At 65.9% G+C, this 54,463-nt stretch carries 55 protein-coding genes (1 of these 55 running past the window's edge); 23 read left to right on the forward strand and 32 right to left on the reverse strand.

The annotated features are described in order from the left end of the window. The 4 genes from CFB17_RS14330 to CFB17_RS14345 form a co-directional block, all read left to right on the forward strand. On the forward strand, positions 1–498 hold the 3' end of the coding sequence (locus CFB17_RS14330) for a tartrate dehydrogenase (protein WP_407642428.1). 582 nt of this gene lie to the left of the window's left edge; 498 of the gene's 1,080 nt are visible here — the last part of the coding sequence; its start codon lies beyond the left edge, outside the window; the stop codon is at positions 496–498. 118 nt (positions 499–616) lie between these two features. After that, positions 617–1,675: an aromatic ring-hydroxylating oxygenase subunit alpha gene (locus CFB17_RS14335; RefSeq protein WP_088562254.1), complete on the forward strand. Its 1,059-nt coding sequence runs from the start codon at positions 617–619 to the stop codon at positions 1,673–1,675. Then, positions 1,662–2,624 carry a PDR/VanB family oxidoreductase gene (locus CFB17_RS14340; RefSeq protein ID WP_088562255.1) on the forward strand — a complete coding sequence of 321 codons (963 nt, stop codon included), beginning with the start codon at positions 1,662–1,664 and terminating at the stop codon, positions 2,622–2,624. Before CFB17_RS14335 ends, CFB17_RS14340 begins: the two co-directional genes overlap by 14 nt. Before the next feature lie 108 nt (positions 2,625–2,732). After that, complete coding sequence (locus CFB17_RS14345; RefSeq protein WP_088562256.1) at positions 2,733–3,959, forward strand: FAD-dependent monooxygenase; 1,227 nt, start codon at positions 2,733–2,735, stop codon at positions 3,957–3,959. Between the two features lie 12 nt (positions 3,960–3,971). Here the strand turns inward: CFB17_RS14345 and CFB17_RS14350 are convergent, their stop codons facing one another. From CFB17_RS14350 to CFB17_RS14380, 6 genes are all read right to left on the reverse strand, one after another. Beyond that, positions 3,972–4,661, reverse strand: coding sequence for a TetR/AcrR family transcriptional regulator (locus CFB17_RS14350; protein ID WP_088562257.1), 690 nt, complete (start codon positions 4,659–4,661; stop codon positions 3,972–3,974). A gap of 106 nt (positions 4,662–4,767) precedes the next feature. Next, complete coding sequence (gene queC, locus CFB17_RS14355; protein ID WP_088562258.1) at positions 4,768–5,487, reverse strand: 7-cyano-7-deazaguanine synthase QueC; 720 nt, start codon at positions 5,485–5,487, stop codon at positions 4,768–4,770. Then, complete coding sequence (queD, locus tag CFB17_RS14360; protein ID WP_088562259.1) at positions 5,484–5,840, reverse strand: 6-carboxytetrahydropterin synthase QueD; 357 nt, start codon at positions 5,838–5,840, stop codon at positions 5,484–5,486. Before queD ends, queC begins: the two co-directional genes overlap by 4 nt. A 10-nt stretch (positions 5,841–5,850) precedes the next feature. Further along, positions 5,851–6,483: a 7-carboxy-7-deazaguanine synthase gene (gene queE, locus CFB17_RS14365; RefSeq protein ID WP_088562260.1), complete on the reverse strand. Its 633-nt coding sequence runs from the start codon at positions 6,481–6,483 to the stop codon at positions 5,851–5,853. 626 nt (positions 6,484–7,109) lie between these two features. Next, a complete protein-coding gene (locus tag CFB17_RS14370; protein WP_088562261.1) occupies positions 7,110–7,529 on the reverse strand; it encodes a VOC family protein in 420 nt (139 codons plus the stop codon). A gap of 212 nt (positions 7,530–7,741) precedes the next feature. Then, positions 7,742–9,001 (reverse strand): hypothetical protein, encoded by a 1,260-nt coding sequence (locus CFB17_RS14380; protein WP_088562263.1) that lies wholly within the window; start codon positions 8,999–9,001, stop codon positions 7,742–7,744. Positions 9,002–9,840: 839 nt separating this feature from the next. On the opposite strand from CFB17_RS14380, the gene CFB17_RS14385 reads away from it, so the two are divergent. The 3 genes from CFB17_RS14385 (at position 9,841) to pgm (ending at position 13,433) form a co-directional block, all read left to right on the forward strand. Then, entirely contained in the window at positions 9,841–11,307 is a 1,467-nt protein-coding gene (locus CFB17_RS14385) for an NAD-dependent succinate-semialdehyde dehydrogenase (RefSeq protein WP_088562264.1), read from the forward strand. Positions 11,308–11,321: 14 nt separating this feature from the next. Further along, positions 11,322–11,681: a hypothetical protein gene (locus tag CFB17_RS14390; protein WP_088562265.1), complete on the forward strand. Its 360-nt coding sequence runs from the start codon at positions 11,322–11,324 to the stop codon at positions 11,679–11,681. A 105-nt stretch (positions 11,682–11,786) separates the two neighbouring features. Further along, complete coding sequence (pgm, locus tag CFB17_RS14395) at positions 11,787–13,433, forward strand: phosphoglucomutase (alpha-D-glucose-1,6-bisphosphate-dependent) (protein WP_088562266.1); 1,647 nt, start codon at positions 11,787–11,789, stop codon at positions 13,431–13,433. Between the two features lie 91 nt (positions 13,434–13,524). Here the strand turns inward: pgm and CFB17_RS14400 are convergent, their stop codons facing one another. From CFB17_RS14400 to CFB17_RS14420, 5 genes are read right to left on the reverse strand one after another with little or no spacing between them, the layout of a single operon-like run. Beyond that, entirely contained in the window at positions 13,525–14,547 is a 1,023-nt protein-coding gene (locus tag CFB17_RS14400) for a carbohydrate kinase family protein (RefSeq protein WP_088562267.1), read from the reverse strand. After that, positions 14,544–15,557 carry an SIS domain-containing protein gene (locus CFB17_RS14405; RefSeq protein ID WP_088562268.1) on the reverse strand — a complete coding sequence of 338 codons (1,014 nt, stop codon included), beginning with the start codon at positions 15,555–15,557 and terminating at the stop codon, positions 14,544–14,546. The genes CFB17_RS14400 and CFB17_RS14405 overlap by 4 nt, the downstream gene beginning before the upstream one ends. Positions 15,558–15,561: 4 nt before the next feature. After that, a complete protein-coding gene (locus CFB17_RS14410) occupies positions 15,562–16,392 on the reverse strand; it encodes a carbohydrate ABC transporter permease (RefSeq protein WP_207762111.1) in 831 nt (276 codons plus the stop codon). Beyond that, entirely contained in the window at positions 16,389–17,267 is an 879-nt protein-coding gene (locus CFB17_RS14415; RefSeq protein WP_088562334.1) for a carbohydrate ABC transporter permease, read from the reverse strand. The genes CFB17_RS14410 and CFB17_RS14415 overlap by 4 nt, the downstream gene beginning before the upstream one ends. Before the next feature lie 20 nt (positions 17,268–17,287). Beyond that, positions 17,288–18,544: an extracellular solute-binding protein gene (locus CFB17_RS14420; protein ID WP_088562269.1), complete on the reverse strand. Its 1,257-nt coding sequence runs from the start codon at positions 18,542–18,544 to the stop codon at positions 17,288–17,290. A gap of 125 nt (positions 18,545–18,669) precedes the next feature. Between CFB17_RS14420 and CFB17_RS14425 the strand changes: the two genes are divergently transcribed. Beyond that, positions 18,670–19,884 (forward strand): ROK family transcriptional regulator, encoded by a 1,215-nt coding sequence (locus CFB17_RS14425; RefSeq protein ID WP_133063920.1) that lies wholly within the window; start codon positions 18,670–18,672, stop codon positions 19,882–19,884. A gap of 39 nt (positions 19,885–19,923) precedes the next feature. On the opposite strand, the gene CFB17_RS14430 is transcribed toward CFB17_RS14425, so the two are convergent. From CFB17_RS14430 to CFB17_RS14445, 4 genes are all read right to left on the reverse strand, one after another. Then, entirely contained in the window at positions 19,924–20,319 is a 396-nt protein-coding gene (locus CFB17_RS14430; RefSeq protein ID WP_133063921.1) for a hypothetical protein, read from the reverse strand. Positions 20,320–20,525: 206 nt separating this feature from the next. Continuing rightward, positions 20,526–21,008 (reverse strand): GNAT family N-acetyltransferase, encoded by a 483-nt coding sequence (locus CFB17_RS14435; protein WP_088562272.1) that lies wholly within the window; start codon positions 21,006–21,008, stop codon positions 20,526–20,528. Positions 21,009–21,304: 296 nt separating this feature from the next. After that, the gene (locus tag CFB17_RS14440; RefSeq protein WP_088562273.1) at positions 21,305–22,807 is read right to left on the reverse strand and encodes a carnitine 3-dehydrogenase; all 1,503 of its coding nucleotides are present in this window, start codon (positions 22,805–22,807) and stop codon (positions 21,305–21,307) included. Between the two features lie 7 nt (positions 22,808–22,814). Beyond that, entirely contained in the window at positions 22,815–23,720 is a 906-nt protein-coding gene (locus tag CFB17_RS14445) for a BKACE family enzyme (protein WP_088562274.1), read from the reverse strand. Between the two features lie 96 nt (positions 23,721–23,816). On the opposite strand from CFB17_RS14445, the gene CFB17_RS14450 reads away from it, so the two are divergent. Continuing rightward, complete coding sequence (locus tag CFB17_RS14450; protein ID WP_088562335.1) at positions 23,817–24,824, forward strand: GlxA family transcriptional regulator; 1,008 nt, start codon at positions 23,817–23,819, stop codon at positions 24,822–24,824. 69 nt (positions 24,825–24,893) lie between these two features. Here the strand turns inward: CFB17_RS14450 and CFB17_RS14455 are convergent, their stop codons facing one another. Then, a complete protein-coding gene (locus tag CFB17_RS14455; protein ID WP_088562275.1) occupies positions 24,894–26,180 on the reverse strand; it encodes an MFS transporter in 1,287 nt (428 codons plus the stop codon). 108 nt (positions 26,181–26,288) lie between these two features. Between CFB17_RS14455 and cobG the strand changes: the two genes are divergently transcribed. The 4 genes from cobG to cobJ are packed head-to-tail and all read left to right on the forward strand — an operon-like array spanning position 26,289 to position 29,723. Continuing rightward, entirely contained in the window at positions 26,289–27,587 is a 1,299-nt protein-coding gene (gene cobG / locus CFB17_RS19690; protein WP_279311749.1) for a precorrin-3B synthase, read from the forward strand. Then, positions 27,584–28,237 (forward strand): precorrin-8X methylmutase, encoded by a 654-nt coding sequence (locus CFB17_RS14465; RefSeq protein WP_243389894.1) that lies wholly within the window; start codon positions 27,584–27,586, stop codon positions 28,235–28,237. The genes cobG and CFB17_RS14465 overlap by 4 nt, the downstream gene beginning before the upstream one ends. After that, entirely contained in the window at positions 28,234–28,965 is a 732-nt protein-coding gene (locus tag CFB17_RS14470; protein WP_088562278.1) for a precorrin-2 C(20)-methyltransferase, read from the forward strand. The genes CFB17_RS14465 and CFB17_RS14470 overlap by 4 nt, the downstream gene beginning before the upstream one ends. Further along, complete coding sequence (gene cobJ / locus CFB17_RS14475) at positions 28,962–29,723, forward strand: precorrin-3B C(17)-methyltransferase (protein WP_088562279.1); 762 nt, start codon at positions 28,962–28,964, stop codon at positions 29,721–29,723. The genes CFB17_RS14470 and cobJ overlap by 4 nt, the downstream gene beginning before the upstream one ends. Here cobJ and CFB17_RS14480 read toward each other — a convergent pair. Beyond that, on the reverse strand, positions 29,705–30,463 hold the full coding sequence (locus CFB17_RS14480) for a cobalt-precorrin-6A reductase (protein ID WP_207762112.1): 759 nt from the start codon (positions 30,461–30,463) through the stop codon (positions 29,705–29,707). The two genes, cobJ and CFB17_RS14480, sit on opposite strands and share 19 nt — an antisense overlap. Before the next feature lie 50 nt (positions 30,464–30,513). On the opposite strand from CFB17_RS14480, the gene cbiE reads away from it, so the two are divergent. Then, positions 30,514–31,731, forward strand: coding sequence for a precorrin-6y C5,15-methyltransferase (decarboxylating) subunit CbiE (gene cbiE, locus CFB17_RS14485; protein ID WP_088562280.1), 1,218 nt, complete (start codon positions 30,514–30,516; stop codon positions 31,729–31,731). Continuing rightward, on the forward strand, positions 31,728–32,489 hold the full coding sequence (gene cobM, locus CFB17_RS14490) for a precorrin-4 C(11)-methyltransferase (protein WP_088562281.1): 762 nt from the start codon (positions 31,728–31,730) through the stop codon (positions 32,487–32,489). Before cbiE ends, cobM begins: the two co-directional genes overlap by 4 nt. 107 nt (positions 32,490–32,596) lie before the next feature. Here the strand turns inward: cobM and ssuD are convergent, their stop codons facing one another. From ssuD to CFB17_RS14515, 5 genes are all read right to left on the reverse strand, one after another. After that, the gene (gene ssuD, locus CFB17_RS14495) at positions 32,597–33,772 is read right to left on the reverse strand and encodes an FMNH2-dependent alkanesulfonate monooxygenase (protein ID WP_088562282.1); all 1,176 of its coding nucleotides are present in this window, start codon (positions 33,770–33,772) and stop codon (positions 32,597–32,599) included. Positions 33,773–33,907: 135 nt separating this feature from the next. Next, the gene (gene otnI, locus CFB17_RS14500; RefSeq protein WP_088562283.1) at positions 33,908–34,690 is read right to left on the reverse strand and encodes a 2-oxo-tetronate isomerase; all 783 of its coding nucleotides are present in this window, start codon (positions 34,688–34,690) and stop codon (positions 33,908–33,910) included. A gap of 34 nt (positions 34,691–34,724) precedes the next feature. Further along, on the reverse strand, positions 34,725–35,690 hold the full coding sequence (gene ltnD / locus CFB17_RS14505) for an L-threonate dehydrogenase (protein WP_322112143.1): 966 nt from the start codon (positions 35,688–35,690) through the stop codon (positions 34,725–34,727). A gap of 115 nt (positions 35,691–35,805) precedes the next feature. After that, complete coding sequence (locus CFB17_RS14510) at positions 35,806–36,210, reverse strand: DUF2852 domain-containing protein (protein WP_088562284.1); 405 nt, start codon at positions 36,208–36,210, stop codon at positions 35,806–35,808. 81 nt (positions 36,211–36,291) lie between these two features. Then, positions 36,292–36,909: a TetR/AcrR family transcriptional regulator gene (locus CFB17_RS14515; protein ID WP_088562285.1), complete on the reverse strand. Its 618-nt coding sequence runs from the start codon at positions 36,907–36,909 to the stop codon at positions 36,292–36,294. A gap of 352 nt (positions 36,910–37,261) precedes the next feature. Between CFB17_RS14515 and CFB17_RS14520 the strand changes: the two genes are divergently transcribed. Next, entirely contained in the window at positions 37,262–37,924 is a 663-nt protein-coding gene (locus CFB17_RS14520) for a flavin reductase family protein (RefSeq protein ID WP_088562286.1), read from the forward strand. 103 nt (positions 37,925–38,027) lie between these two features. Here the strand turns inward: CFB17_RS14520 and gndA are convergent, their stop codons facing one another. From gndA to CFB17_RS14535, 3 genes are all read right to left on the reverse strand, one after another. Then, positions 38,028–39,458 carry an NADP-dependent phosphogluconate dehydrogenase gene (gene gndA, locus CFB17_RS14525; RefSeq protein WP_243389896.1) on the reverse strand — a complete coding sequence of 477 codons (1,431 nt, stop codon included), beginning with the start codon at positions 39,456–39,458 and terminating at the stop codon, positions 38,028–38,030. 161 nt (positions 39,459–39,619) lie between these two features. Then, positions 39,620–40,390 (reverse strand): trans-aconitate 2-methyltransferase, encoded by a 771-nt coding sequence (gene tam / locus CFB17_RS14530; RefSeq protein ID WP_088562288.1) that lies wholly within the window; start codon positions 40,388–40,390, stop codon positions 39,620–39,622. Positions 40,391–40,759: 369 nt separating this feature from the next. Next, positions 40,760–41,770 carry an LLM class flavin-dependent oxidoreductase gene (locus tag CFB17_RS14535; protein WP_088562338.1) on the reverse strand — a complete coding sequence of 337 codons (1,011 nt, stop codon included), beginning with the start codon at positions 41,768–41,770 and terminating at the stop codon, positions 40,760–40,762. Positions 41,771–41,968: 198 nt separating this feature from the next. On the opposite strand from CFB17_RS14535, the gene CFB17_RS14540 reads away from it, so the two are divergent. From CFB17_RS14540 to CFB17_RS14550, 3 genes are all read left to right on the forward strand, one after another. Next, positions 41,969–43,033, forward strand: a complete 1,065-nt coding sequence (locus CFB17_RS14540; RefSeq protein WP_088562339.1) for an alkene reductase — start codon at positions 41,969–41,971, stop codon at positions 43,031–43,033. A gap of 46 nt (positions 43,034–43,079) precedes the next feature. Next, positions 43,080–43,451: an ArsR/SmtB family transcription factor gene (locus CFB17_RS14545; RefSeq protein WP_088562289.1), complete on the forward strand. Its 372-nt coding sequence runs from the start codon at positions 43,080–43,082 to the stop codon at positions 43,449–43,451. A 62-nt stretch (positions 43,452–43,513) separates the two neighbouring features. Beyond that, positions 43,514–43,969, forward strand: a complete 456-nt coding sequence (locus CFB17_RS14550) for a CHAP domain-containing protein (RefSeq protein WP_243389897.1) — start codon at positions 43,514–43,516, stop codon at positions 43,967–43,969. 6 nt (positions 43,970–43,975) lie between these two features. Here the strand turns inward: CFB17_RS14550 and aroQ are convergent, their stop codons facing one another. From aroQ to CFB17_RS14580, 6 genes are all read right to left on the reverse strand, one after another. Continuing rightward, on the reverse strand, positions 43,976–44,398 hold the full coding sequence (aroQ, locus tag CFB17_RS14555) for a type II 3-dehydroquinate dehydratase (protein ID WP_088562290.1): 423 nt from the start codon (positions 44,396–44,398) through the stop codon (positions 43,976–43,978). Between the two features lie 82 nt (positions 44,399–44,480). Beyond that, the gene (gene folD / locus CFB17_RS14560) at positions 44,481–45,350 is read right to left on the reverse strand and encodes a bifunctional methylenetetrahydrofolate dehydrogenase/methenyltetrahydrofolate cyclohydrolase FolD (RefSeq protein ID WP_088562291.1); all 870 of its coding nucleotides are present in this window, start codon (positions 45,348–45,350) and stop codon (positions 44,481–44,483) included. Between the two features lie 75 nt (positions 45,351–45,425). After that, a complete protein-coding gene (locus tag CFB17_RS14565) occupies positions 45,426–45,938 on the reverse strand; it encodes an aminomethyltransferase family protein (RefSeq protein WP_165769629.1) in 513 nt (170 codons plus the stop codon). Next, positions 45,931–48,894 carry a sarcosine oxidase subunit alpha family protein gene (locus CFB17_RS14570; protein WP_088562293.1) on the reverse strand — a complete coding sequence of 988 codons (2,964 nt, stop codon included), beginning with the start codon at positions 48,892–48,894 and terminating at the stop codon, positions 45,931–45,933. The genes CFB17_RS14565 and CFB17_RS14570 overlap by 8 nt, the downstream gene beginning before the upstream one ends. Beyond that, complete coding sequence (locus CFB17_RS14575; protein WP_088562294.1) at positions 48,894–49,160, reverse strand: sarcosine oxidase subunit delta; 267 nt, start codon at positions 49,158–49,160, stop codon at positions 48,894–48,896. The genes CFB17_RS14570 and CFB17_RS14575 overlap by 1 nt, the downstream gene beginning before the upstream one ends. Positions 49,161–49,173: 13 nt before the next feature. Then, positions 49,174–50,424: a sarcosine oxidase subunit beta family protein gene (locus CFB17_RS14580; protein ID WP_088562341.1), complete on the reverse strand. Its 1,251-nt coding sequence runs from the start codon at positions 50,422–50,424 to the stop codon at positions 49,174–49,176. A gap of 176 nt (positions 50,425–50,600) precedes the next feature. Here CFB17_RS14580 and CFB17_RS14585 point away from each other — a divergent pair, with 176 nt between their 5' ends. The 4 genes from CFB17_RS14585 to CFB17_RS14600 all read left to right on the forward strand — a co-directional run bounded on the left by CFB17_RS14585 (position 50,601) and on the right by CFB17_RS14600 (position 53,074). Beyond that, positions 50,601–51,299, forward strand: coding sequence for a ribonuclease activity regulator RraA (locus tag CFB17_RS14585; RefSeq protein ID WP_088562295.1), 699 nt, complete (start codon positions 50,601–50,603; stop codon positions 51,297–51,299). A gap of 74 nt (positions 51,300–51,373) precedes the next feature. Beyond that, positions 51,374–51,688 carry a polyhydroxyalkanoic acid system family protein gene (locus CFB17_RS14590; protein ID WP_207762113.1) on the forward strand — a complete coding sequence of 105 codons (315 nt, stop codon included), beginning with the start codon at positions 51,374–51,376 and terminating at the stop codon, positions 51,686–51,688. 215 nt (positions 51,689–51,903) lie between these two features. Continuing rightward, positions 51,904–52,200, forward strand: coding sequence for a hypothetical protein (locus CFB17_RS14595; RefSeq protein WP_088562296.1), 297 nt, complete (start codon positions 51,904–51,906; stop codon positions 52,198–52,200). 52 nt (positions 52,201–52,252) lie between these two features. Continuing rightward, positions 52,253–53,074, forward strand: a complete 822-nt coding sequence (locus CFB17_RS14600; protein WP_088562297.1) for an inositol monophosphatase family protein — start codon at positions 52,253–52,255, stop codon at positions 53,072–53,074. Positions 53,075–53,099: 25 nt separating this feature from the next. Here CFB17_RS14600 and CFB17_RS14605 read toward each other — a convergent pair whose 3' ends face one another. Beyond that, positions 53,100–54,257 carry an MFS transporter gene (locus CFB17_RS14605; protein WP_407642429.1) on the reverse strand — a complete coding sequence of 386 codons (1,158 nt, stop codon included), beginning with the start codon at positions 54,255–54,257 and terminating at the stop codon, positions 53,100–53,102. Positions 54,258–54,463 lie beyond the last annotated feature (206 nt).

Consider the following 54,463-nt stretch of genomic DNA (forward strand, 5'->3'; position numbering starts at 1 on the left):
ATCTATCATTCGATGCCCTTCTGGGACGAGCGCTTCGCCAGGATGGCGGGCGCCTATCCGGCGATCCGCACCGATCAGTATCATATCGACATCCTGACGGCGCGCTTTGTCATGTCGCCCGAGCGTTTCGACGTCGTCGTGGCCTCCAACCTCTTTGGCGACATCCTCTCCGATCTCGGCCCCGGCGTAACCGGAACGATCGCCGTGGCCCCCTCGGCCAACATCAATCCCGAGCGCCGCCATCCCTCGATGTTCGAGCCCGTGCATGGTTCGGCGCCCGACATTGCCGGCCAGGGCATCGCCAATCCGATCGGCCAGATCTGGTCGGCCGCCATGATGCTCGATCACCTGGGCGAGCCCGAGGCTGGTGCCACGATCCTCTCGGCCATCGAGACGGTGCTACAGGCACCCGACGCGCCTCGTACGCCCGACATGGGAGGCAGGTCCAGGACAGCGGAAATGGGCCGGGCCATCGTCGAGGTGGTCCGGCGCGGGTAGGACGCCGGTACGACAACTGCGCCACGATTGGGGCTTGCCGGTTAATTAAAAGGTCGATTAATTAATAGCGCCGGGCCGCGGAGCCCGAACCCAACCTCGTGACCGCCGGAGGCGCGGGATGTCCGACCTGCCGACAGCGCAGCATAGGCCCATCACGGCCAGGGACGGCTGCCAGGACCCGGTTCTTTTGAACGACTGGCACGTCGTCGGCTATGCGAGCGACTTCGCCGTCGGGTCGATCTACCCGGTCCGCCTCCTGGAGCGCGACCTCATCGTCTGGCGCAGCGCCGACGGCAAGGTTCATTGCTGGGAAGATCTTTGCATTCACCGGGGCGCCAGGCTGTCCAAGGGCTGGATCAAGAATGACCAGGTCGTCTGCCCCTATCATGGCTGGCAGTATGATCATGCGGGCCGGTGCACGTTGATGCCGGCCGCCCCGGACGAGAAGCCGATGAGGAAGGCGCTTGCCTTCCCCTATGCGGTGGAGGAACGTTACGGCTTCGTCTGGGTATGTCTGGGCGAGGCGACCGACGCGCTGCCGCCCTTTTCCGAATGGGCGGACGAGCGATTCTTGAAGGTGCATAGCGGCCCCTATGTCTATGACGCCAACGGCTATCGTGCCGTCGAGAACTTCATCGACGCCTCGCATTTTCCCTTCGTCCATGCCGGGCTGAACGGCCGCATGGAGCAGCCCGACAGGCTCAAGCCTTATTCGGTCGAGGAGACGGCAAGCGGGCTTTGCTCCTCCGAAGTGGAGGTCTTCCAGCCTGTCGGCGATGCGCGCGGCCAGCCGGTGATGGCGTTCTACACCTACAAGACGTTCCGGCCGCTGGTTGCCTATTTTTCCAAGCGCACGCAAAAGGCGGATGCGCAGGGCAACATCGTCGCCGACCATTCCGACACGTTCACCACCCTCTTCACCGTGCAGGCGATCGATGCCACGCACTCGATCGTGCGTGTCTGCGCCGCCCTGGACGTGCAGCCATACCCGGCACCGGAGAAGGTGAGGGAGCGCGCCGACATCATCTACAATCAGGATCGCGACATCGTCGAGACGCAGCGGCCCGAGCGCATCCCGACCGAGCTACGCTACGAATTGCACCACCGCACCGACCTGATGGGCCAGCGTTATCGCTCCTGGCTGCGCGGCAAGGGCGTCACCTATGGCGTCATCTGAGAAGTTGCGGCTACGCCTTGTCGGCATCACCTATGGGGCCAGCGGCATCAATCTCTACCGCTTCGCCACGCTGGGCGGCGAACCCCTGCCCGGCTTCGATGCCGGCGCGCATCTGGACCTGACGATCGCACCCGGCCTGACGCGCTCCTACTCGCTGCTCTGGCCGCCCCCGGCACCGGATTGCTACGAGATCGCCGTCCAGCTTGAGCCCGAGGGGAAAGGCGGCTCCAAGACGCTCCATCACGGCGCCCTGGTGGGAGCCATCTACGAGACCTCGCCGCCGCGCAACCATTTCGCGCGCTCGTCCGAGCCCGCGCCGGGCCACGCGCTCTTCGCCGGTGGTATCGGCATCACGCCGATCATCGGGCATTTTCGCCAGCTCAAGCAGCTTGGTCAGCCGGTCCGGCTTTATTACTGGACGCAGCAGCCGGCCACGACGCTTTTTCTTGCCGAGTTGGGCAAGGCGGCGCCGGAAGACATGCGGCTCTTCCATACCGGCGTCGATCGGGCAGTCCCGCGGTTGGCCGACGTCCTGGCCACGGTGCCGGCCGACTTCCAGCTTTATTGCTGCGGCCCGGCGCCGATGATCGAGGCCTTCGAGCGCTTGACGGCGAAACGGCCTGCCGGCCTCGTTCATCGTGAGCGCTTCGCCGCCGCCCTCCTGGCCGAACCCGGTGCCGGGGACAGGTTCCAGGTGCGGCTGCAGCGCTCCGGCAAGGTGCTGACGATCGATGCCGAGGAGAGCATCCTTGGCGCCTGTCTCAGCGCCGGCATCGATGCCGCCTATTCCTGCGAGGAAGGCGTTTGCGGCGCCTGCGCCGTGCGGGTTCTCTCCGGCCAGGTGATCCATCGCGACAGCGTGCTCACGCCAGCCGAGCGCGAAGCCGCCGACACGATGATGATCTGTTGCTCGCGCGGCAGGGGCGATGCCCTCGTAATCGATCTCTAGCGCGATGCCACAGGCGCGCAATCGCAGCCCGCACAACACGAAAGCCGCACGTTCGGGTCACCCGGACGGCGACGGTCACATGATCTTGCACCAGGCGGGGAGGGCCCCATGAGCAACGGGCTTCGCATCGGCATCATCGGTGGCGGGATCGGCGGCGCGACCCTCGCGCGCAGCCTGGAGCGCCAGGGCATCGACTATCACCTTTTCGAGCGAGCCTCCGCCTTCGGCGATGTCGGTGCTGGCGTGCAGATGACGCCCAACGCGGTCAAGGTGCTGCGGGCTTTGGGGCTGGAGGGTGCGCTCGAGGCCTCCGGCTTCCTGCCCGAGGCCATGGTCGGCCGTAACGGGCTGAGCGGTGCCGAGCTCTTCCGCACGCCGCTCAAGGCCAGCTGCCAGGCTTTGTTCGGCGCGCCCTTCTATCACGTGCACCGCGCCGATCTGCACGCGTTCCTGATCCAGGACATCCCGGCATCGCGCACAACGCTTGGCAGCCAGTGTGTCGGCGTCCGCGAGGCCGGATCGTCGGCCATCGCCCTCTTCGCCGATGGCAGCAGCTTCGAGGCCGATCTCATCGTCGGGGCCGACGGCGTCCGATCGGCCGTGCGCGCGGCACTCTGGGGCGACGAGCCCGCGACCTATACGGGCCACATGTGCTGGCGGGCCCTGGTGCCGGTCGAGCATCATCCCTTGCCCTTCGTCGGACCCGACGCCGCTTTCTGGCTGGGGCCGCGCGGCCATGTGGTGACCTATTACGTCAAGGGCGGTGCGATGGTGAACATCGTGGCCGTCAGCGAAAGCCCGAGCTGGGTCGAGGAGTCCTGGACGATCAAGAGCAGCCGCGCCGCCCTGTTGGCGGGTTTTTCGGGCTGGCATGAAGATCTCGTCCGCCTGTTCGAGCGCACCGACGCGGCCGAGATCTACGAATGGGGCCTCTTCGACCGCGAGCCGATGGCCGCATGGTCGCGCGGCCATGCGACGATCCTGGGCGATGCCGCACATCCGATGCTGCCTTTCCTCTCCCAGGGTGCCGCCATGGCCATGGAAGACGCCTATGTCCTGGCCCGGGCCCTCGCCCATTACAGCACCGACGTGCAGGCGGCCCTTGCCGCCTACGAGGGAGAGCGTCTTGCCCGCACGGCCCGCGCGCAACAGGAGGCCCGCGAGCGCGGCAGGACCTATCACATGGCCTCCGCGGCCGAGCTCGAGGCGCGCGACCGGGCCTTCAAGGCGGCCGAGGCGGCCAACCCCAACGCTGTGGGCATCAAGGCCGAATGGGTCTACCAGTATGATGCGACCAGCTGCGCCGAGCGCTTCGCCGGTAAATGCGCGGCCTAGAGGCGGGGTCGGCTAGCGCTGCATGCCGCCCACGATGAAGCGGGTCACGGTCTCGAACATGGCCTCGGTGTCGTCAGGATCGTAGAGCCCGGGCTCGGTCAGGTCTTCCAGTCGATGCGTGTCGGAGAAGGCGTAGAGATAGGTGCCGATCATGAGCGTGATGCGCCAGTGCGCCTCGAGTTCGGAAAGCTCGGGCTGCACCTCGCGCAAGGCGGCGATATAGGCCTTCGTCGAGGCATCGTAGGCGCTCTGGCGCAAGGCGTAGGAAAGATGCGGCGGCTCCGTGTGCAGGCGGGCCTGGAGACGTAGAAAGGCGCGGCCCTGCCGGGTGGCGCGCAGGCGCAGGCTGGGGGCCAGGAAGGCGCGGACGATCGCCTCGAGATTCAAGGGGGTGCCGGCGGCGCGCAGGCTGGCCAGCGTTTCCAGCCTCTGGGCCGAGACCGGGGCGGCACGGCGAAGAAACACTTCGCCGAACAGGCCGGATTTGGAGCCGAAATAGTAATTGATCAGGGCCTGCGTGACCTTGGCGGCCTGCGAGACCTCGCGCAGCGTCGTGCCGGCATAGCCGAGATCGGCAAAGAGCCGCTCGGCCGCGTCCAGTATGTCATCGCGAATCCGGCTGACCCCTTCGGGTCGACCCGGACCCTTGGCTTTTACGGCCGGGCCGCGTCGCCTTGCCGGCTGGTCGGCTGCGGACTGCATTTTCCTCGGATCGATCCTTGCCATCGGCCGTCACCCTAGCAGGCGCCTCGGCGCAGGAACATTGCCCGGCAGGACGACCGGGACTCCTGGCGATCGCGCGATCCGCTCAGCCCTGGCGCCGTCCGGCCACGAAGCGGCCATGGCCCTCAGCGCGCAACTGGCAGGCCGGGCAGGTGCCGCAGCCATGGCCCCAGGCATGGCTGGCTCCGCGTTCGCCCAGATAGCAGGTGTGGCTCTCCTCGACGATCAGGTCGACCAGCGCCTGGCCGCCCAGCCGTTCCGCCAGCGCCCAGGTCTGGGCCTTGTCGATCCACATGAGCGGCGTTTCGAGGACAAAGCGCTTTTCCATGCCGATATTGAGCGCTACCTGCAGTGCCTTGATCGCGTCGTCGCGGCAGTCTGGATAGCCCGAATAGTCGGTCTCGCACATGCCGCCGACGATGCGCCGCAGGCCCCGCCGGTAGGCAAGCGCCGCGGCGAAGGTCAGGAAGATGATGTTGCGGCCCGGAACGAAGGTGTTGGGGAGGCCCGAGGCCTCGATCCTGATCGCCTCGTCGCGGGTCAGCGCCGTCTCGGATATCTGGCCGAGGCCGTCGAGCGCGATCGTGTGGTCGTCGCCCAGGCGCTCGGCCCAGAGCGGGTTCAAGGCCTGAAGGCCTCGTCGCAAATGCTGGCGCTGGTCGAGCTCGATGCGATGGCGCTGGCCATAGTTAAAGCCCACCGTCTCGACGCGGGCGAAGCGCTCCAGCGCCCAGGCAAGGCAGGTCGTCGAATCCTGGCCGCCGGAGAAGAGGACAAGGGCACCTTCGTCGCTTGGCTGGCTCATGTCCCGTCATGCTCCGCCCAGCAGAAGGGTGTCTCGAAGACCTTGACGCTCGCCAGTTGCGGCAGGCCCGGCTTCACCTGGTCCCAGATCCAGATCGCGATCAGCTCGGCGGTCGGATTGGAGAGGCCCTCGACCTCGTTCAGCGTATGGTGGTCGAGCCTTGCCAGCACGGGACCGAACGCCGCCTCGACATCGAAGAAATCGACGACGAAGCCCGTCCCCGGATCGACCTTTCCCTCGAGCGCCAGCTCGACGCGATAGGAATGGCCGTGCATGCGGCTGCAGCGATGCGACGCCGGCACGTTCGGCAACCGGTGCGCGGCTTCAAAGGTGAAGGCCTGAACGATCCTCATGCGGAATGTCTCAAGGTATGCCGATCATTTTGTGCGTCTGCAGGCTCAGCCGCCAGCGCGGATGGGCCAGACAATAGGCGATCGCGGCCTGGACGTTCTGCTCGCGCGTCGGGCCGTCCAGCGGCTGGAGGAAGAAATGCCGGAAGTCGAGGCCGGTGAAGTTCGCCGGATCGAGCCCGTCCTGCGGGTAGACGAGTTTCAGCTCGTCGCCGGACGCGAGGGCCAGTTCGGCCCGGGCCTTGGGACTGACGCAGACCCAATCCAGCGGCACCGGCGGCAAGAGCGTGCCGTTCGTCTCGACGGCGACCTCGAACCCCGCCGCGCGGACGGCATCGACCAAGGCCTGGTCGAGCTGGAGAAGGGGCTCGCCGCCCGTGAAGACGACGTAGCGTAGCTGCTCCTCGCCGTCCCAGGTGTCGACGATCGCCGATGCCAGGCTCGCCGCATCGGCAAAGCGTCCGCCGCCCTCGCCATCCAGCCCGACGAAATCGGTATCGCAAAAGCGGCAGACGGCCTCAGCTCGGTCGCGCTCGCGGCCAGACCAGAGATTGCAGCCGGCAAAGCGGCAGAACACCGCCGCCCGGCCGGTCCTGGCCCCTTCGCCCTGGAGCGTCTTGAATAATTCCTTGACGGCGTAGGTCATGCTGCGGCTGCTGAGAGAGACGTTCGACGGGAAGAGAGGTCGGTCGGTCACGCTAGTGTGACGCCGCTCAGGTAGTCAGCCCTGAAGACAATGTCGAGGGCAGACGCGCACATGGCCCGTTCACGCCACCCGATGCCAAGGTGCGGCTAGGACCGCTTGGCTTGGCGGTGGACCGAACCTGGGCGTGAGCTCGGCCCGTCTCGCTGACGGATGATCGAGCCTCGAAGACGCTATGAAGCTTGAGCGCTGTCCCGACAATCCCGAATGGCCGGGCGGTCTCAGGCAAGCACCATTACGGATCAAGAAGCCGACGATCGCCCGACCTTTATGCCTGAATGCCAACCCGTCGCATGAGCTAGATAGCCGCCGCCTTTGCCGTCCTCAGCAACGTGATCGGTATTGCCGAAAGGGGCGGCCGCCGCAGCCCGATCCCGTGCGCGCCCATCGGTTGCATTCAGCCCACCACACCTCGGCTATGATCGCTGGTGTGCCCGGGAACTTCGAACGTTGGACGATCTGGTCGAGATGATGGACGAAGTTGCGGCGAAACTGGGTTGGTCCGACCGTGGCAAAAGGCAAAAGGCCAAGATTTTAAACTGAAACGCTATCTGGGCCGCGCGGTAACTTCAGTAATTCGCCCAGATGCCGGGGGTGGTGAGCTCGACTAGATGCTGGTCTGGGTCGCGGAAATAGAGGCTGGTCGCACCCTCGGGCCAGGTGACCTCGCTCTCGATCGGGACGGCGAAGGAGGCAAGATGTCGGCGCCAGGCGTCGAGATCGGCAGCGGCGATGGCAAAGGCATAATGCAGCTGGCCCGAGCCCTCGTGCGGCGGGATGGTGCCGCCGGGTGTGGGGGCCGGGACGTTGGTCGTGCCTTGCTGGAAGATGAGGAGCACGCTGCCCCGGCCAAGCGGGTAGGCGCAGAGCCGCTCGTCGAGGAACATGGGCTCCAGCCCCATGACAGTCTCGTAGAAGTGTCGCGCCTTGGCCAGGTCCTGGACGTAGAGGCCGGTTTCAAGAACGTTGCCGAGTTTGGGGGCAGCCATCTTTGTCGTTCCTCCGCTACCGCGCCTTCGTCCCTTGGCCCGGATCGTTCGTCGAGGCGGTTCGCTTCGGGTTGGCGGGTGCGGCGCAGATCATCCTCTTTTTGCAGGCATTTGTCGTGCCAGCCCTTCCGGGTTGGCGGCGATGGCTGCTGCAGTCGAGCCTGCCCGGCCGCGCGCGGCTGCGTGCCGCGGGAGAGCCCGGCCGATGCATGTCAATCCGGTAGCAGTCGCACGGCATCCGGGTCGAAGCGGTCGTAGATGCTACCGCAGGCCGCGTAGCGCTGGGCGCTCTCGGGCAGGCCGGTGGCGCGGATGGCGCGGATCGCCCAATCGTCATGAGGATCGGCGATCTCCAGATAACGCTCCGCCTTAGCCGTGCCGTCGGGGAAGATGTAGAGGAGCAGGCGGATCGGGGCTTCCTGCTCCTCCCGCGGCAGGGGATGCCTGAAATCCGGCACGGCCAAGGCCGCGCTTTGCCAGCGGCCGGGCGAGGCGATCGTCTGCCATCGCAATGTCAGCGTCTGTCCGAGATCGACAAAGGCGCCGCCCATCGGCGTCGGGGTCTCGCGACATGGAGCTGGCGAAGGCGGGATGGCGCGCACTGCATACTCGCCGGGATCGAGAGCCTGTCCATTCACCTCGAGGCGCGCGATGCTCGCCGGGAGATAATTGTAGACGCTGATCAGGATCAGCCCGCCCATGTTCTTCCGCCAGAAGGCCGCCTCCTGCGACGCGGCGAACCTGGCGATCGCCGGCGCCACGTCGACGTGGTCGGGATAATGGTAATAGAGATGGACGAGGATTTCGCTTTCGCGTTCGCCGGTACCGGCCAGGAATCTCGCCATGTCCGGATAGGGTGACCGGCGCAGCGGCAGGGGTGCGTGCGCCGGCAGCGGCGGCGAGAAGTAAGGAACGTCCTTATAGTTGAACTGCGTGACGTCCTCCTTGAGACGCGTGCCATCATAGGGAAAGTCGCGACCGGCATCCGTCCGGTCTGGATAGCGGATCAGCTTGGTGAAACGATCGGGGCTGTCGGCCGGGAGCAAGGGCATCCCGCCGCCGCTGCCATAATCGGGCTCGCCGATCAGGCCGAGAGTCTGGCCGCTCATGTTGACATGGGTCTCGTGAACGCCGGGATGCGCCTCGTCGGAACGCTCTTGTCGGGCGGCTTTGAGGTCGTAGCCGATCGGCACGATCGGGATCGCGAGCAGCGTCGGCAGGAACATCAAGGCGTGGATCCGTGCTGGAACCCGCCCGCCGGTCCGGATCAGGTAGGCGATCCAGAGAGCCAGCAGGATCAAGGCCAGCGGGACGCCCACATAGAGCACCCCCAGAATGAGCCCGATCGCGCCATAGCCGAGATCGTTCTGCGTGACGGCGATCATGCCAAGCAAGGCCAGCCATGCCGCCAGCAGGAACGATACGACGATGCCGGCCGCATAGCTGCCCGGGGATTTAGGATCTTTTGACATCACGTGATGGTTTGGCAGGAAGTTTTTCTTGTCACCACCGATTTCTTCACCAGAAGACGGCGCCATGGAAGCACGCCAACCTGGCCTATGCATTCGTCCGAACGGTGCGGTTTGGCGTTTTGTAGCGGGAAGGATGGGGAGCGGCACAAGCCTGCGGCCGGGGCCCTGTGCCACGCGGCAAGCGCCGGTTCCGCCGCTGGTTTCGGTCACAGCCCGCGCGGGAGAGCGACGGCGGCGTCCGAGCGCGGTTGGCTGATGGCCAAGGGCAGCGCGTTGTTGCTCGTCCCTTGATGATCGGCGTCCAGGGCGGCGCCTGTCCTGCCCGGTCACCTCGACGACACCGCGATGGGGTTGGCCTGTCGACGATCCGCTGGGCGTCGGCAGGACGCCGTCAGCAGGCAGAGCGGTCGTTGCGGGCTGGAAGGCTGGCGCGGATCGAGGGAAGGCAGCCGGCGTCAGATTTTGGCGTTTCGCGACGCGGATGTACCCGGGATGTCGTGGCCCGCCCCTCCATGCCTTCTTGCGCGGATCCGTGTGGCCCTTGTCGCAACAGGATCGGATGCGGCCACTTTCCAGGCCATAGCCCTGGTCCATCGACCGCGCCGGCCGATCGAGCACACGCCGCGCGACCGGCACTACCCAAAGGCTGCCGGCCCGACCGACACGCCGCCGTCCTGACGCCAGACCCGCATGATCGTTCGGGCGCGCGAGCGGATCGGGACAGAGCCATTCTCGGACCTCGATGCGGTTCGCGGCTGCCTCTTTTGGGGCGGCGGGGTTCGCCGGTGGCGGGCCGGGTGCTAGATTGGGCGATAGCACTTCCCGGACGAGAATGATCCATGCGTACCGCTGAGCTTTTAAGAGATCCCGCTTTGTTTCGTGAGCAGGCCTTTGTCGCCGGTCACTGGCAGGACGCGGATGACGGCCTGGAGATCGAGGTCGACAACCCGGCCACGGGCGAGGTGATCGGCACGGTACCGGCCTGCGGCGAGGCGGAGACGCGGCGCGCCATCGAGGCGGCGGAGGCCGCCTGGGTCGACTGGCGCCGTCAGCCGGCCGGCAACCGGGCGGCGATCCTCGAGGCATGGCACCAGCTGATCCTGGAGAACGCCATCGATCTTGCCCTCATCATGACGCTGGAGCAGGGCAAGCCCGTGGGCGAGGCCATGGGCGAGGTCACCTATGGCGCGAGCTTCGTTAAATGGTTCGCCGAGGAGGCAAGGCGCGTCGCAGGGTCGATCGTGCCGGCACCGACGGCCGATCGGCGGATCCTCGTGATGAAGCAGCCGGTCGGCGTGGCGGCGGCGATTACGCCTTGGAACTTCCCGATCGCGATGATCACGCGGAAGGTGGCCCCGGCGCTGGCGGCCGGCTGCCCGATCATCGTCAAGCCCTCCGAGCTCACGCCTTATTGCGCCCTGGCCCTGGCGGTCCTGGCCGAGCGCGCCGGGGTGCCGGCTGGCATCCTCTCGGTCGTCACCGGCGATCCCAAGGCGATCGGCGCCGAGATGACCGGCAACCTTGCCGTCAGGAAGCTCTCCTTCACGGGCTCGACCGGCGTCGGGCGCATCCTGATGGCGCAATCGGCCCCCTCGATCAAGCGGCTCTCTTTGGAGCTCGGCGGCAACGCGCCCTTCATCGTCTTCGACGATGCCGACCTGGAGCAGGCCATCGCCGGGCTCATGGTCAGCAAGTTCAGGAATGCCGGACAGACCTGCGTCTGCGCCAATCGCATCCTCGTCCAGGACGGCATCTATGACCGCTTCGCCGCCGCTCTGGCCGAGGCGGTGGGCAAGCTCGTGGTCGGCGACGGTCGCGCTGCCGGCGTCACCACCGGCCCGCTCATCAATGCCGCCGCCGTCGCGAAGGCCCTGGGCCATATCGAGGATGCGACGGCGCATGGGGCGCGCGTGCTGACGGGCGGCGGCGCGGCACCGCAGGGTGGCCGCTTCGTGACGCCCACCGTGCTGACCGAAGCGACGACGGCGATGCGCCTTGCCTCCGAGGAGACGTTCGGCCCGGTGGCCCCGCTCATACGCTTTGAAGACGAGGCGGACGCGATCAGAATCGCCAACGCCACCCCCTTCGGCCTCGCCTCCTATTTCTATACCAACGATCTGGGCCGCGCCTTTCGCGTCGGCGAGGCCCTGGAGTTCGGCATGGTCGGCCTCAATACCGGCACCGTCTCCATGGAGATGGCGCCCTTTGGCGGCATCAAGCAGTCCGGGCTCGGCCGCGAGGGGGGCAGTGTCGGCATCGAGGAATATCTCGAGCTGAAGAGCTTCCATATCGCGGGCCTCGCCTGAGACGGGTAGCCGGCATGGCGGCGCTGGTGCTGGCCGCCTGCGCCCACCCGTCCGGCACCACGACACCAGAGGGGACACCCGAGGCGGCGACAGAGAGGGCAGGGCCGGGCGTGGACCGCCAGGCCTGTCTCGCCGCCCTGGAACGCCAGTCGGCCTTGACCCGGGGCAAGGTCGCCAGCCTGCTCCGGCTCCCCTCGCTCGAGGATTATCCAGCAGGGGTCTGCGACCATGCCCTGGCCGGGCTCGACGCTGGCCGGATCGGCGGGGAGGACGGGCTGGGCCTGATGCATGGGCTGCCCAGCGTCGCCGTCGTCGCCCTCTTCAATCCCCTGGCCCGGGCCGATGCGCGCCCGCTGCCCAAGCTGGCTGATTGACCGCCATGGCGCAGGCTCCCTACTCTGGTTCGAGACGGAACGCCGCGCCAGGGTAGCTGGTTAAGCGTTGTCCCATGCTTGCATTCTCCAGAGGTTAAAGAGCCAATGTCCGCGACCGAGAAGCCCAGGCCCGGCCAGCATCTGCCGAACGCGGACCTGCCCAATATTCCGCGCCTCATGGCCGCCTATTTCGCCGAGAAGCCCGACCCCGCCATCGCCACCGAGCGCGTGGCCTTCGGCACCTCGGGCCATCGCGGCTCCGCCTTGAGGCGCTCCTTCAACGAGGCGCATATCCTGGCCACCTCCCAGGCCATCTGCCTCTACCGCGCCAAGGAAGGCATCACCGGCCCCCTCTATCTGGGCATCGACACGCACGCGCTCTCCGAGGCGGCCTTCGTCTCCGCGCTTGAAGTCTTCGCCGCCAACGAGGTCACCGTCCGCATCGACAGTGCCGGTCTCTTCACCCCCACGCCCGCCGTCTCGCATGCCATCCTCACCCACAATAAGGGCAGGAGCAGGGGTCTGGCCGACGGTGTCGTCGTCACCCCCTCGCACAACCCGCCCGAGGATGGCGGCTTTAAATATAACGGCACCGATGGCGGCCCCGCCGACACCACGGCCACGGGCTGGATCGAGCGCGCCGCCAACGAGTTGCTCGAGGATGATCTGGTCGACATCCGCCGCATCCCCTACGCCCGCGCGCGCGCGTCCGCGTTCGTCCAGCCCTTCGACTTCCGCGCCGCCTATGTCGACGACCTGGCCTCGGTGGTCGACATGGAGGCCATCCGCGCCTCCGGCCTGAAACTCGGCATGGACCCCCTGGGCGGTGCCGCCACCTGGTACCTCTCCCCCATCATCGAGCGCTACCGCCTGGATGCCACCATCGTCGCCGACCGCATCGATCCGGCCTTCGCCTTCATGCCCGTCGACTGGGACGGCAAGATCCGCATGGACTGCTCCTCCCCCTTCGCCATGGCCGACCTGATCAGGATGAAGGACCGCTTCGACGTCGCGTTTGCCAACGACACCGACGCCGATCGCCACGGCATCGTCACGAAGTCGGGCGGCCTCATGAACCCCAACCATTATCTGACCGCCGCCATCTCCTACCTCTTCACCCACCGCCCGGACTGGCCGGCGGGGACCGCCATCGGCAAGACCGCCGTCTCCTCCTCGGCCATCGACCGCGTCGCCAAGAAGCTCGGCCGCCGCCTCTACGAGACGCCCGTCGGCTTCAAATGGTTCGTCAAGGGCCTGATGTCGGGCGAGCTCGGCTTCGGCGGCGAGGAATCCGCCGGTGCCTCCTTCCTTCGCCGCGACGGCAGCGTCTGGTCCACCGACAAAGACGGCCTCATCCTGGGCCTCCTGGCAGCCGAGATGACCGCCGTCCTCGGCCGCGACCCCTCCGAGGTCTATGAGGGCCTCACCGCCGAATTCGGTGCCCCCACCTATGCCCGTATCGACGCCCCGGCGACCCCGGCGCAAAAGGCCGCCTTGAAGAAGCTCGACCCCTCGTCGATCACGACGACCACCCTGGCCGGCGACCCGATCGAGAGTGCGATCACCAAGGCGCCGGGTAACGACGAGCCCTTGGGCGGCCTCAAGGTCAGCACGGCGAACGGCTGGTTCGCGGCAAGGCCGTCAGGGACTGAGGATGTGTACAAGATTTACGCGGAGAGTTTTAAGGGGAAGGATCACCTGAAGGTGATTCAGGAGGACGCTCAAGCGCTCGTCAGCCACGCATTGGGCTAGCTGCTGCTCCCCCCAGGCTCGACACCGCGAGGCGGTTGAGCCGTTTTGGCCGTGCGTCGTCGTCGGCGCGGGCCGCCTGGATGAGACGGGCTCAGGCCGGGGTGTAGCTGCGGGGATAGGTGGAGATGGCGCGGGACGCGGCGGCGATGCCCTTAGCCACGGCCTGCGCCAGGGACTGGCCCTCGACCAGGGCGATCAGGCAGGCGGCGTTGAACGTGTCGCCCGCTCCCACCGTGTCGATGGCGGCGACGCTCGGCGCCGGCAGGGCCAGGCGCTCCTGGCCCCGGCAGGCGAGCGCACCGGCCGGGCCGAGCTTGGCGATCAGCGTGCCGTCCCTGGGCAGGCGCGGGCGGAGGCGCTGGATGGCGGCCTCGACATCCGCCGTCTCGGCCTCGGCGCCGAAGGCCTGGCCCTTGAGCTCGGCCTCGTTGAAGAGGAGATAGTCGATCCAGGGCAGCCAGGAATCGACGATGGCGCGCAGGTCCGGGGTCCAGCCGGTGCTGTCGGGCCAGCCCGTGTCCAGGGCCAGGCGGTAGCCCAGCGCCTTCAGGCGCGCCATCAGCGGGTGGAGGCCGGCGATCAGGCCGGGGCTGAGGAAGATGCCGCAAAGGAGAGCGATGCTGCCTGCGGCCGCCTTCTCGGGCAGGAGGGCCATCAGGGGGGCGGGGTCGAGGGCCTGGAGATGGCCGGGGGTCGTGAGGAAGCTGCGCTCGCCGCCTTGATGCGTCACGCCGACCGAGACGGTGGTGGGCCCGGGCTCGGCATAGGCGCGGGTCTGGCTGGCGGTGAACTGGCCGGTCAGCCAAGTGCCCAGGCTGTCGGTGCCGTGGCTGGTGACCATGAGATAAGGCTTGTTCAAGCCGTCCAGCGCCAAGGCGGCGTTGCCGGCCTGGCCACCGGCGCGGAACTCGCCGCGCTCGGTGATGATCTCGGTGCCGATGGCGGGCCAGGCGGCGATCGGTCCCATGACGAGGTCGGCATTGATGTTGCCGAGGAGGAGGAGATGCGGCCCGCTCGGGTCCTGGCCGTCCGTGCGCGCTGTCGGCGCCTGCGCGCTCGGGCGCGTTTCAGGGTGCGGCGCGCCCGGTTGCTCCCTTGCGTCCCGTTGGCTCATTCGCCGTCGGTGACCTTGGTGGAGCGAAGCGGCGTGCCGATGTCGGGCACGAGGAGGGTGGCGGTGTCGATGAAGATGCGCTGCAGCGTGGCAAGGACGATGGCGGCGGCGGCGAGACCACGGAGGCGGGGCAGGGCCACGGTGCGGGCGCCCTCGATGGGCGGGGCGCCCGAGCAGTCGATGACGATCGGGGTGAGGCCGGCCTTGAGGGCGATCTGGGCGACGGTGGCCACGGTGTCGGCATCGGCGCCGGCCGGGCGGGCCAGGACGATGGCCGTCTCCGTGCTCAGCACCTCGAGCGGGCCGTGGCGGAGCTGGCCGCCTTCGATGGCCAGCGCCGGGCGGCGGGCCAGCTCCATGAAGGTGAGGCCGGCCGTCTCCACCACGCCCTGAAGGTGGCCGCGGCTGGAGAGGATGAGGATGCGGGCGGCGGCGAGCTGCTCAGGGACACCCTTGCTCTCGGTTTCGGGCGGGGCGGTGAGGACGGAGAGGAAGTCGGCGGGATCGCTGCCCAGGTGCTTCAGGATGGCGGCGTGCAGCGCCAGGGTGATGGCGAGGCTGCGGGTGGCGGCGAAGGCCTGTTCGGGGCCGCCCTCGCCGATGAGGCTGGTCGTGCGCTGGCCCAGGGGCGAGCTGGCGTTGAGGGTGAGGCCGAAGGCCTCCGTGTCGCTCTCGCGGCGGTCGAGATAGCGAACGATCTCGCCCGAGGCGCCCGACTGGGAGACGAGCAGCTCGGTGGCGGGGCCCGGCAGGGGCGCGCGCAGGAGCTCGGAGGCAAGGACGGCCGTGGCGTCGATGCCGTGCGTGCGATAGAGCGGCTCGACGGTGCGGTTCAGCCAGTGCGAGGCGCCCATGCCGACGAGGTGGAGGCGCTTCGTCTCCTGGATGTGGCGCGCGGCGGCCTGGGCGTTGGCCTGGTTGGCTTCGAAGGAGCGGCTGGCGTCCTGGAACTGGCGGGCCATCTCGGCCTCAAGGCGGACGAGACCGTCGGGCTTGGGGGTGGTCGACATCGATTTATCCTTTGACGCTGCCGGCCGAGAGGCCGGCAATGAGCGAGCGTTGGAAGAGGAGGGCCAGGACGATGGGCAGGATGGCGGCCAGCACGCCCACGGTCGAAACCATCCCATAATCCGTCACTCGTCCCGAGGCAAAGTCGGCGATGGCGACAGGCAGCGTCTTGGCCTTGGTGCTGCCCGTCAAGATGAGGGCGTAGAAGAATTCGTCCCAGGCGGTGAGAAAGGAGAGGAGGGCCGTTGCCATGAGGGCCGGCCGGGCGGTCGGCAGGATGATCCGGACAAGGATCGTGAGCGTGCCGGCGCCGTCCAGCATGGCGGCTTCCTCGGTGGCGACGGGCAGGGCGTCGATGGCGCTCTTGGCGAGCCAGACGGCGTAGGGGAGGAGGAAGGCCGTGTAGACGATGACGAGCCCGGTCCTTGTATCGAGCAGGCCGACGCCGCCCAGCGTCTCGTAGAGCGGCAGGACATAGACGATGGGCGGGATCATGAAGGTGCCGAGGATGAGGAAGAGGATGGCGATGGGTGCGCGGCGCCGGGCGAAGGCGTAGGCGGCCGGAATCGCCACCGCCATGGCAAGCAGCGTGCCGAGGCCGGCGGCGATGACGCTGTTGCGCAAGGCGGCCAGGAAGAGCCCGTCCTCCAGGAGGACGCTGGCATAGCGCGTAAGGTCGAGGCTGGAGGGCCACCAGCGGAGCGGGACGGTGACGAGGTCGCTTGCCGGGCTGACGCTCATGATGACGAGCCAGGCCACGGGTGCGACGGTGAAGAGGAAGAGGAGGAAGGCGAAAAAATAAAGGATGGCGAAGCGGAGCGCCCTGCGGCTGGTCAATGGCTGCCTTCCCGGCGCATGGCGCGCAGATGGGCGAGGATGAGGATGCTGCTCAAGAGCGCGATGACGACGGCATAGGCCGCACCCGTGCCGGCGTCGAGGAAGGAGAAATATTGCTGGTAGACGAGGAAGCTTACCGTCTTCGTCGCATCGGCGGGACCGCCCCGCGTCATGACGTAGACGATGTCGAAGACGCGAAAGGCCTCGATGGCGCGTAGCGCCAGGATGACGAGCAAAGAGGGGAGGATGTGGGGCAGCGTGACGTTCAAGAAGCGCGCCATCGGGCCGGCGCCATCCAGCCTGGCTGCCTCGTAAAGGTCGGTCGGGACGGATTGGAGGGCCGCCAGGACGATGAAGGCCACGAGCGGGAAATTCTTCCAGGCATCGACGATCGCAACCATGCTCAAGGCGATGGCGGGGTCACCCAGCCAGCTCCGATACTGTCCGATAATCCCGGTTTGCAGGAGGAGCGCGTTGAAGCTGCCGAATTCCGGGTTGAGGATGAGTCGCCACATCAAGGCGTTGACGATGTTGGGAACTGCCCAGGGCAGGATGACCAGGACGCGCACAAACGTGCGGCCGGGAAAGCGCTCTTGCAGCAGGAGCGCTGTCCCGACCCCGATCAGGGCCTCGAGGCCGACCGAGAGGAGGGTGAAATAGAGCGTGCGCAAGAGGGCCGCGCGAAAGCCAGGGTCCTTGAGCGCGAAGAGATAATTGTCCAGCCCCACGAACGAGGCGGGGCCGCCGCCCAGTTGCGCGTCGGTGAAGCTTGTCCAGAGCGTACGGACGAGCGGGTAGAGGGTGATTGCCGCCAGGACCAGGAGAGCCGGCCCGAGCAGCAGCCACGTTTCGAAAGAGGATCCGTCGCGCCGCATGCCCTCGCCCCTTGCGACGATCAACGGATGCGGGCGGCCTGGGCAGCGGCATCTTCCAGGGCGTCCTTGGGCGTCGTGTCCGTGAAGAGGGCCGATTGGATCGCCGACTGCAAGGTGGTCGACAGGCGCTGATAGCTCGGGATCATCGGCCGTGGGAACATGACCGGCAGGGCGACCTTGGCAGCGGCGATCAACTCCTCCTGGCCCTTGGCGACCGCCGGATCATCGTAGGAGGCCTTCCAGATCGGCAGGCTAAGCTTGGCGTATTTGTCCTGTACCGCCTTCGAGGTCAGATAGGCGATATAGGCGAAGGCTTCCTTATCGTGCGCGCTGCTGCCAGCCACACCCAGGCCCATGGAGCCGTTCACGGCCGAAACGGAGCTCTTGCCCGCGACCCCCGGTGCGGGTGCCACGCCCACCTTGCCCACGACCTTGCTTTCCTTGGGATCGTTGGCCATCGCGTACATGTAGGTCCAGTTGAGGGCGAAAGCGGCATCGCCGTTGCTAAAGACCTTGCGTACGTCCTCTTCCAGATATTCGCGGCTGTTGGGGTTGGTGATGCCGTCCTTCAGCGAGCCCTTCATATACTCCAGTGCCTCGAGGCCGCCGCCGTTCTGGAAATCGGGCTTGCCGGCCTTGAGGAAGTCACCGCCATAGGCGGCAACGAGCGTGGTGTAGTCGCAGATCGCGGCCTCCGCCTGCGACCAGCTCCAAACGATCGGATACTGGACCAGCCCCTTGGCCTTGATGGCCTTTGCCTGGCTGGCGAGCTCGCTCCAGGTCGCGGGCGGATGATCGAAGCCCGCCTGCCGCAGAAGATCCTTATTGTAGAAGAGATACTTGGTATCCAGGATCCAGGGCATGCCGTAGCGCTTGCCGTCATAGGTCACGGTCGACCAGGCACCGTCGAAGACGGCGGCCGTGTCGGCAGCGGGAATGGCGGCCGTTTCGTCCTTGAGAAAATGCCGCTGAGCGAACTCAGCCGTCCAGACCACGTCGAAGAGCGCCACGTCATAGCCGTTGCCGGCTGCAGCCGCCGTGACGATCTTGTCGTGCAGTGCCTCGTAGGGGACGAACTCGAGCGCCACCTTGACGCCTGGATGCCCGGCCTCGAAGTCGCGCGTCATGGAACGGACATCGTCCTCGCTATAGGCCGCCTGCTGCATGAAGATCGCGTTCAGCGTCAGGTCCGCCGCCCTGGCCGGGGCGAGCCCTACCAGACTTGTCAGCAAGAACGCCCCCAGCCCGCATCGCAGGCTCGTCTTGACCTCGCGCATCGTCCCTCCGGCTTGGTCTGAACCCAGGCGGCCCGCCTGCCGCCGTTTCGAACTCGGCTGCATTTGACGGACCCCTCGCGAAAGTGTCAATTCGATTTACACAATAACGTTTGGACTCCAGCTCGATGGCGATAACGCCGTCCTCGATCGCGCGCGGCGGCACCAACCTGGAGCGTGCCGGCTCGCATAATTATCGCGTGGTGCTGACTACGATCCGCGCCTTAGGCTCCGCGTCGCGCAGTCAGATCGCCGCTTCGACCGGGCTGACCCGCCAAGCGGTCCACAGCATTGTCGGCCGCCTGCGCGCGGCGGGCCTCGTCAAGATCACTGGCGCCCGCTCCGAGGCCAATCGAGGAGGCAGAGGCATGCCCGGCATCGCCGTCGAACTCGCCGCCGAGGGCGCCTATTCATTGGGGCTGCTCGTGGATCTGTGGGGGGTGAATACGGTGCTGGCCGATTTTTCGGGCGGGATCGTCGACACTCTGCACCTGCCCCTGCGGCAGCGCTCGGTCGATGACGTGCTCGAAGCCGCCAGTGCCGCGCGGCACTGGCTGGCCCAGCAGCCACCTGCAAGGCGTGAGCGCCTTATCGGTGCCGGTATCGCCATGCCTGGGCCCTTTCGCGTTGCCGGCATGACCGATGTCGGTCCGACAGGCATGCCCGACCTCACCTTGCCGGCCATTCAAGCCGAGCTTGCCAGCCGCCTCGACATGCCGGTCAGCATTCATAACGATGCATCCGCCGCTGCCCTGGCTGAGCATCTCTACGGACTGGGCAGGGGCCTCGAGAGCTTCGCCTATATCTATTTCGGCTTCGGCCTTGGTGCCGGCCTCATCATCGACGGCCAACTGCATCGGGGTCGCGGCGGCAATGCCGGCGAGATCGCCCATATGATGGTGGAGCCCGGCGGCCGTCCCTGCGGCTGCGGCAATCGCGGTTGCCTTGAGCGCTACGTCTCGGTGCACGCGCTGGCCGAATCCCTGGGCCTGCCGCCGGTCGGTGAGTCGACACTCGATGACATTGACCGCATGTTGGCCCATGGCGAAGCTGGCCTGGAGGAATGGTTGGCGATCGCCGGACGCCGCCTGCGCCAAGCAATCAATATCCTGGAATCGACGCTCGATCTGGATGCCGTCGTCATGGGCGGCCGCATTTCCGCGCCGCTTCTGCAGGCAATCGACCGGCATACCCGCCCATTGGCGCACTCCATCGGTGCGCGGACCCGCCAGACGCCCAGACTTCTCCTCGGCCGTACCGGCAGCGACGTTCCGGCACTAGGCGCTGCCGCCCTGCCGCTTTTTCACGCCTTCAGCCCGAAGCTCGAAGCCCTCCTGGGCTGACCCGCTACCGCCCGGGGCCGGCGGCAGCGGATTGAAAGCCTATTTTTTGTCTTTAAGGACGTGCTCAAGGAAGAGGCCGCCGCGCGGCGCATCGTAATCGGGTGCGCCCGAAGCACCCGTCAGAGCACGGCGCGCCTCCCTGGCGCGTTGGACCAGATAGAAGATGAGGGCGAAGATCCCGGCGCCCGCCAGCAGTGTAAAGGGCATGAGCATCACGCTCATGAACAACAGGTGCATCGGCATCTGCGCCGACATGTCGCCGACCAGGAGATAGGCCAGACCCATGATCACGCCTAGAATGACAGGGCCGCCCGGAATGCCGACGATCAATCCCATGCGCGCCGCGTCGGCCGCGCGCTGACGCCCTATCTCGTCGGCTGCCTGCTTGTTCTCGGACATGCCACTGGACGAGACGTACCCAGCCTGTGCCACCATCATCAACCTCCCATATCGTACCCGGCCTCAGCGAGGCCGCTGTCCGCAGCCCTCCGTCTTTTTTGCGCGAAGGTAATTGCTGCAGAACCATTACAGACCCGAAACGATCTGTTTAACAAGACGGAAAATGCGCTCTTTGGTCACAGGCTTGCTAGCGGGCAAGGAAGGTTTTTTGCCGTATATCCGCTTGACTTAAAGAAAAAGCGTCAATCCAGCCTTTTGAGGCGGTCGATCCCATAGGTTTCAAAGCCGAAGCGCTCATAGGCGCGCTCGGCCAACTCATTGCCGGCCACGTAGCTGATCATCAATTGTCGATAGCCGCGCGCGCGGGCGATAGCCTCGACATGTGAAAGGAGCTTCTGCGCCAGTCCCAGTCCGCGCGCCTCCTCCCGCAGGAACAGTTCCTTCACATAGGCGTAGCGCCGCCGCTCGGGACGAATATAGACCGGGGCCTCCTCGAACGTGAGACAGATATGCCCCAGGACCCTGCCTGTCCGCTCGGCCACGAGCAGCAGACCATCCGTCTTCGCCACGTGGGCCAGCACGACATCCAGCGCTTCCTCGCCGCCTTCCCGGTCGCGTCGACGATCGTGCAGGATATCGTCCTCGTGCTGGTTCAGGAGCTGGAACTGCTCGATGAGCGCGTCGCGATCTTCCGCAACGGCGGGTCGAATGACGATTTCTGACATCTTGAAGGGTTGATCCGTTCCGTGCCGCGCCACATCGTCTGGTCGCGGGCGCACTTCATTATTGCCGGGTGCCGGGCTCGATCCTGGCGGGCTCCCTGAAGTCCTGGCGGCGCACGGGCATGACGTCAATCGTCGCGACCAAGCATGTCGCGGACCAGAGGACGGACCTGAGATCGCTCGACCCCGCAATCCGCGTCGACGCGAACGAGGGCATGACCGCCTCGACCTAAGCTTGGTGCGTCATGGCGATCGTTCCCGTCAGTGCGCCACGCGATGTCATGCCGAAGGCGATCCGTTCAGCCGGTCCGCTGACCCACGTGGCGGCCGATTGGACATTCCTTCTGCAGCGCGGCATGGGCCGTGGCGTAGGCGGCGAGCCGTTCGGCCACGGCCCCTTCGACAGGCACGGCCTTCGCGGCCCCACTGTCGACATGCAAGAGCATATGCTCGCCGGTCGCCAGCAACTCGCCCGTGACGGCGTTGCTGACCTTGTGGAAGAGATGCAGCCGCTTGGGATCGCTGCCGACCACCTGGGTCGTCGTGGTCAGCTGGTCGCCCGCCCGCGCCTGGCCTTTGTGGGTCAGATGGGACTCGACCGTGTAGTAACTATGGCCGCCGGCCACGTACGCCTTATCGACACCGATCAGGCGCAAGAACGCGTCGGTGGCCTCGCCCAGTACCTGCAAGTAGCGATGTTCGGTCATATGGCCGTTATAGTCGATCCAGTCGGGCTCGACCGTTGCCGCCAAAAGCGGGAGCGGGACGTCCGATGGCGATGGCGAGGGCGGCACCGGCCTCCTTGCGGCCAGTAATGCCTCCAGCGCGCGCACTTCCTGGCCGGCACCCCAGCCACGACCTTCGTTTTGGGCAGCCAGGGCCTTCATGATGCCCACCAGATTATCGTCGCGGATGCGCTCCAGCGCGCGAACCGAGAGGCCGTTCGCCTGGGCGTCGGACTGGGCGGCGATCTTGTCGATCAGGGCCTCGTCAAGATCGGGAACGTCGGTGAGCTTGGTCCAGGGCCAAGCCAGGCATGGGCCGAACTGGGCCAGGAAATGGCGCATGCCGGCTTCGCCGCCAGCGATGCGATAGGTCTGGAACAGGCCCATCTGCGCCCAGCGCAGGCCGAAGGAGAAACGGATGATGTCGTCGATCTCCTCCACGCTCGCAATGTCATCATGCACGAGCCAGAGAGCCTCGCGCCAGAGTGCCTCAAGCAGACGATCGCCGACAAAGGCTTCGATCTCGCGCCGGAGCACCACGGGCCGCATGCCGATGCCGCGATAGATCGCCCCGGCGCGCGCGATGGCCTCCTTGGTGGTGGCTTTCCCGCCTACGATTTCCACCAAAGGGAGGAGGTAGACGGGATTGAAGGGGTGGGCCACGACGAGCCGGCCCGGCTCGCGCATGCCGGCCTGCATGTCGCTCGGCAGCAGGCCCGAGGTGGAGGAGCCGATCAGGGCGTCAGGCCTGGCGTCCGCCTCGATCTCCGCGAGGATCCGGCGCTTGAGGTCCAGGCGTTCGGGCACACTTTCCTGGATGAAGTCGGCATCGCGCACGGCTGCCGCGATCGAGGTCGCAAATGTCAGCCGGCCGGCCGGCGGCAGCGGCTGGGGCAGAAGGCGTTGCCAGGCATGGGTGGCATTGGCCAGCACCGCCTCGATCTTGCGGCCGGCTTGCGGATCCGGATCGAAGAGGGCGACGTCGATTCCCGAGAGGAGGAGGCGGGCAACCCAGCCGGCGCCGATGACGCCGGCACCGATGCAGGCGGCGCGCGCGATAATGGTCTCGCTTGGCATGGGCGACCTACCAGCGCTTCACGAGCTTCAGGCGCTCGCGCACCTGGGCAGGCGTCAGGACGCGCGAGCCCATGGCCTCGGTTATCTGCACGGCACGCTGAACGAGGTCGCCATTGCTGGCCAACTGCCCCTTGCCCAGCCAGAGATTGTCTTCAAGGCCGACACGGATATTGCCACCGGCCAGGACCGCCTGGGCGGCATAGGGAAGCTGGTTGCGGCCTATGGAGAAGGCCGAGAAGGTCCAGCCCGCCGGCAGATTGCCGATGAGCGCCAGGAGGGTCTGGAGATCGTCCGGCGCTCCCCAGGGAATGCCCATGCAGAGCTGCACCATCACCGGGTCGTCCAAGAGGCCCTGGTCCGCCAGCCACTTGGCCAGGAGAAGATGGCCGGTGTCGAAGATCTCGATCTCGGGCCGCACGCCCAGCGCCTGGATCTGGCCTGCCATCTGACGCAGCATGGCCGGCGTGTTGGTCATGACATAGTCACCCTCGCCAAAATTCATCGTGCCGCAATCAAGCGTGCAGATCTCAGGCAGGAGTTCCTTGACATGGACCAGGCGCTCGCTGGCGCCGGCCATGTCGGTGCCGTCGGCGTTGACGGGGAAGGGGGCCTCGGGCGAACCCAGGACGAGATCGCCGCCCATGCCGGCCGTCAGGTTCAAGATGACGTCCACGCCCGAATCGCGGATATGCGCCACGGTCTCGCGATAGAGGGCCGGATCGCGCGCGGCCTTGCCGGTCTTCGGATCGCGGACGTGGATATGGGCGATGGCCGCACCGGCCTTCGCCGCCTCGATCGCCGCATCGGCAATCGCTCTTGGCGTGACCGGCACCTTGGCCGAGCGCCCCGTCGTGTCGCCAGCCCCCGTCAGGGCACAGGTGATGAAAACGTCCTTATTCGGTGTCAGCGCCATGGATCCGCCTTTCCTGCTCCGGCCTCGAACATGCGACGGCGACCTTGGCCAGTCTTTGCCCTGGGCGCAGGTTTCTTTGCCTGTTACGCAACCGGCATGAACATCTTCACCGCCACCCAGCAGCCGCTCGCAGTCACCATCCTGGTCCTCGACAAGGTCTCGCTCATGAGTCTCGCGGCGACGCTCGAACCCATGCGCGGCGCCAACCGCGTGGCCGGGCGGCGTCTCTTTGGCTGGAAGCTGGTCTCGGTGGACGGCAATTCGGTGCAGGCATCCTGCGGCCTGCCGATCGCGGTCGAGGGAGCCTTCGACCCACGATCGGCGGGTGAGGCCCTCTTCGTCGTCGCGGCCTTCGATGCCCTGGCCCAGGCGGGAGCACCGCTGCTCAAGGGCCTCCGCCAGGCGGCCGGTGCCGGTGTCTTCATGGCCGGCATCGAGGGCGGTGCCTGGGCCCTGGCCCGGGCCGGCCTGCTGGAAGGACGGCGGGCGACGACGCATTGGGAGGATCTCGAGCCCTTCGCCGCCCGATTTCCGGCAGCCCACGTGGTGCCCGACCGCTATATCGTCGATGGGCCGGTCGGCACGACGGGCGGCGCGTCGCCGGCCCTCGACTTCATGCTGGCGCTGATCCGCGCCCGGGCCGGCCGGGCGCTGGCCCTCGATGTGGCCAGCCTCTTCATCTATGACGAGGTGAGGGCGGGCTTCGAGGCGCAGCCCTTCGTTTCCCTTGGGGCCAGCGGCTCTCGGGAGCCGCGTCTCGCACGTGCCATCAAGGTCATGGAGGAGCGGATCGAGGCGCCTTTGACGCTGGCGGCCGTGGCCGCGCGCGCCGGCCTCAAGCTTCGGACCATGGAGTCTCTCTTCCAGCGCCATCTGCAGACGGCTGCCGGCGCCTACTACACGGCCCTGCGCCTGGGTGCCGCCCGCCGGCTGCTCGTCGATGCCGAGATGGACCTGGCCGAAGTTGCAACCCGGACCGGCTTTGCCTCGGCGGCGACGCTCTCGCGGGCCTGCCGTCGCCGGTTCGGCCAGCCACCCGGTGCGTTGCGCCGTGCCGGCCGGCGTGCCAGGGCCGGCTCGACGTCGCCGGACTCGCGCCCTTGAGCCCAAGCAGCGCGAAGCCCGGTAGTGCCCAAAGAAGCACGCCCAGTCATGTCGAGTCGTTCGACATGGCTAGGTCGGCTGGTGTTTGCGCAGGACCATCTGGATGACGATGACCATGCAGCCGGCGAAGGCCAGGCAGGCGCCGAGGAAGAACATGGGTGCGAGGTCGCTGCCGGTCGCGACCTTGATGTAGGGGACGATATTCTGGGAGATGAAGCCGCCCAGGTTGCCGACCGAATTGATGGCGGCCAGACCGGCTGCCGCCCCGCGACCGGTGAGGAAGGAGGAGGGCAGCGTCCAGAAGACCGGCTGCGGCGAGAGGATCATCGCCGCTGCGATGCAGAGCAGCACGTACTTGAAGATATTGCCGTCGACGACGACGCTGAGGACCAGGCAGACGGCACCGATCAGCGCCGGGATGACGATATGCAACGTCCGCTCGCCCGTCCGCTCGGACCGACGCGGCACGTACCAGAGCGCCCAGGCAGCGGCGATCCAGGGCAGCATGTTGATGAGCCCGTTCATCGTGTTGGAGACGCCAAAGCCCTTCACCACCGTCGGCAGCCAGTAGCTGAGACCGTAGGCGGCCAGCGGAAAGCCCACATAGGTAAGTGCGATCAGGAGCACTCGGCCGTCGGTCAGTGCCTTGAATGGATTGCCCTTCGCGGTCTGCGATTTGCCGGTATCCTCGGCGTCGAGCTTGGCGCGCAGCCAGTCCTTCTCCGCGTCGCTATAGAAGCCCGCGTCCTCGGGCTTGCTCGGCAGCATGATGATGACGACGAATCCCATGAGGATGGCTGGCACGCCGGTAATGATGAAGACCCACTGCCAGCCGGCCAGACCCCAAAGTCCGTTCAGATCGAGCAGCACGCCGCAGATCGGCGCGCCGACGACATTTGCGATCATGCTGGCCATCATGAACCAGCCAATCATGCGGGCGCGGTGGCCGAACGGCACCCAGAGGGTCATGAGATAGAGGACGCCCGGAAAGAAGCCCGCCTCGGCTACGCCCAGGAGGAAGCGGAGGATGTAGAACATCACCTCGTTCTGGGTGAAAGCCAGGGCCAGCGTCACCAGGCCCCAGGAGACCATGATCCGCGTGAACCAGCGCCTGGCGCCTACGCGCTCCATGATGATGTTCGAGGGCACCTCGAAGATGAAATAGGCCAAGAAAAAGAGAGAGGCCCCAAGTCCGAACGCGTATTCGGAGATGCCGAGATCGGGCGCCATCTGCAGCTTGGCGAAGCCGATATTCTGCCGGTCGATATAGGCGATCAGATACATGATCCCCAAGAGAGGCATGATGTGGCGCATGAACTTGCCAACCACGCGATCTTCGACGTCCTGCTCGCTCATGAAGCTCCAGTGGCGTTTTGTTGCGGCTTCAGAGGCGCTACATGGCTGGCCGACGTCGGTCAAATGCGGCCCCTGCCCAAACGCATGCGTGCCGCCTATGTTCGGCCGATGGTTGAAGAGATCTTGCATGAGACCGAAGCGTCGCCGGGAAGGCGCGGCTGGTGCCCGGGCGCCTGGCGGCCCATGGCCAGCGCCGATGGCCTCGTCGCCCGGCTACGCCCGAGCGGCGGCCGGCTGAGTGGCGCGCAACTCCTGACCATGGCCTCGGCCGCGAGCCACGCCGGCAACGGCGTGATCGAGCTGACCGGGCGCGCCAATCTGCAGCTGCGCGGTATCGAGGCGGCAAAGCTGGCCGCGCTGCAGGCGCAGCTGGGTCTGGCCGGCCTGCTCGACTCCTCGGCCGCGGACGAGGCCCGTCGCAACATTCTCCTGCCGCCCCTGGCTGGCCTCGATCCCACCGCGGCCCTCGATCTTTTGCCGCTTCTGGCCGAACTCGAGCACCGGCTGCGAGAGGCGGACGAGCTGGCGGCCTTGCCGGCCAAGTTCGCCCTTGTTCTCGAGGATGGCGGCTTGTTCCAGCCCTCGCGCATCACGGCCGACCTGCGTGCCCGCCCCGTGGCTCAGCTGCCGGGCCAGCTCGCCGTCGGCGTGGGGGCGCCGGATGGCGGGACGCGCTGGCTGGGATCTGCGCCGCCCACGTTGCTGCCCGGCATTCTCCTCGCTCTGATGCGGCGCAGCCTGCCTTATCTCGAAACCCTGCCGCGCGCGCGTTTCAGCTATCTGACAACTGACAACTGTCGAGCGATCGCGCAGGGATTGCCGCTTCGCCCATTGGGTTCCACCCCGATGCCCGAGCCGCCAGGAGGAAGCGCGCCGCCGCTTGGCCACTGGCGCCTCGGCGAGCTGTCTCTCGTCGGCGTGGCAGCACCGTTGGGACGCCTCGATCCGCGCATGCTGGAAATCCTGGCAGGTTGCATCGGTCCAAACGGCCAGGCACGCCTGACGCCCTGGCGCAGCTTCGTGCTTCCTGACCAGTCGGCCCCGATCCTGCGAACACTCAAGGATGGCGGTTTCATCGTCGATGCAAGCTCGCCGTTGCTGGCGATCGCTGCCTGTCCCGGCAAGGAGGGCTGTCGCAGTGGCACGACGTCCACCTTGAAGGACGCCCTCCATCTGGCCGCGCGCCTGCCACTTGAGCCTGGGGGCGGGATCAGACTGCACGTGGCCGGATGTGCCAAGGGATGCGCCCATCCGGCCAAGTCAGCCCTGACCCTCGTGGGGCGAAACGGCAGCTACGATCTCGTGCAAGACGGAAGGGCGGACGCGTCGCCTCTTGCCAAGGGGCTCAGCCTGGGCGATGCCGCGCATCTCCTCTCCTCCCTTACCCTGCGGACCGATCGCCCGTGACCCTGCCGCGACCTTCATCGATCTCGCCTTTCGCCTATGAGCGGGATGGTGCAGCCATCTATCGCCATTCCTTCGCCATCATCCGGGCGGAGGCCGATCTGGCTCGCTTTCGGGGCATCGAGGAACAGGTGGCGGTCCGCATCATTCACGCCTCGGGCATGGTCGAGGTGGCAGCCGATCTCGCCTTCACGCCGGATGCGGCCAAGATCGCGCGCCAAGCGCTCCAAGGCGGCGCGCCCATCTTCTGCGACAGCCAGATGGTGGCGAACGGCATCACTCGGGCCCGTCTGCCGGCCGGGAACGAAATCCTCTGCACGCTCGGCGACCCGCAGGTGCCAGACCTGGCGCAAAAGGCCGGTACGACGCGCTCGGCCGCCGCCCTGGAGCTCTGGCGCGACCGGCTGGGGGGAAGCGTGGTCGCCATCGGCAACGCACCCACGGCCCTGTTCCGCCTGCTCGAACTCGTGGAGGAGGGCGTGCCGCCACCGGCCGCCGTTATCGGCATGCCGGTGGGCTTCGTCGGCGCGGCCGAATCGAAGGAAGCCTTGCTGGCAGCCGGGCACCCGCCGGCCCTGGTCGTGCGTGGCCGCAAGGGTGGCAGTGCCATGGCGGTGGCGGCCCTCAACGCCTTGGCCTGCGAGCGCGAATGAACGCCTCTCCCTGTCTCTATGGCATCGGCGTCGGGCCGGGCGATCCCGAGCTCATGACGCTCAAGGCGGTGCGCCTGCTGCAGGCGGTCGATTTCGTCGCTTATTTCGCCAAGGCTGGCCGTCAGAGCACGGCACGCGTGATCGCCGACCAGCACGTGGCTGCGACCTGCGAGGAACTGCCGCTCTTTTATCCGATGACGACCGAGATCGCCTTCACGCACCCCGAGTATCGCGCCCGCCTCGCCGCCTTCTATGAAGAGGCCACCAGCCAGATCGCCACACGGCTGGCGGCAGGGCGTCGGGGCGCCCTGCTCTGCGAGGGCGACCCGCTTTTCTATGGCTCTTTCATGCACGTCTTCGAGCGCCTGAAAGGAAGCTTTCAGGCCGAGATCGTACCCGGCATCACCGGGATGGCCGGGGCCTGGAGCGCCGCCGGTCTGCCGATGACCTGGGGCGACGACGTCCTGACCGTGATCCCCGCCACGCTCCCTTACGACCGCCTCGTCGACCGCCTGCGGGATGCGGACGCGATCGTCATCATGAAGCTCGGAAAAAACATTAGTAAAGTCCAGCAAGCCATTGAGAAATGCGGCCTTATGGATCGTGCTGTGTATGTCGAATATGCGACGCGTCAAGCGGAGCGTATTCTGCCGCTGGCGACCCTCGGTGCGCGCGCGGCACCCTATTTCGCGCTCGTCCTCGTGGCCGGCCGGGGCAGGCGACCTTGAGCGGCTGGCTGCGGGTGGTGGGGCTGGGCCCGGGCGACGCGCATTGGATCACGCCGGAAGTCCAGGCCATCCTCAGCGAAGCCAGCGATCTCGTCGGCTACGAGTCCTATCTGGCAAGGCTGACGCCCGGCCCCAGCCAAAGCCTGCACGCGACGCCCAACCGCGTCGAGCTGGATCGAGCCCAGGCAGCCCTGGAACTGACGGCCGGCGGCGCGCGTGTAGCCGTCGTTTCCGGCGGCGATCCCGGCATATTCGCCATGGCATCCGCCATCATGGAGGCCTTGGAGCATGGCCCCCCGGCATGGCGTAATCTCGATGTCGGGATTGCCCCTGGAATCAGCGCCATGCAGGCTGCAGCGGCAAGGCTGGGAGCCCCGCTCGGCCATGATTTCTGCGCCATTTCGCTCTCCGACAATCTGAAGCCCTGGTCCATCATCGAGCGCAGGCTCCGGGCAGCCGTTGCGGGCGATTTCGTCATCGCGCTCTATAATCCCGCCTCGCGCGCGCGGCCGGCGCAGATCGGCTTGGCGCTGGAACTCCTGCGCGCCACAGCCGGGGGCGAGCGCTATGTGGCCCTGGCGCGCGGCATCGGCCGTGCCGAGGAGCACGTGCAGGTAACGTCGCTGGCGGATGTCGATCCCGCCGCCATCGATATGCGCACCCTCGTTCTGATCGGCTCCTCCCAGACCCGGCTTTTCCCGCGCGGCCAGACAGGTGCCTGGCTCTATACGCCGCGACGCTATGAGGCCGCCCCGTGAGGCAAGCGGGCGATCCAGTCCAGCACGTCGTCGATGACATGCCGGCATGGCACGGGCGGGAGGCGTGGGCGGTCGATCATGATGACCGGGACCCGCAGAAGCCGGGCAGCCACCAGCTTGGCGGCCGCCGCCTCGCCGCCGCTATTCTTGGTCACCAAGATGTCGATGCGATGATGCCTCAGGATGTCGAGTTCGCCGTCGAGCTGGAACGGCCCACGGTCCAAAAGCCAGGTCTGATCCGACAAGGCAGGCCGCCTCGCCGGCGGGTCGACGGCCCGGATCAGATAATGATGCAGCGGTGCCGCCTCGAACGCCTCGATGCCCTGGCGGCCGGTCGTCAGAAAGACCCGCCGCGGTTTTGGTCCCAACGCCGCGGCCGCAGCCGCAAGGTCGCCCACGCTATGCCAGTCATCGCCCTGTCCCGGCAGCCATGCCGCGCGGGTGAAGCGCAGGAGGGGCAGCCCGGTCACCTCAGCGGCGCTTGCCGCGTTCATCGACATGCGGGCAGCAAAGGGATGCGTGGCATCGATCAAGCCCGATGCACCCCAACGCCTGAGAAAGCTTATAAGGCCCTCGACACCGCCAAAGCCTCCATGGCGCACCTCGATCGGCTGCGGCCTGGGCGTGCGGGTCACTCCAGCCAGCGACAAGAGAGGGTGGAGATCACGCCGGCCAGCAAGGGCCGCCGCCAGCTGGCTGGCCTCGCTACTCCCGCCGAGTATGAGCAAACGTGTTGGCATGTCGCCCGTTCTGCCGCCGGCTGCGGTCTTCGCGCAAGCGACCAGCGGTCATGAGTCGGCCTTGGCTAACCATTGTCGGCATCGGCGAGGACGGGCTGGCTGGCCTTAGCGCTGTCGCGCGCGCAGCCATCCAGGCTGCGCCTTTTATCATGGGTGGCCGCCGGCATCTGGCACTTCTGGGCCCGCATCCGGCCATCTGTCATCCCTGGCCAAGCCCGTTGACCGCCGCCATTCCGACGCTGCTGGCGCGGCGCGGAGAGCCGACTCTCGTCCTCGCCAGCGGCGATCCTTTCTGCTGGGGCATCGGCGCCACGCTGGCGCGACATGTCCCGGCCGAGGAGATCTTGAGCCTTCCGGCCCCTTCCGCCTTTTCTCTCGCAGCGAACCGGCTGGGCTGGCCGCTCCAGGATTGTCAGTGCCTCAGCCTGCATGGGCGCCCGCTGGAAGCGATCCTTCCCCATCTGTATCCAGGCGCCCGCATTCTGGCCTTGAGCTGGGATGGCGGTACGCCCGGAAAGCTTGCCGCCCTCATGGATGAGCGCGGCTTTGGCGCCTCGCGGCTGACGATCCTGGAATCGCTGGGCGGCCCGGCGGAGCGGATCAGGTCCTGCCTCGCCGCCGACTTCGACGTCGCGGCCATAACCGATCTCAACACGCTGGCGGTCGACGTTGCCGCGAAACAGGGCGCGCGCATCCTGCCACGCGCAGGCCTGCCCGACAGCGTCTTCGCCCATGACGGACAACTCACCAAGCGGCCGATCCGTGCGGTGACACTTTCCTCGTTGGCACCGCTGCCGGGCGGCCTGCTCTGGGATGTCGGATCGGGATCGGGGTCGGTCGCCATCGAATGGATGCTGATCCATCCGAGCAATCGGGCCATCGCCATCGAGGCCGATCCGGCTAGGGCCGCCCGGATCGGCCTCAATGCCCGCGAGCTTGGCGTGCCCGGGCTCCAGGTGGTCGAGGGTCGGGCGCCCGAGGCGTGCGCAGGCCTGGCGCCGCCGGATGCCATCTTCGTGGGTGGGGGCAGCAGCGATGTCCGCCTCCTGGATGCCATGCTCGCGGCTCTGCCGGCCGGTGGGAGACTCGTCGTCAATGCCGTCACCCTTGAGGCGCAGGCGGAGCTGGCGCGTCGCCATGGCGTCCTTGGCGGCGAACTCATCGCGTTGTCGATCGCGACGGCAGCACCCATCGGCAGGTTCCAGGCCCTGCGTCCCGCCCTGCCGGTTCATCAATGGATCTTCATCCGGTCGAGAGAAAGCGCATGACGGTTCATTTCATCGGCGCCGGTCCGGGAGCACCCGACCTCATCACCTTGCGGGCCGTCCGGCTGCTGCGCGCCGCACCGGTCTGCCTTTATGCGGGCTCACTCGTCCCAAAAGAGATCCTGGGCCATTGTCCAAAGGGTGCTCGGCTGGTCGATACGGCACCGTTGTCGCTGGACGAGATCGTGGCGGAATATGTCCGCGCCCACGCTCTGGGCCAGGACGTGGCGCGGCTGCATTCGGGCGATCTCTCGATCTGGAGTGCTGTGAACGAGCAGCTTCGCCGGCTCGATGCCCTGGGTATCGACTATACCTTGACCCCAGGCGTGCCGGCCTTCGCGGCGGCGGCTGCCAGCCTCGGGCGCGAACTCACCGTCCCCTCCCTGGCGCAGTCGCTGGTCTTGACCCGGACGCCGGGGCGCGCCTCGGCCATGCCGGAGCGCGAGACGCTGGCGGCCTTCGCCAGCACCGGGGCGACGCTGGCGATCCATCTCTCGATCCATGCGGTCGCGACCGTTGTGGCTGAGCTCTCGCCCTTCTATGGCCAGGACTGTCCGGTGGCGGTCGTCTGGCGCGCCTCGTGGCCGGAGGAGCGGATCGTGCGCAGCACGCTGGCCGGGCTCGTCGCCGCCATCGCCGAGGCCCCCATGGAGCGGACGGCGCTGATCCTGGTCGGGCCTGGCCTCGAGGCGCAGGCCTACCCGGACAGCGCACTCTACGACCCCGGTTATCAGCGCCGCTTTCGCGGCCGCGGAGATTAGGCGCACGCAGGCCCGACCGACGGATAGAATAAGCTGTTAAGAGTTATTTATATCAACGTGTTGGATGTTTTTGCTAAACTTATCGACGAGCATATGGCGGCCTCGGATTAGGACTGACTGAGCGCGCCACCAGGGCGAATATCGTTGGCGATCGTCTCGCCGAAGGGTCCCGTATTGACGCCGCGCGGCTGGCTGCCCTCGTCACGGTGTGCCAGCGGCAGATGCGGCATGGCGTATTCGGCAAAACGGTAGGCTTCCTCCAGATGAGGGTAGCCGGAGAGGATGAAGGTATCGATGCCGACATCCATGTATTCGCGCATCCGGGCCGCCACGGTGGGGCCGTCGCCGACCAGAGCGGTGCCGGCGCCGCCGCGCACCAAGCCGACGCCGGCCCACAGGTTCGGCGCTACCTCAAGCTTATCGCGGCGGCCGCCGTGAAGCGCCAGCATCCTGCGCTGCCCCTCGCTGTCCATGCGGGCGAAGATCTTCTGGGCCGCGGCAATGGTGTCGTCGTCGATATGGGCGATGAGATCGTCGGACGCCCGCCAGGCCTCGGCGTTGGTGCGGCGGACGATGACATGCAGGCGGATGCCGAAGCTGACCTTGCGCCCGGTCCTGGCGGCCGCCGCCCGCACCGTCTTCACCTTCTCGGCCACCTGGGCCACGGGCTCACCCCAGGTCAGATATTTGTCGACCGTCTCGGCCGCGACATCGATGCCCTCGGCCGACGAACCACCGAAATAAAGCGGCGGACCGTTTTCCTGCACGGGCGGAAAGATCAGCTTTGCACCCTCTAGCTTCAGATGCTTGCCCGTGAAGTCGACCGTCTCGCCCGCCAGCAGGCGCTTATAGACGGTGAGGAATTCCCGGGTCACCTCGTAGCGTTCATTGTGCGGCAGGTAGATGCCATCGCCTTTGTTCTCGACCGGATCGCCGCCCGTCACGACGTTGATCAGGAGGCGACCGCCCGAGAGCCGGTCCAGCGTCGCCGTCATGCGGGCGGCCAGGGCAGGCGGCTGCAGCCCCGGGCGCACGGCCACGAGGAAGCGCAGACGACGCGTCTGCGGCACCATGGCCGAGGCCACGATCCAGCTATCCTCACAGGAGCGGCCGGTCGGCAGGAGGACGCCGTAATAGCCCAGATTATCGGCCGCCTGGGCGACCTGTGTCAGGTAGGGCAGGTCGACGGCGCGGCTGCCTTCGGCGGTGCCGAGAAAATGGCCATCGCCATGAGTCGGCAGGAACCAGAGGACGGTTGCTCCCTCGGCGTCGGCCACGTCCATCCCCATGTCATTCGCTCCTCGGCTGGCGCGACATCATTTCACACAAACGCCAGCTTATTTCCTATTCAACCCAGGAAATTGGTAGACAAGACAAGCATCGTCAAGCCCGGCACCTCGTTGAAGCCGCAAGCGGGGTTAGTCGCCAGTCGGGCGATAGGGCTCGAACCAGCTGAGACCGTCGAGGGTGGCGCCGCGCGGCCGGTACTCGCAGCCGACAAAGCCGCGATAATCCAGGCGATCGAGCTCGTCGAAAAAGAAGGGATAGTTCACCTCCTCGCCGTCGGGCTCATGCCGGGACGGCACGGAGGCGATCTGGACATGGCCGATCAGCGGCAGATAGCGGCGTAGCCGCATCGTCACGTCGCCGTGGATGATCTGGCAATGATAGATGTCGAACTGCAGCTTGAGGTTAGGTATCGCCAGCTTCTCGATGAGGGCTGCTGCCCGGTCAACACTGCCGAGGAAATAGCCCGGCATGTCGCGCGGATTGATCGGCTCGATGAGCAGATCGAGGCCATGCTCGCCCACCATGGCAGCGGCATTGGCGACCGCCCGGCCATAGGCCTCTATCGCCTTGGGGTCGGCGGAATCGGCCAGGCCCGCCATGAGGTGGACGCGGCTGGCGCCGAGGGCCTTGGCATAGGGGAGGGCTTGAGCGATGGCGCCGGCGACCTCGTTGGCCCGCGCCGGGATCGCGGCAAAGCCGCGCTCGCCTTTGGACCAGTCGCCGGGCGGCAGGTTGAAGAGGGCCTGGGTCAGGCCCGCTTGGTGCAGCCGCTCGCCGACCAGATGGGATGGGAAATCATACGGAAAGAGAAACTCGACGGCCTCGAAGCCCGCATCGGCAGCGGCGGCGAAGCGGTCGAGAAAGTCCCATTCATTGAACATCATCGAGAGATTGGCGGCAAAGCGCGGCATGGGTGGTCCTCAGGCTCTTTCGGTCTGTTGGTGCTCAGACTTGGCCCGGGAGGTCTATCCCGGCAATTCGCGCGAAGAGCCGGGCAACAGAGGCGTCGTCGTCCTTGCCCATGCCAGCCGCGGCCGTCATCAGGAAGAGCTGCAGGGCCGCTCCAGCCATGGGAGTGGGGAACTGCGTACTCCGGCCCATGTCGGCGATGATGCCCAGATCCTTGGTGAAGATCTCGATCGCGCTCCGGGGCGCATAGTCACCCTCCAGCACGTGCGGAATGCGGTTCTCGAACATCCAACTGTTGCCAGCCGAACCCGTGATCACCTCGAATACTCGGGCCAGGTCGAGCCCTTGCCGGGCGGCGAACGATATCGCTTCGCAGGCAGCGGCGATATGCACGCCCGCCAGGAGCTGGTTGATCATCTTGAACGCCGCACCCGTGCCGGCGGCATCGCCCAGCTCATAGACCTTGGCGGCCATGGCATCGATGGCGGGCCCGGCCATGGTGAAGGCGCGCTTGCTGCCGGCGGCAAGGATGGTGAGCGCCCCTTCGGCGGCCCGAGTTGCGCCGCCGCTGATGGGCGCATCGAGATAATGCCGGCCGGTCGCCTCGACGCGGCGGGCGAGGTCGCGCGCTGCCTCGGGCGCCATGGTGGCGGAGGAAATGACGACGCTTTCCTCCGGCATGGCCGCAAGACAGCCCTCGGCGCCGAAGAGGACATTTTCGGTCTGATGGGCATTGACAACCACCGAGACGAGGATCGGCGTGTCCTGGACCGCCAGCGCCGCACTTGCGGCCACGGTACCGCCTGCCGCCGCGAAAGCCTCCAGATTGGTCGGGTTGACGTCGAAGCCCTTGACCCTGAAGCCCGCCGCCAGGAGTGCACGGGCCATACCGCCGCCCATCGAGCCCAGACCGATCACGGCCACCTGCGATGCCGTCGCCGTCTTGTTCACGCCTTTGCACCGCGTGCTTGCAATATCGGCATCGGTACTAGCCTCCCTTATCGTTTGATCGAGGCTTAGGCGTCTCCTGTGGCAGCGGCAAGGGCTGTGGCCTAACGCCAAGGGCACCGACCCGGAGGTCGATGCCCTTGGTCAGCCAGCAACGGAACGGGTCGCATTAGGCGGGGTTGGTGAGGTTGCCCGGGCCGTTGCGACGATCCGCCATGAACTGGTCGAACTCGGCCTTGTCCTTGGCCATGCGCAATCTGGAGAGGAAGGTCTTGAACTCGCGCTCCTCCTCCTCGAGGCGACGCAGCGTGTCGGTGCGATACTCGTCAAAGGCGCTATTGCCGCTCGAGGCCTTGAAGCCGCGACCGAGCCCGCTCATCGCCCGCTCGGCCACATTGTCCGCATCCTTGAACCAACGCCCGAAGCGTCCACACATCCTACTGCCCATTCGCCCACTCCCAATGACGTAAGCCGCCGTTGCCACACCCAGAGGCCACCATGCCATGAAGGACAGCACGATGAGCGCAAGCCAGGCAGGCTTACCCACACCATCCAGTTTCGCCGCGATGCCCATCAAGGGGCCTCCTGAAGTGAATGTTAATTACATTTACATAGATTGGGCCTGACACAGCCTTTGTCAACCGGCTTTGTGGCCCTAGGGGCCGGGCGTCAGGCCCAATCCTTGAAGATAGATCAGCAGCCCGGCTTCGAGGAGGTCCTCCGGGGCCATGGGCAGGCTGCGCCTCGCAGCGTCGCCACGGCTGAAGAGAGCGGCGATGCCGTGCGAGAGCGACCAGAGATGCAAAGCCATCATCAGGGAGGGCGGCCGGCTCTCTGGCGGCAGGCGAAGGGCTACCTGCTGGGCCGCCTGGCGGAGGATTGCAAAGGCTCTATCGCCCGCATGCCGCAGTTCCGGATGCGCCTCGAGCGAGAGCCCCGATTCGAACATGGCCGAGTGATAAGCGGGCTCGGTAGCGGCAAAGGCCAGATAGGCCTTGCCAATATTGCCGAGCGCCACGATCGGGTCGGGCCGGCCATTGTTCCAGGCCAGATGCAGCATGGCCTCGAAGCGCTCGAAGCCCTGCCGTGCCACGTCGGCCAACAACTCGTCGCGATCGCGAAAATGCCGGTAGGGGGCAGCCGGACTGACGCCCGCCGTCCGCGCCGCCTCGGCGAAGGTAAAACCCGAGAGGCCTTTCTCGCTGATCAAGTTGAGGGCGGCACGGATCAGCGCTTCTTTCAAATTACCGTGATGATAACCGCGCCTGCTCATGGAAGGTCCGCCCGCTCAATGTAAGGAGGTCTTACATGGTCGCGGCGGGCGGCGCCATATCGTGGCGGAAACAGACGCTTAGCGTCACGCAGAGATCTGATCACCACCGGCCTATACCAAGATGATCCAACGCACTTTCCACAGTTTTGTGGATAACCCTGTCACGCCCTTATCACCGTCGCCGCCCGGCCGATGCGGTCTGGCAAGACTGGTATCGACATTGCGAAGGGGAAGCCTTGCCATCACATTCCCTACCCATCGGTCGATCCCGGCCGATATGCGATCGCAGTGACACCCAGAGCCCGCCCGCAGCGCCAGCGCGGCCAGGCATATCAACCCGGACCCAGGCCGCATGACCTCTTTTGCCTCGCGTTTCTTCGATCTGGCGGAACTTCCTCCGCGCGACGCCTATAAGCTCATGATCGGCAGCGTCGTGCCCCGCCCGATCGCCTGGGTGACGACGGTCGATCTGGAGGGCCATATCAATGCGGCCCCCTTCAGCTTCTTCAATTGTCTTTCCAGCGAGCCGCCGCTTCTGGCGATCGGCATCGGCACCCGGGGCGATGTCGCCCAGACGCTAAAAGATACCGCGCGCAACATCCACCTGACCCACCAGTTCACCGTCAACATCGTCGGCAACGATCTGGTCGAGGCGATGAACATCACGGCCGCTCCCTTCGCCGCCGGCGTCGAGGAATTATATCAGGCGGGGCTAGAGACGATCCCGGGCAGCAAGGTGGTCTCGCCTCGGATCGCTGCCGCGCCGGCGGCGCTCGAATGCGAGCGCTTCACGACACTGGAGGTCGGTGCCGGGCAGAACATCGTGCTTGGCCGCATCCTGGCGATCCACGTGCACGAGGACGCGGTGGACGAACGCTTTCACATCGATCCACGGCGATTGGACGCGGTCGGTCGCATGGGCGGCGCCGGCTACGCTACCACGCGCGATTATTTCGAGCTCGACCGCCTCGACGTCGAGGCGGCGATAGCCGGCAAGAACCAGGAACGGCGTTGACCGGGACCAACCCTGTCCCGGCTGACGCCGGGACCTGGGCGCAGCCGCGCGCGACGCTGCTTGAGCGGTCTCCGCGGCTACCGCGCGCTGCTTGAGCCAAGGATCAGGCGTCGATTTCGCTGCCGTCCTGCGACCAGCGGGTGTGGAAGCTGCCCTCCTTGTCCAGCCGGCGATAGGTGTGGGCGCCGAAATAGTCGCGCAGGCCCTGCAGAAGATTGGCCGGCCCCCGCGCGCGGCGAAGCCCGTCGAAATAGGCAAGGCAGGACGAGAAGGCAGGTACCGGCGTGCCGCTCTCGATGGCGCGTGCGACGGTACGACGCCATGCGGACAGGCTCTCCTGCATGGCGTCGGCGAAATACGGACCAAAGAGCATGTTGGCAGGGGCTTCCTTAGCATACATCTCGCGGATGCGATCGAGGAAGGCCGCCCGGATGATGCACCCGCCGCGCCAGATCTTGGCGAGCGTGCCGAGATCGAGATCCCAACCATAGGTATTGGACGCGACCGCCAACTGCTCGAAGCCCTGGGCGTAAGCAACGATCTTTGAGGCATAGAGTGCCGCGTGAAGATCGGCCAGTTCGGCGGCACTGGCTTTGAAGGGCGGCTTCGTCTCGACCTTGAAGAGCCTCGATGCCTCGTCGCGCTGCGAGCGCCTGGACGAGAGCCCGCGGGCATAAACGGCCTCGGTGATGGCGGTGATCGGCACGCCGAGCTCAAGAGCCGACTGAGCGGTCCAGCGACCCGTACCCTTCTGCTCCGCCTCGTCGACGATCATGTCGACGAGTGGCTTGTTGCTCTTGGTATCGACCTTGCTCAGGACCTCGACCGTAATGTCGATCAGGTAGGAATCGAGCGGGCCCTTCTGCCATCCTTTGAAAATTTCCGCGATCTCGCCGGCACTAATGCCATGCACGCCACGCATGATGTCGTAGGCCTCGGCGATGAGCTGCATGTCGGCATATTCGATGCCGTTATGCACCATCTTGACGTAGTGGCCGGAGCCGCCCGGGCCGATATAGGCAGCGCAAGGCTCGCCATCGACCTGTGCAGCCATCTTCATGACGAAGGGCTCGATGCGCGCCCAGGCATCCTTGTCGCCGGACGGCATGATCGAGGGGCCGAGCAGCGCGCCTTCCTCGCCGCCGGACACGCCCATGCCGAAGAACCGAAGGCCCTTTTGCGCCATTTCGGCGCTGCGCCGTTCCGTGTCGGTGAAAAGCGAATTTCCGGCATCGATCAGGATGTCGCCCTCATCGAGATAAGGGATAAGTTCCTCCATGACCTCATCGACCGGCTTGCCGGCCTTCACCATGATGACGATCGGGCGCGGCCTCGCGATCGACTGGACGAACGCCTCAAGATCGGTCGATCCCTGCAGGACGCCCTCGTCACCATGCTCGGCCAGAAGTTTCTCGGTCCGTTCGCTGCGCCTGTTGTATACGCTGACCTTAAACCCCTTGCGGGCGGCATTGCGGGCCAGGTTCGCCCCCATTACCGCCAATCCAAAAACGCCCAAATCGTTCTTCTCAGCCACGCAGCTTCCCCTTTCACCCGGGCCAATGCCCAGAGACGCGTCCGCGGAGTCCCACCCTATGCGGCCTCCTACGTACCCCGATGATGGCAAATGCCGGCGTCCGGGCCAAGGCGTGACTGCGTCTTTTTGTCCAACATGGTCATGCAAGAGCGGCATAGCTCTTAGATTGAGGCGACGGCGAAAAGACGAGGGAAGGGCATGAGGCGACGGCCATCGGTACGAGATGGGTAGGCCTTGTCGATGCGCTGTTGATAGGCCTGACGGAACGCTGCGCGCCCGTCGTCGTCCAGCGGCTCGAGATAGGGCCGCAGACCAGTGGCGCTGACCCAGTCGACGATCGCCGAGGCATCCGCCATCTGATGGTGATAGATGGTCCGCCACACATCGACCGCCTCGGCCCGCGGCGCCATGAGGTCGTAATAGTCGTCAGGCCTTAGGATTTGCAGCCTCGCATGCGCTTCCTCGCCGATCCGGGCCGCAAAACGCGGCTCGTCCGCCGTCTCACGCATCAGCCGGTGGGTGGGCTCGTCGCGATTATCGGGCACCTGGAAAGCCAGGACGCCGCCCGGTGCCAGCATCGAGAGGAGACGCGGCAGGAGTGCCTCATGCCCGGGCACCCATTGCAAGGAGGCGTTGGCAAAGATCAGGCTCACCGGCCGGCTCGTCTCCCAGGTCAGCATGTCCGCCCGCTCGAAGCTGGCGCCGGGAAGCCGGCGGGCAGCTTTTTCCAGCATGGCGGGCGAGCTGTCGACACCAAGGATAGTGGCCGTTGGATAGCGATTTTGCAGAAGTTCCGTCGAGTTGCCGGGACCACAGCCGAGGTCGACGACGAACGCTGCGTCGTCTAGCGGCACGGCGGCCAGCAGGTCTTGCGCCGGCCGGGTCCGCTCACGCTCGAAACGAGCATAAAGCTCTGGATTCCAGTCAGCCATGGCGATGATCCCTGCGGTTGGACTTATCGGATTTGGAGTTTTTTGCCCGGAAAACGGCGATATGCGCTGCCACCCGGGGCGATCAACCCTCGGCCCCCCTTTTGGGGTTCCGCAATCCCGACTGCGTCCATAGCCGCTCCTTAGCGGCAGAGTCGGCCGCCTCCCTCCATTTGCTGAATACTTGCAGGTGCACAAGGCCGATGCGGCTCGATTGCAACTTGGCCGAAGCAGATTGAGGATTTCTATCTGAGAAATTGGACCGACGTTTCCAATGCTGCACAAAGATTGAAAGCTGGCTGATCGACGCTGCCGGAGCGCAGCGACGCGCTCGCGACAAGGGCCGATGTCAGGCTCCCTGGTGTCTGGCCCTCAAGACGAGCCCGGAGCCACCATCTTGCTGCTGGCGCCGATCTCGCTGACGATCTCATAGGAGCGCAGGCGGGCGGCGTGATCGTAAATCGCCGAGACGATCATCAACTCGTCGGCGCCCGTCTCGGCGATGAAATGCTCCAGTCCTTCCCGCACTGTTTTGGGCGAGCCGACGATTGCGTATGTCAGCATGTGCGAGGCCCGCAGCTTCTCCGAGGGCGACCAATATGTCTCGATGTCCTTGATCGGTGGCGGATATTTGCCGGGCCGACCGCGATGCAGGTTCGTAAAGGCCTGCTGTATCGTCGTGAAGAGAAAGCGCGCTTCCTCGTCGGTATCGGCGGCCACGATGTTGACGCCCGCCATCACATGCGGGCGCGCCAGCTGCTCGCTCGGCTGGAAACGCTGGCGATAGAGGGCCAGAGCGGTCGCGAGGGCGTCGGGTGCGAAATGCGAGGCAAAGGCGTAGGGCAGGCCGAGAGCGGCTGCGAGCTGGGCGCCGTAATGGCTGGAGCCCAGGATCCAGATCGGCACATTGAGGCCGCCGCCCGGCACGGCCTGGATTCGCTGGCCGGGTTGCACCGGTGCTAGAAAGGCCTGGAGCTCCTGGACGTCGTGAGGAAAGCTGTCGGCCGAGTTGGGATCGCGCCTGAGGGCGCGCAACGTGGCCTGATCGGTGCCGGGCGCCCGGCCGAGGCCGAGATCGATCCGCCCCGGATACAGAGTTTCGAGCGTACCGAACTGCTCGGCAATGAGCATGGGCGCGTGGTTGGGCAGCATGATGCCACCGGCACCGACGCGGATCGTTTTGGTCCCACCGGCGATATAGCCGATCACGACCGAGGTGGCGGCGCTGGCAATGCCCGGCATGTTATGATGCTCGGCCACCCAGTATCGATGATAGCCCCATCGCTCGGCATGCTGGGCCAGATCCAGCGAATGCCGCAGCGCATCGCCGGGGGAGTGACCCTCCGGGACGAATGAGAGATCGAGAACCGAGAGAGGGATCATAAAATCTGTCCGGTTGGGTGCACCGCCCGCGGGCACCATGGCCTTTTGCCGCATATGGCTCGACCGCGGCCTGCTTCAATTGTCGTTCAACTCTTGCGGTCGGCCCAGGGGCACCATAAGTTCGATAAACGTCGAACATCGACGAAAATGATCCGGCGTCAATTGCCGGTCCATCATTACCTTGAACGAGACCGCAGCATGCCCAGCCTTTTCGATCCTCTTCGCCTCGGTGACCTTGAGATTCCAAACCGTATCGTCATGGCTCCGCTGACGCGCCTGCGGTCCGACGATACGGTCCATGTGCCGACGCCCCTCATGGTCGAGTATTACTGCCAGCGCGCCAGCGCTGGTCTCATTCTGACCGAAGCCACGCCCGTGACCCCCCAGGGTATTGGCTATCCACGCGTGCCCGGCATCTGGAGCGACGCCCAGGTCGAGGGCTGGAAGGCGATCACGCAGGCCGTCCACGCGGCCGGCGGCAGGATCTTCATGCAGCTCTGGCATGTGGGCCGCATTTCCGATCCGATCTACTTGAACGGCGAATCGCCGGTGGCGCCCAGCGCCATCCGCCCGGCCGGGACCGTGAGCCTAGTGCGACCACAAAAGGAATACGTGACGCCCCGCGCGCTTGAGAGCCACGAAATTCCAGGCATCGTCGCCGCCTACAAGCAGGGCGCCAACAACGCCAAGCGGGCGGGCTTCGACGGCGTGGAGATCCACGGTGCCAATGGTTATCTACTGGACCAGTTCCTGCAGGACGGAACAAACAAGCGAACCGATGCCTATGGAGGCCCGATTGAGAATCGGGCCCGGCTGATGCTCGAAGTCACGGACGCGGCGATCGACGTCTGGGGTGCTGGTCGCGTCGGCATGCATTTGGCGCCGCGTCGCGACAGCCATGACATGAGCGATTCCAATCCTGAGGGCACATTCGGCTACGTGGCCGAGCAGCTCAAGCAGCGGAAGATCGCCTTCATCTGCGCGCGCGAAGCGGAGGGGCCGGACAGCCTCGGGCCAAAGCTGAAGCGGATCTTCGGCGGGCCCTATATCGCCAATGAAAGCTTCACCTTCGAAGCGGCGCAGGCGAGCCTCGCGCGTGGCGACGCCGATGCCGTCGCGTTCGGCAAGCTCTTCATCGCCAATCCCGACCTCGTGGCCCGCTTCGCCCAGCGCGCTCCTTTGAATACGCCCGATCCCACCACCTTCTACAGCCACGACAAAATCGGCTATATAGACTATCCAAGCCTGCCCGTCGCCGCCTGAGGCTAGGGCAAAACCGACCGTCGCCAATCGAGCCCCGATTGATCTCATGCCGCCAGCAACCCATTGCCGCCAGCTCGTCTGTCCTGCTGCCGAGGACACGTCGTTGCCGGCCGTGCTGGCGGCCCTCTCGGACCCGACCCGGCTGGCTCTCGTCATGGTCCTGGCAGAGCATGGCGAACAGCCTTGGGGCGATTTCGACCTCAGAATCGGCAAATCGACATTTAGCCATCACGTAAAGGTATTGCGGGAGGCGGGCCTCCTGCATCATCGCCGCGAGGGCACGCGCTGCTGGATTTCGCTGCGCCGCGACCTGAAGAGCGGCTATGGCGAGGTTCTGGCCATGCTGCTCAAGCTTGCGGCCGACGATCCGCTCGTGGCGGAGCTAGCCGCCACCGCTCGCCTGCCATTGCCGGCCTGAGATTGCCAAGCCCGTCGCGATGGATCGCAGCGGCTGAACCCGCGATCTCCCGCGCCGATCTCGTGCGCGGGACCGGATGGCTGGGCACCGCCGCGGCCCTGACGGCACTCGCAGCTTGCGCCACGCGCGGGCCTGGAAGCGCGGCCAGCACGCTCGAATGCGCGCCTTATGCGCGACGCGTCACCGGCGTCGCGCTTTACGGCGATGGCGCCGATTGGTGGACGCAGGCAGCCGGACACTATCGCCGCACGAAAGAGCCGGCGAAAGGCGCCATCATCGTCTTTGCCCGCACATCGAGGCTCGTGCATGGCCATGTCTCGGTCGTGGAGAGCCTGATCAGCGAGCGACGAATCACCGTCCGGCATGCCAACTGGGTGCCCGGCCGTATCACCACAGCGCAGCCGGTCGTCGACGTCTCGCCCGGCAATGACTGGTCGCGAGTCCGCGTCTGGTGGCAGCCGACCGACAGCCTCGGCATCACGGTCTACCCGGTGCTGGGCTTCATCTTGCCAGCATGAACGAGGTCAGCCGAGGCAGGCCTCGAGCGCCAGTTCATAGGAGCGCGCGCCAAAGCCGGCGATCACCCCTTTGGCCACGGCACTGATATAGGAATGGTGCCGGAAGGCCTCGCGCGCAAAAGTGTTGGAGAGATGCAGCTCGATCACCTCCGCGCCGACGGCCTTGATTGCGTCATGAAGGGCGATCGAGGTGTGGGTATAGGCAGCGGCATTGAGGACGATCTTCTGGCCGGCCAGGCCCGCTTCCTGGATCCAGGTCACGAGATCGCCCTCATGGTTGGATTGGCGAAAGACAATCGCGGCCCGGCCATCGGCGCGACGGCGCAGGCTGGCCTCGATGTCGGCCAGCGTGGTGGCGCCATAGATGGCAGGCTCGCGCGTGCCCAGGAGATTGAGGTTCGGACCGTTCAAGAAAACGATGGTCTGCATACGCGCTGCTTCCTTCCGCTCAAGTACAGATAGCGCGGTTTGAGATCTCAGAGAAATCACCGAGCGCCGTCAGGGCCGGAGTTCAGCCGATCTGAACGCGCGCTGCCTTCAAGGTGTTCTGCAAAAGACAGGCGATCGTCATCGGCCCGACGCCGCCCGGTACCGGCGTAATATGCCCAGCCACCGCCAAGGCTTCCTCGAAATCGACGTCGCCCACGATCTTGCCCTTGCCGCCGTCCACGGCCGGCAGGCGGTTGATGCCGACATCGATGACTGTGGCACCCGGCTTGATCCAATCGCCCTTGACCATGCGCGGACGGCCGACCGCAGCCACCAGGATGTCGGCCCGACGGCATTCGCCCGGCAGATCCCTGGTGCGCGAATGGGCGATCGTCACGGTGCAACTCTCGGCCAGCAGCAGCTGTGCCATGGGTTTGCCGACGATGTTGGAGCGACCGAGCACTAAAGCCCGCATGCCCGCGAGATCGCCGTGGATCGACTTCAGCAATTGCAGGCACCCGGACGGCGTGCAGGGGACAAGGGCACTCTGCCCGGTGGCAAGGCGGCCGGCGTTGATGACATGAAACCCGTCGACATCCTTTTCCGGCGCGATCGCATCCAGGACGGCGGCATCGTCGATATGCGGTGGCAAGGGGAGCTGCACCAGGATGCCATGCACCTCCGGCGCAGAGTTCAGGCGGCGGATCAGGGCCAGAAGGTCGGCCTCGCTCGTCGCCTCTTCCAGCCGGTGCTCGTAAGAGCGCATGCCGATCTCGACCGTGCGCCTGGCCTTGCTGCCCACATAGATCTGGCTGGCCGGATCATGGCCGACGACGACCACGGCCAGGCCCGGCACAAGGTCATGTTCCTTCTTGAAAGCACGAACATCATCTTCGAGCGCTCGCAACAGCCCGTCGGCAAACGCCTTGCCGTCGATCACCTCTGCGCTCATGAACCCTTCTCCCGGAGCCTTGCCTGCATGTCCTCTTAGCGCATGCCACGAACGATGCGCCAAGGAACAGGGGCGTCATGTCGCGTCGATGCCATCCGGGCCGGCCGTTTCCTTCAGCCAGGCAAGGAAGGAACGATAATAGCTGCGGGTCACCGCGAGCTCGAGACGGTCAGCGTCGGTCAGCCAGAGAACGACATTGATCCCGGCGATGGCTGTCACCGCCGCATCGCCCGGTGCGAGGCGCTCGACGTCGATCGCTGCGCCCGAGGCCAGTACCCGCCGCCAGCCGCCGCCGGTCAGCGACAGACACACATAGGCGCTGTCCATGTCGAGGATCGAGGCGCCCTCGCCCAATTGGCGGGCGAGGGCCGTCTGATCGATCCCGCCCAGAATAAGCCACTTGCCGGGCGCGATCGCTACCCGGTCGACCCCATCGATACGGCTTGCCCGCGCGACCCGCAGGCCCAACTGCGCCGCGACGATTTGGGCGGCATTCGCGGCCGCCATGACGAGCAAGATGGCCTCGTCGCGAATCTCGACATGCAGCAGTCCGGCTTTCGGCGCGGTTTCAAGCCCGGTTTCAAGCAAGGACGCGGCTCCCTTCAGGGTCGACGAAGACGGGCGCGACGATCCGGGCCAGGGCATCGCCGTCACGCAGGGGGTCGACGACGCGGATGGTCTGGCCCAATCGCTCGGGCCCCCCGGACAGAAGCGCCAGGGCGATGGGATGGCCCAGCGTCGGCGAATACGCGGCCGAGGTCACATAACCCTGGTCGACGGAAGCTGCCGGGCGCTCTCCCTCTGGTACCAGATGCGCGCCGACCGGCAGCTTGGCCCTGCCATCCAGCGGCACGAGACCGACCAGCCGCATCCGGTGCAAATCGTTGAGTGCCGGCCTTGCGGCCATCACCCGGCCGATAAAATCCTTCTTCCGTGACAGCAGGCGGCCGAGGCCGAGGTCGAAGGCGGTGGTCCGTCCGTTTAGCTCGGCACCGCCGACATGACCCTTTTCGATCCGCATCACGCCCAGCGCCTCGCTGCCATAGGCAGAGCCGCCCAGCGTTTCGGCCGCATGCACGAGCGAGCGCCAAAGCGCCGCGCCGAACCGCGCCGGGACGGCCAGCTCGAAGGCAAGCTCGCCCGAGAAGGAAAGCCGGAAGAGCCGGCCGCGCACGCCGCCTATCTCGATGGGGCGGCAGCCCATATGGGGCAGGTCGCCATTCTCGAGCGGGGTCGACGGCAGGATGCCTGAGAGCAACGCGCGCGCTTTGGGGCCGGCAACAGCGAATTGCGCCCATTGCTCGGTGACCGAGGCCATGCGGACATCGAGTTGCGGCCAGAGCACCTGATGGCAATATTCCAGATGCATCATGACGTTGGCGGCATTGGCCGTCGTTGTCGAGACGAGATAATCCGTATCGCCCAGCCGCGCCGCCGTACCGTCATCCATGACAAACCCGTCCTCGCGCAGCATGAGCCCATAGCGGACCTTGCCGACCGCGAGGCCGGAAAAGCCGTTCACATAGACCTTGTCGAGAAAGATGCCGGCATCCGGGCCGAGGACGGCGATCTTGCCCAGAGTGGAGACGTCGGCGACGCCAACGTGAGCGCGCACGGTCAGGACTTCGCGATCGACCGCCTGACGCCAGTTCGTCTCGCCGGGCCGCGCGAAATACTGCGCCCGCTTCCAGAGGCCGGCGTCCATGAAGGGTGCGGCGGCGGCCGCGGCCCAGTCGTGGCTGGCGGTCAGGCGCGTCGGGCGGAACTGCCGACCACGATGCCGGCCGGCAAGCGCGCCGATCGCTACCGGCACCTGCGGCGGCCGCGCCCGCGTCGTGCCCAGGCCGGCCGGGCCGACTTTTTCGAGATCGGCCATGATCGCCTGGCCCAGGATCGCCATCGACTTGCCCTGGTCGGTTGCCATGCCCAGCGTCGTATAGCGCTTGAGATGCTCAACAGCCTTGAAGCCCTCGCGATGCGCCAGTTCCACGTCCTTAACGGTCACGTCGTGCTGCAGGTCGACAAAAGCCTTGCCCGAAGCACCCTCGACCCGCCAGAGCGGAGTCGTGCGAGCGGGATCGTCGCTGGCGATCGGCATGTCGAAGGCCGGCACCCGCCTCTCCAGTTCGCCCAGGACGGCCAGGGCCGCCTCGACCCCGCCCCTGAAGGCCTCACCCAGGCCAAAGGCGCCAGCGGCGGCACCGGCTACCCGCATCCAGGATGGCGTCTTTCCCGGCAAGAACGCCGCCGCCGTCTCGGACCATTCGGGCTTGCCGCCCAGATGCGTCGAGAGACCCAGATTGCTGTTCCACCCGCCGCTTACCGCCAACGCCTCAATGGGTAGCCAAGTGGTGCCGCGCGCGCTCCTGAGATAGGCGCCGTTCAGGCCCGTGGCACCGGTGGCGTCCTCCACCCTGGCCCCCAGCTCCACGCGCAGGCCCAGACGGCGGCCGCGCTCGACGAGGTCGGCGGCGACATCGGCCCGCGCATCGGCGAGGAACGGCACCTCGATGCCGGCTGCGGCAAGGTCGAAGGCGGTCTTCCAGCCATCGTCGCTGGAGGTGAAGACGGCGATACGCGATGCGGCCGCCACGCCGAAGCGATGCAGATAGGTCCGCACGGCCGAGGCCAGCATGACGCCCGGCCGGTCATTGCCGCCAAAGGCGATCCCGCGTTCGATACCGCCGGTTGCGAGAACGGCGCGGGCGGCGACGATCTGCCAATAACGCTGGCGCACCTGTCCCGGCTCCGGCTCGGGAAGGTGGTCGGCGACTTTCTCGATCGCGCCGAACGTGCCGTCGTCATAGGCGCCAAAGACGGCTGTGCGCTTGAGGATGCGGACATTGGGTAGGGTCTCGAGCTCCGCCTCGACCCGCCGCGCCCAGAGATGGGCCGGCGCATCGTCGATCAGGAAGGCTTCGGCCAGCAGTCGGCCACCCAGGAGGAAATCCTCCTCGGCCAGAATAACCCGGGCTCCGGATCTGGCGGCCAGAAGGGCGGCAATCAAGCCGGCAGGTCCCGCGCCGACGACCAGAAGGTCGGCATGCGCATAGCATTTCTCGTAGCTGTCCGGGTCCGGCAGGCCACTGGCCCGGCCGAGGCCGGCAGCCCGACGGATCGCGGGCTCGTAGAGCTTCTCCCAGAAATGGCGCGGCCACATGAAGGTCTTGTAGTAGAAACCAGCCGCCAGCAACGGGGAGGCTAGTTGGTTGACCGCCATCAGATCGAGGCCAAGCGACGGCCAGCGATTCTGGCTCCGCGCCGAAAGACCGTCAAAAAGCTCGACCGTCGTCGCCTTGGTGTTGGGCTCAAGCCGCGCGCCTTCGCGGAGCTCGACCAGGGCGTTCGGCTCCTCTGGCCCGGCCGTGACGATGCCGCGCGCCCGGTGATATTTGAACGAGCGCCCAACTACCCGCACGCCATTGGCGAGGAGGGCCGCTGCCAGCGTATCGCCCGCCACGCCCTGCAGGGGAAGACCGTCAAATTGGAAATCGAGCTTCTGTGCCGGGTCGATGCCGGTGCCCGGACGGCGCTGCCGCGGCATCACGGCTGGTCGTTACGGGCAAGCGCGACGCGGCCGATCGCGTGGGTCGCCGTGTCGCGTTCGACCACGAGCCAGGCGCGGCAGCCGGCTGCATGATACCAATGCTCGCGATGCGGACCGCGCGGATTGGCCCGCAGATAGACATAATCGGCAAAGGCGGATGCGGCATTGGCTGCGTCGGGATCGGGCCGGCGCAGGGTCGCATCGCCACGATAGGTGAATTCCCGAAGGTCGCGGGGGCCGCAGAAGGGGCAGGTCAGGCGCATGCGGTGATGAGACTCAATGCAGGTTGGGCTGCGCGCCAGCACCTTTCTCGTCGATCACGAGTCCGGTGGCGAAGCGATCAAGACGATAGGCAGAGGCCACGGGATGAGAGCGATCGGTGGCCAACAGATGGGCAAAACACCAGCCCGAGGCAGGCGTGGCCTTGAAGCCGCCATAACACCAGCCGGCGTTGAGATAGAGGCCCTCAAGGGGCGTACGGTCGATGATCGGGCTGCCATCCATCGACATGTCCATGATGCCACCCCATGAGCGCAGAATGCGCAGCCTGCCCAGCATCGGCATCATCGCCATGCCGCTCTCGCAGACATCCTCGACCGTCGGCAGATTGCCGCGTTGCGCATAGGAATTATAGCCATCGATATCGCCGCCGAAGACCAGGCCGCCTTTGTCCGACTGGCTGATATAGAAATGTCCCGCCCCGAACGTGACGACGTTGGGGATGACCGGCTTGATACCCTCCGAAACGAAGGCCTGGAGGACGTGACTCTCGATCGGCAGGCGCAAATCTGCCATGGCCGCCACGTGCGAGGTGTTGCCGGCCACGGCCATGCCGACCTTGCCGGCAGCAATCGGGCCCCTGGTCGTCTGGACGCCGCGAACGCGGCCTTGGACGATATCAAAGCCGGTAACCTCGCAATTTTGAATGATGTCGACACCCAGAGTCGATGCGGCGCGGGCATAGCCCCAGGCCACGGCATCATGCCTGGCCGTGCCGCCACGACGCTGGAGGAGACCGCCCGCGACAGGAAAGCGCGCATCCTCAAAGGCGAGAAAGGGACAAAGCTCCTGAACCCTGGCCCGGTCCAAGAGCTCGGCATCGATGCCATGCAGCCGCATCGCGTTGCCGCGCCGGGCATAGGCATCCCGCTGGCCATCGGTATGGTAGAGGTTGAGAACACCCCGCTGGCTGACCATGGCGTTATAGTTCAAGGCCTGCTCCAGGCCTTCCCAGAGCTGCATTGAATGCTCGTAGAAGGGCGTGTTGCCCGGCTCGCCATAATTGGAGCGGATAATCGTCGTATTACGGCCGATATTGCCCGAGCCGAGCCAGCCCTTCTCGAGAACCGCGACATTGGTGATGCCGTGCTCCTGCGCCAGATAGAAGGCCGTCGAGAGCCCATGGCCGCCGCCGCCGATGACGACGATATCGTAATGCGCCCTGGGAAGGGCATCCCGCCAGGCGGCCGGCCATCCTGCCTGCCCATTCAGGGCCTCGCGAAGAAGGCTGAAAAGAGAATAGCGCATCCTTGAGCCCGCGGCGTTGCCTGAAGCAAGGGCCAGCATGGGCGGACATTATTCGCGATTCTTGCCTTTATACGCCGTGGCCTTGCCTATTTCCGCCGGACGCGACGATGACCGATCATTTGCGATCTTAGAGCCGCCGTCGCTAGAATGCGCACCAGCCAACGATGCGAGATCCCATGAGCGAGAACGAGCTGTTTGCCGCACTGCGCGAGGTGTCCACCGCCACCTTGACCACGGTTCTTTTGAAGAAGGGGCTGCGCTCCACCTGGATGCGCGGCACGCGTCCGCTCAAGCCCGGGCAGGGGCGGCTGGTGGGGCCCGCCTTCACGTTGCGCTTCGTGCCCGCACGCGAGGATCTGGCAACCCCGGCCTCCTGGTCCAATCCGATCTCGACGCGCTCGGCAATCGAGGCGATGCCGGAGGGTGTCATCACTGTGGTCGATGCCATGGGCGTCAAGGATGCCGGCATCTTCGGCGACATTCTTTGCGCCCGCATGCAAAAGCGCGGCGTGACCGCCCTCGTGACCGATGGGGTCGTGCGCGACGCCGCCGGCGTCATTGCCTGCGGCCTGCCCGTCTGGTGCGACGGTGCGGCGGCACCGCCTTCGGTGGCCGGACTCACCTTCATCAATTGGCAAGAGCCCATCGGCTGTGGCGGCGTAGCGGTTTTCCCGAATGATATCATCGTCGTCGATGACGACGGCGCTGTCCTGATTCCCCAGGCCATGCTGGCCGAGGTGACGGCGGCGGCCGTTGAGCAGGAGCGCCTCGAGGCCTGGATCATGACCGAGGTGGAGAAGGGCGCGGCTCTGCCAGGGCTCTATCCACCCAACGCCGAAAACAAGGCACGCTACGATGCAACCCGCACAAGCTGACGTTTAAGCTTTTCAGGGGACGATTGCACCGCCGACGCGTTGATCGCGCATTGGCGGTAGCCTGGAGGACGGCGTTGGTATCGCGACTGGTATCCGTGCGCATTGACCATCAACTAGGACGGGATGACGCACGGCGGCGACTACAGGCCGGGATCGCCGATGCACGTGCCCGGTTCGGCGACAAAATCTCGATGATCGACGAAAAATGGCAGGGCGATCATCTTGATTTCCGCGTTAGAGCACTTGGCCAGTCGATCGAGGGTACGATGGACGTGGCCGAAGATCACGTTCAGCTTGAGTTCACCCTGCCCGCACTGCTCGGTATGCTCGGGGGCAAGGTGAGATCATACTTGCAGGCCAGCGGTACGCGCCTGCTGGGAAAAAGCTGAAAAAGACGGTCAAAAAAATATAAAAACCGGTTAATGCCGCACCGCAGTAGGCCAAATGTACGGCAAAAAACATACCCTGGTATGGAAAAATAATTTTTTGCCCGAAAAATCGTGATCACATGCACGCGACCGCGTTTTCGCTCTTCCAAAGATGTATCTTTACGGCGATGCTACTTACGGTTGTATGAGCGGCATACAGCAATTGGAGTGACGCCATGGGAGCCCTTCTCGCGCACGCTCTTTCCGAAGAGGAGCAATGGACCGAGCAGGACCAACCTTTGTTGCTCTCGGTCGATGATCTGATCGTAGACGCCAACGGCGAGATCGTTATTTTCAGCGGCGATGGTATCGACGCCGTAACGCTCACGGGTGCCACCGTCACCCATACTGGGCGGGTCGAATTTCACCGCACTGCGGCTGGTGACGATGTCGCCGGCTTTCAATTTCTCACCTTCGACAACGGTATGACGATCTTCCACGATCCGCAGCTTCGTGTCACCGTAACGGACTAGGGTCGGGGCGGCAGAACCCCAGCTCCGACCGGGATAGGGGATGTCCTGACGGATGAGCGAGACGGTGTCTGCGAACGAGACGAGGGCAACCGAGGCGGCGATTAAGGCGCGCTTCGAGTTGGCAGCGACGATAGCGCTGGAAGCAGGCCGGCATGCTTTCGCGGCCTGGAAAGAGCGTGACCAGTTGACGATCGACGCCAAGACGAGCGCGCAGGACGTCGTCTCTAATGCCGACAAGGAGACCGAGACCCTCATCCGCGCTCGCGTCGGTGCAGCTTTTCCAGATGACGGCTTCATCGGCGAGGAATTTGGAGAGAGCCCCGGCCACTCGGGATTCGTCTGGGTCTTGGACCCGATCGACGGAACGAGCCCCTTCGTCTTCGGACTGCCCAGTTGGTGCGTCTCGATCGCGGTGATGCTGCAGGATGACGTCAAGATCGGCATCATCCACGCGCCGGTGCGCGATGAGACATTTAAGGCCATGAGCGGCAAGGGCGCCTGGCTGAACGACGTACCGCTACGCCTCGATCCGAACCGCACGCTGACCGACGGTCTTTTGGGCGTGGGCGCCAATCTGCGGGTCGACCCGGCGCTCATCGCCAGCTTCATCGAGCGGCTGATGCGCGCCGGCGGCATGTTCATCCGCAACGGCTCGGGTGCCTTGATGCTGGCCTACGTCGCAGCGGGCCGACTGGTTGGCTATTACGAACCTCACATCAATGCCTGGGACTGCCTGGCCGGTCTTTGCCTGATCCGCGAGGCGGGCGGCTGGACCGAGCGCTTCCCACACGCAGCTCCCCTTTTGTCAGGCAGCCGCATCATCGCGGCGACGCCTGCAGCACGCGCGCAGTTGCTCGATCTCATCGCCGCCTAGGCTTTGTTGACCACCGCAAGCCGTTTCATGCAGGCTTGCGGGATTGCTCTTTCGCGCCGACCACAGGCCCAATGAACGCGACCATGATCAATGCGAGCGCGATGCAGGCGAAGGCCGTCCGCAGGCTCGAGGCCTGGGCGATGAAGCCAATGACCGCCGGGCCGACAAGGACGCCGGCATAGCCGACGGTCGTGACTGCCGCCAGGGCCTGATTGGCAGGCATGACCGATTGATTGCCAGCGGCGGTGAAGAGCACCGGCACGATGTTCGCGCAGCCGAGCCCGATCAGAAGGAAACCAGCGAGTGGCAGGGGCCAGGGCAAAGGCAGCATCGCGAGAGTCACGCCCAGGGCGGCGCAAATTCCTCCTGCCAGGATGATGACGCGCGCACCCAGGATCCGCACGATCCGATCGCCCAGAAGGCGTCCAAGCGTCATGGCCGAGGCGAATGCCGCGTAGCCGAATCCCGTCGAAGCCGGCGCCGCTGAGTGCACGAGGTTGAGGAATAGAGCGCCCCAGTCAAGCATGGCGCCCTCGGTGAGGAACACGATCAGGCAAGCGATGCCGATCAGCAGAACCGGCCCCCTGGGCAGAGCGAACCCTTGGCTGTCACCCTCACCGCCTTCGGCCAGCATATGGCGTGCGGTCGTAACCAGCAGGAGCAAGAGGAGGCCAGCGGCGGTCAAGGTTGCCGTCGCGTGGCTCAGGCCGGCCTGGAGAAGAAACGAGGCGCCACCGGCACCGGCAAAGCCGCCGATGCTGAAGAAGGCATGGAAGCCCGACATCATGGGCCGTATAGAACGCCGCTGGACCATGACAGCCTGAATGTTCATGGTCACGTCCAGCATGCCAACGGCAAAGCCGAGAAGCGGCAAGCCGACGAAGAGCCACGCGGGAGTGGGTAGGAACACGAGACTGGGCAGAAGCAATGCTGCGCTGGTGCTAGAGGCGACGATCACCGCCCGGCAGCCGAAACGCGCCGCAGCACTTCCAGAAAGCGGCATCGCCAGCATGGCGCCGAGACCGAGCGTGAGGAGCAGGACACCAAGGGTGCCATCGCTCAGCAGCGCTTGGTGCTTCACGAAGGGCACCATGGGCGCCCAGGTGGCGATCAAGGCGCCGGCGATAAAAAATGCAACACGGGTCGCAAGGATCGGCCGTGACGACCCCGCCCGCGAGACCAGTTCGCGGCCCCTATCGGTTTCAGACGAGATGGGAGAGACTCCGGCGCTGTCAGGACGAGCGGTCGCTTTCTAGACGCTAGCGACCGATCCCGCCACCGGCTCTCTCCAACTCTTAACGTGGAAGGCTTACAGCTAGCTACTCATCGCCAGCAGAATTTGATGCAAAATCTGCCAGATCGCCACCCAGCCCAGAACCGAGGTGCTGA

This window comes from Arboricoccus pini (genome assembly GCF_900187945.1).
GTDB classification, from domain to species: Bacteria; Pseudomonadota; Alphaproteobacteria; order Geminicoccales; family Geminicoccaceae; genus Arboricoccus; species Arboricoccus pini.

Coding starts and splice junctions, on each gene's coding strand:
- CFB17_RS14335 (WP_088562254.1), top strand. CDS start 617: ATGTCCGACCTGCCGACAGCGCAGCATAGGCCCATCACGGCCAGGGAC.
- CFB17_RS14340 (WP_088562255.1), top strand. CDS start 1,662: ATGGCGTCATCTGAGAAGTTGCGGCTACGCCTTGTCGGCATCACCTAT.
- CFB17_RS14345 (WP_088562256.1), top strand. CDS start 2,733: ATGAGCAACGGGCTTCGCATCGGCATCATCGGTGGCGGGATCGGCGGC.
- CFB17_RS14350 (WP_088562257.1), bottom strand. CDS start 4,661: ATGCAGTCCGCAGCCGACCAGCCGGCAAGGCGACGCGGCCCGGCCGTA.
- queC (WP_088562258.1), bottom strand. CDS start 5,487: ATGAGCCAGCCAAGCGACGAAGGTGCCCTTGTCCTCTTCTCCGGCGGC.
- queD (WP_088562259.1), bottom strand. CDS start 5,840: ATGAGGATCGTTCAGGCCTTCACCTTTGAAGCCGCGCACCGGTTGCCG.
- queE (WP_088562260.1), bottom strand. CDS start 6,483: ATGACCTACGCCGTCAAGGAATTATTCAAGACGCTCCAGGGCGAAGGG.
- CFB17_RS14370 (WP_088562261.1), bottom strand. CDS start 7,529: ATGGCTGCCCCCAAACTCGGCAACGTTCTTGAAACCGGCCTCTACGTC.
- CFB17_RS14380 (WP_088562263.1), bottom strand. CDS start 9,001: ATGTCAAAAGATCCTAAATCCCCGGGCAGCTATGCGGCCGGCATCGTC.
- CFB17_RS14385 (WP_088562264.1), top strand. CDS start 9,841: ATGCGTACCGCTGAGCTTTTAAGAGATCCCGCTTTGTTTCGTGAGCAG.
- CFB17_RS14390 (WP_088562265.1), top strand. CDS start 11,322: ATGGCGGCGCTGGTGCTGGCCGCCTGCGCCCACCCGTCCGGCACCACG.
- pgm (WP_088562266.1), top strand. CDS start 11,787: ATGTCCGCGACCGAGAAGCCCAGGCCCGGCCAGCATCTGCCGAACGCG.
- CFB17_RS14400 (WP_088562267.1), bottom strand. CDS start 14,547: ATGAGCCAACGGGACGCAAGGGAGCAACCGGGCGCGCCGCACCCTGAA.
- CFB17_RS14405 (WP_088562268.1), bottom strand. CDS start 15,557: ATGTCGACCACCCCCAAGCCCGACGGTCTCGTCCGCCTTGAGGCCGAG.
- CFB17_RS14415 (WP_088562334.1), bottom strand. CDS start 17,267: ATGCGGCGCGACGGATCCTCTTTCGAAACGTGGCTGCTGCTCGGGCCG.
- CFB17_RS14420 (WP_088562269.1), bottom strand. CDS start 18,544: ATGCGCGAGGTCAAGACGAGCCTGCGATGCGGGCTGGGGGCGTTCTTG.
- CFB17_RS14425 (WP_133063920.1), top strand. CDS start 18,670: ATGGCGATAACGCCGTCCTCGATCGCGCGCGGCGGCACCAACCTGGAG.
- CFB17_RS14430 (WP_133063921.1), bottom strand. CDS start 20,319: ATGGTGGCACAGGCTGGGTACGTCTCGTCCAGTGGCATGTCCGAGAAC.
- CFB17_RS14435 (WP_088562272.1), bottom strand. CDS start 21,008: ATGTCAGAAATCGTCATTCGACCCGCCGTTGCGGAAGATCGCGACGCG.
- CFB17_RS14440 (WP_088562273.1), bottom strand. CDS start 22,807: ATGCCAAGCGAGACCATTATCGCGCGCGCCGCCTGCATCGGTGCCGGC.
- CFB17_RS14445 (WP_088562274.1), bottom strand. CDS start 23,720: ATGGCGCTGACACCGAATAAGGACGTTTTCATCACCTGTGCCCTGACG.
- CFB17_RS14450 (WP_088562335.1), top strand. CDS start 23,817: ATGAACATCTTCACCGCCACCCAGCAGCCGCTCGCAGTCACCATCCTG.
- CFB17_RS14455 (WP_088562275.1), bottom strand. CDS start 26,180: ATGAGCGAGCAGGACGTCGAAGATCGCGTGGTTGGCAAGTTCATGCGC.
- cobG (WP_279311749.1), top strand. CDS start 26,289: ATGGTTGAAGAGATCTTGCATGAGACCGAAGCGTCGCCGGGAAGGCGC.
- CFB17_RS14470 (WP_088562278.1), top strand. CDS start 28,234: ATGAACGCCTCTCCCTGTCTCTATGGCATCGGCGTCGGGCCGGGCGAT.
- CFB17_RS14480 (WP_207762112.1), bottom strand. CDS start 30,463: ATGCCAACACGTTTGCTCATACTCGGCGGGAGTAGCGAGGCCAGCCAG.
- cbiE (WP_088562280.1), top strand. CDS start 30,514: ATGAGTCGGCCTTGGCTAACCATTGTCGGCATCGGCGAGGACGGGCTG.
- cobM (WP_088562281.1), top strand. CDS start 31,728: ATGACGGTTCATTTCATCGGCGCCGGTCCGGGAGCACCCGACCTCATC.
- ssuD (WP_088562282.1), bottom strand. CDS start 33,772: ATGGACGTGGCCGACGCCGAGGGAGCAACCGTCCTCTGGTTCCTGCCG.
- otnI (WP_088562283.1), bottom strand. CDS start 34,690: ATGCCGCGCTTTGCCGCCAATCTCTCGATGATGTTCAATGAATGGGAC.
- CFB17_RS14510 (WP_088562284.1), bottom strand. CDS start 36,210: ATGGGCATCGCGGCGAAACTGGATGGTGTGGGTAAGCCTGCCTGGCTT.
- CFB17_RS14515 (WP_088562285.1), bottom strand. CDS start 36,909: ATGAGCAGGCGCGGTTATCATCACGGTAATTTGAAAGAAGCGCTGATC.
- CFB17_RS14520 (WP_088562286.1), top strand. CDS start 37,262: ATGACCTCTTTTGCCTCGCGTTTCTTCGATCTGGCGGAACTTCCTCCG.
- tam (WP_088562288.1), bottom strand. CDS start 40,390: ATGGCTGACTGGAATCCAGAGCTTTATGCTCGTTTCGAGCGTGAGCGG.
- CFB17_RS14535 (WP_088562338.1), bottom strand. CDS start 41,770: ATGATCCCTCTCTCGGTTCTCGATCTCTCATTCGTCCCGGAGGGTCAC.
- CFB17_RS14540 (WP_088562339.1), top strand. CDS start 41,969: ATGCCCAGCCTTTTCGATCCTCTTCGCCTCGGTGACCTTGAGATTCCA.
- CFB17_RS14545 (WP_088562289.1), top strand. CDS start 43,080: ATGCCGCCAGCAACCCATTGCCGCCAGCTCGTCTGTCCTGCTGCCGAG.
- aroQ (WP_088562290.1), bottom strand. CDS start 44,398: ATGCAGACCATCGTTTTCTTGAACGGTCCGAACCTCAATCTCCTGGGC.
- folD (WP_088562291.1), bottom strand. CDS start 45,350: ATGAGCGCAGAGGTGATCGACGGCAAGGCGTTTGCCGACGGGCTGTTG.
- CFB17_RS14570 (WP_088562293.1), bottom strand. CDS start 48,894: ATGCCGCGGCAGCGCCGTCCGGGCACCGGCATCGACCCGGCACAGAAG.
- CFB17_RS14575 (WP_088562294.1), bottom strand. CDS start 49,160: ATGCGCCTGACCTGCCCCTTCTGCGGCCCCCGCGACCTTCGGGAATTC.
- CFB17_RS14580 (WP_088562341.1), bottom strand. CDS start 50,424: ATGCGCTATTCTCTTTTCAGCCTTCTTCGCGAGGCCCTGAATGGGCAG.
- CFB17_RS14585 (WP_088562295.1), top strand. CDS start 50,601: ATGAGCGAGAACGAGCTGTTTGCCGCACTGCGCGAGGTGTCCACCGCC.
- CFB17_RS14595 (WP_088562296.1), top strand. CDS start 51,904: ATGGGAGCCCTTCTCGCGCACGCTCTTTCCGAAGAGGAGCAATGGACC.
- CFB17_RS14600 (WP_088562297.1), top strand. CDS start 52,253: ATGAGCGAGACGGTGTCTGCGAACGAGACGAGGGCAACCGAGGCGGCG.